At 66.6% G+C, this 57671-nt stretch carries 45 protein-coding genes and 1 pseudogene (2 of these 46 only partly in view); 26 read left to right on the forward strand and 20 right to left on the reverse strand.

Annotated features, from left to right (window positions below):
• On the forward strand, positions 1 to 790 hold the 3' portion of the coding sequence (gene secA / locus ABLI39_RS03705; RefSeq protein ID WP_349412069.1) for a preprotein translocase subunit SecA. The gene continues 1946 nt to the left of window position 1, outside the view; 790 of the gene's 2736 nt are visible here — the last part of the coding sequence; the start codon falls outside the window, past its left edge; its stop codon occupies positions 788 to 790.
• A 104-nt stretch (positions 791 to 894) separates the two neighbouring features.
• On the opposite strand, the gene ABLI39_RS03710 is transcribed toward secA, so the two are convergent.
• Together ABLI39_RS03710 and ABLI39_RS03715 are read right to left on the reverse strand one after the other, a co-directional pair.
• Positions 895 to 1368, reverse strand: a complete 474-nt coding sequence (locus ABLI39_RS03710; RefSeq protein ID WP_349412070.1) for an Rv3235 family protein — start codon at positions 1366 to 1368, stop codon at positions 895 to 897.
• 46 nt (positions 1369 to 1414) lie between these two features.
• Positions 1415 to 2233 (reverse strand): LysM peptidoglycan-binding domain-containing protein, encoded by an 819-nt coding sequence (locus ABLI39_RS03715; protein ID WP_349412071.1) that lies wholly within the window; start codon positions 2231 to 2233, stop codon positions 1415 to 1417.
• 183 nt (positions 2234 to 2416) lie between these two features.
• Between ABLI39_RS03715 and ABLI39_RS03720 the strand changes: the two genes are divergently transcribed.
• On the forward strand, positions 2417 to 2995 hold the full coding sequence (locus ABLI39_RS03720; protein WP_349412072.1) for a hypothetical protein: 579 nt from the start codon (positions 2417 to 2419) through the stop codon (positions 2993 to 2995).
• A gap of 60 nt (positions 2996 to 3055) precedes the next feature.
• On the opposite strand, the gene ABLI39_RS03725 is transcribed toward ABLI39_RS03720, so the two are convergent.
• Positions 3056 to 3271, reverse strand: a complete 216-nt coding sequence (locus tag ABLI39_RS03725; RefSeq protein WP_349412073.1) for a helix-turn-helix domain-containing protein — start codon at positions 3269 to 3271, stop codon at positions 3056 to 3058.
• A gap of 155 nt (positions 3272 to 3426) precedes the next feature.
• On the opposite strand from ABLI39_RS03725, the gene ABLI39_RS03730 reads away from it, so the two are divergent.
• The 4 genes from ABLI39_RS03730 to ABLI39_RS03745 are packed head-to-tail and all read left to right on the forward strand — an operon-like array spanning position 3427 to position 11865.
• On the forward strand, positions 3427 to 4068 hold the full coding sequence (locus ABLI39_RS03730; protein WP_349412074.1) for a CpaB family protein: 642 nt from the start codon (positions 3427 to 3429) through the stop codon (positions 4066 to 4068).
• On the forward strand, positions 4068 to 5423 hold the full coding sequence (locus ABLI39_RS03735) for a CpaE/TadZ family protein (protein ID WP_349412075.1): 1356 nt from the start codon (positions 4068 to 4070) through the stop codon (positions 5421 to 5423). Before ABLI39_RS03730 ends, ABLI39_RS03735 begins: the two co-directional genes overlap by 1 nt.
• A 59-nt stretch (positions 5424 to 5482) precedes the next feature.
• Complete coding sequence (locus ABLI39_RS03740; RefSeq protein WP_349412077.1) at positions 5483 to 10360, forward strand: NAD-glutamate dehydrogenase; 4878 nt, start codon at positions 5483 to 5485, stop codon at positions 10358 to 10360.
• A gap of 35 nt (positions 10361 to 10395) precedes the next feature.
• On the forward strand, positions 10396 to 11865 hold the full coding sequence (locus tag ABLI39_RS03745; protein ID WP_349412078.1) for a sensor histidine kinase: 1470 nt from the start codon (positions 10396 to 10398) through the stop codon (positions 11863 to 11865).
• 108 nt (positions 11866 to 11973) lie between these two features.
• Here the strand turns inward: ABLI39_RS03745 and ABLI39_RS03750 are convergent, their stop codons facing one another.
• Positions 11974 to 12222, reverse strand: coding sequence for a WhiB family transcriptional regulator (locus tag ABLI39_RS03750; protein ID WP_003804966.1), 249 nt, complete (start codon positions 12220 to 12222; stop codon positions 11974 to 11976).
• 239 nt (positions 12223 to 12461) lie between these two features.
• Here ABLI39_RS03750 and ABLI39_RS03755 point away from each other — a divergent pair, with 239 nt between their 5' ends.
• Positions 12462 to 12929, forward strand: a complete 468-nt coding sequence (locus ABLI39_RS03755) for a hypothetical protein (RefSeq protein WP_497899811.1) — start codon at positions 12462 to 12464, stop codon at positions 12927 to 12929.
• Between the two features lie 68 nt (positions 12930 to 12997).
• Here ABLI39_RS03755 and ABLI39_RS03760 read toward each other — a convergent pair whose 3' ends face one another.
• Entirely contained in the window at positions 12998 to 17116 is a 4119-nt protein-coding gene (locus ABLI39_RS03760; protein ID WP_349412079.1) for an FtsK/SpoIIIE domain-containing protein, read from the reverse strand.
• A gap of 214 nt (positions 17117 to 17330) precedes the next feature.
• Between ABLI39_RS03760 and glf the strand changes: the two genes are divergently transcribed.
• From glf to ABLI39_RS03790, 6 genes are all read left to right on the forward strand, one after another.
• Entirely contained in the window at positions 17331 to 18518 is a 1188-nt protein-coding gene (gene glf, locus ABLI39_RS03765) for a UDP-galactopyranose mutase (protein WP_349412080.1), read from the forward strand.
• On the forward strand, positions 18515 to 20506 hold the full coding sequence (locus tag ABLI39_RS03770; protein ID WP_349412081.1) for a glycosyltransferase: 1992 nt from the start codon (positions 18515 to 18517) through the stop codon (positions 20504 to 20506). The genes glf and ABLI39_RS03770 overlap by 4 nt, the downstream gene beginning before the upstream one ends.
• Positions 20507 to 21376, forward strand: a complete 870-nt coding sequence (locus tag ABLI39_RS03775; protein ID WP_349412082.1) for an ABC transporter permease — start codon at positions 20507 to 20509, stop codon at positions 21374 to 21376.
• 1 nt (position 21377) lies between these two features.
• Positions 21378 to 22130 carry an ABC transporter ATP-binding protein gene (locus ABLI39_RS03780; RefSeq protein WP_349412083.1) on the forward strand — a complete coding sequence of 251 codons (753 nt, stop codon included), beginning with the start codon at positions 21378 to 21380 and terminating at the stop codon, positions 22128 to 22130.
• A gap of 183 nt (positions 22131 to 22313) precedes the next feature.
• Entirely contained in the window at positions 22314 to 24236 is a 1923-nt protein-coding gene (locus tag ABLI39_RS03785; protein WP_349412084.1) for a L,D-transpeptidase family protein, read from the forward strand.
• A complete protein-coding gene (locus tag ABLI39_RS03790; protein WP_349412085.1) occupies positions 24220 to 24882 on the forward strand; it encodes a hypothetical protein in 663 nt (220 codons plus the stop codon). The genes ABLI39_RS03785 and ABLI39_RS03790 overlap by 17 nt, the downstream gene beginning before the upstream one ends.
• 41 nt (positions 24883 to 24923) lie before the next feature.
• Here ABLI39_RS03790 and ABLI39_RS03795 read toward each other — a convergent pair whose 3' ends face one another.
• Positions 24924 to 26921, reverse strand: coding sequence for a DUF6541 family protein (locus ABLI39_RS03795; RefSeq protein ID WP_349412086.1), 1998 nt, complete (start codon positions 26919 to 26921; stop codon positions 24924 to 24926).
• A gap of 51 nt (positions 26922 to 26972) precedes the next feature.
• Positions 26973 to 27842 (reverse strand): glucose-1-phosphate thymidylyltransferase RfbA, encoded by an 870-nt coding sequence (gene rfbA / locus ABLI39_RS03800; RefSeq protein WP_349412087.1) that lies wholly within the window; start codon positions 27840 to 27842, stop codon positions 26973 to 26975.
• Positions 27843 to 27981: 139 nt separating this feature from the next.
• On the opposite strand from rfbA, the gene ABLI39_RS03805 reads away from it, so the two are divergent.
• Complete coding sequence (locus ABLI39_RS03805; protein ID WP_349412088.1) at positions 27982 to 29052, forward strand: acyltransferase family protein; 1071 nt, start codon at positions 27982 to 27984, stop codon at positions 29050 to 29052.
• Positions 29053 to 29229: 177 nt separating this feature from the next.
• Here ABLI39_RS03805 and ABLI39_RS03810 read toward each other — a convergent pair whose 3' ends face one another.
• The 8 genes from ABLI39_RS03810 to ABLI39_RS03845 all read right to left on the reverse strand — a co-directional run bounded on the left by ABLI39_RS03810 (position 29230) and on the right by ABLI39_RS03845 (position 37729).
• Positions 29230 to 31176, reverse strand: a complete 1947-nt coding sequence (locus tag ABLI39_RS03810; RefSeq protein ID WP_349412089.1) for a hypothetical protein — start codon at positions 31174 to 31176, stop codon at positions 29230 to 29232.
• Positions 31177 to 31378: 202 nt separating this feature from the next.
• Positions 31379 to 32272 (reverse strand): glycosyltransferase, encoded by an 894-nt coding sequence (locus tag ABLI39_RS03815; protein WP_349412090.1) that lies wholly within the window; start codon positions 32270 to 32272, stop codon positions 31379 to 31381.
• Positions 32273 to 32302: 30 nt separating this feature from the next.
• On the reverse strand, positions 32303 to 33397 hold the full coding sequence (locus ABLI39_RS03820) for an NAD-dependent epimerase/dehydratase family protein (RefSeq protein WP_349412091.1): 1095 nt from the start codon (positions 33395 to 33397) through the stop codon (positions 32303 to 32305).
• A gap of 24 nt (positions 33398 to 33421) precedes the next feature.
• The gene (locus tag ABLI39_RS03825) at positions 33422 to 34309 is read right to left on the reverse strand and encodes a glycosyltransferase family 2 protein (RefSeq protein ID WP_349412092.1); all 888 of its coding nucleotides are present in this window, start codon (positions 34307 to 34309) and stop codon (positions 33422 to 33424) included.
• Positions 34310 to 34750, reverse strand: a complete 441-nt coding sequence (locus tag ABLI39_RS03830) for a DUF2304 domain-containing protein (protein ID WP_349412093.1) — start codon at positions 34748 to 34750, stop codon at positions 34310 to 34312.
• 2 nt (positions 34751 to 34752) lie between these two features.
• Entirely contained in the window at positions 34753 to 35502 is a 750-nt protein-coding gene (locus ABLI39_RS03835) for a glycosyltransferase family 2 protein (protein ID WP_349412095.1), read from the reverse strand.
• 78 nt (positions 35503 to 35580) lie between these two features.
• Positions 35581 to 36507 (reverse strand): glycosyltransferase, encoded by a 927-nt coding sequence (locus tag ABLI39_RS03840; RefSeq protein WP_349412096.1) that lies wholly within the window; start codon positions 36505 to 36507, stop codon positions 35581 to 35583.
• Positions 36494 to 37729: a polysaccharide biosynthesis protein gene (locus tag ABLI39_RS03845; RefSeq protein ID WP_349412097.1), complete on the reverse strand. Its 1236-nt coding sequence runs from the start codon at positions 37727 to 37729 to the stop codon at positions 36494 to 36496. Before ABLI39_RS03845 ends, ABLI39_RS03840 begins: the two co-directional genes overlap by 14 nt.
• Positions 37730 to 37884: 155 nt before the next feature.
• On the opposite strand from ABLI39_RS03845, the gene ABLI39_RS03850 reads away from it, so the two are divergent.
• The 4 genes from ABLI39_RS03850 to ABLI39_RS03865 all read left to right on the forward strand — a co-directional run bounded on the left by ABLI39_RS03850 (position 37885) and on the right by ABLI39_RS03865 (position 42325).
• Complete coding sequence (locus tag ABLI39_RS03850) at positions 37885 to 38664, forward strand: glycosyltransferase family 2 protein (protein ID WP_349412098.1); 780 nt, start codon at positions 37885 to 37887, stop codon at positions 38662 to 38664.
• Between the two features lie 36 nt (positions 38665 to 38700).
• Complete coding sequence (gene rfbB / locus ABLI39_RS03855) at positions 38701 to 39699, forward strand: dTDP-glucose 4,6-dehydratase (RefSeq protein ID WP_349412099.1); 999 nt, start codon at positions 38701 to 38703, stop codon at positions 39697 to 39699.
• Between the two features lie 3 nt (positions 39700 to 39702).
• Complete coding sequence (locus ABLI39_RS03860) at positions 39703 to 41115, forward strand: sugar nucleotide-binding protein (RefSeq protein ID WP_349412101.1); 1413 nt, start codon at positions 39703 to 39705, stop codon at positions 41113 to 41115.
• 157 nt (positions 41116 to 41272) lie between these two features.
• Positions 41273 to 42325 (forward strand): acyltransferase family protein, encoded by a 1053-nt coding sequence (locus ABLI39_RS03865; protein WP_349412102.1) that lies wholly within the window; start codon positions 41273 to 41275, stop codon positions 42323 to 42325.
• Between the two features lie 36 nt (positions 42326 to 42361).
• Here the strand turns inward: ABLI39_RS03865 and ABLI39_RS03870 are convergent, their stop codons facing one another.
• A complete protein-coding gene (locus tag ABLI39_RS03870) occupies positions 42362 to 43990 on the reverse strand; it encodes a DUF2142 domain-containing protein (RefSeq protein WP_349412103.1) in 1629 nt (542 codons plus the stop codon).
• A 236-nt stretch (positions 43991 to 44226) separates the two neighbouring features.
• Between ABLI39_RS03870 and ABLI39_RS03875 the strand changes: the two genes are divergently transcribed.
• The gene (locus ABLI39_RS03875; protein ID WP_349412105.1) at positions 44227 to 44700 is read left to right on the forward strand and encodes a GtrA family protein; all 474 of its coding nucleotides are present in this window, start codon (positions 44227 to 44229) and stop codon (positions 44698 to 44700) included.
• Between the two features lie 184 nt (positions 44701 to 44884).
• Here the strand turns inward: ABLI39_RS03875 and ABLI39_RS03880 are convergent, their stop codons facing one another.
• From ABLI39_RS03880 to ABLI39_RS03895, 4 genes are all read right to left on the reverse strand, one after another.
• On the reverse strand, positions 44885 to 46441 hold the full coding sequence (locus ABLI39_RS03880; RefSeq protein WP_349412106.1) for a DUF2142 domain-containing protein: 1557 nt from the start codon (positions 46439 to 46441) through the stop codon (positions 44885 to 44887).
• A gap of 97 nt (positions 46442 to 46538) precedes the next feature.
• On the reverse strand, positions 46539 to 47624 hold the full coding sequence (locus ABLI39_RS03885) for a substrate-binding domain-containing protein (RefSeq protein ID WP_349412107.1): 1086 nt from the start codon (positions 47622 to 47624) through the stop codon (positions 46539 to 46541).
• On the reverse strand, positions 47614 to 49293 hold the full coding sequence (locus tag ABLI39_RS03890; protein ID WP_349412108.1) for a DUF2142 domain-containing protein: 1680 nt from the start codon (positions 49291 to 49293) through the stop codon (positions 47614 to 47616). The genes ABLI39_RS03885 and ABLI39_RS03890 overlap by 11 nt, the downstream gene beginning before the upstream one ends.
• Before the next feature lie 72 nt (positions 49294 to 49365).
• Entirely contained in the window at positions 49366 to 52017 is a 2652-nt protein-coding gene (locus tag ABLI39_RS03895) for a GH25 family lysozyme (protein ID WP_349412109.1), read from the reverse strand.
• A gap of 297 nt (positions 52018 to 52314) precedes the next feature.
• Here ABLI39_RS03895 and ABLI39_RS03900 point away from each other — a divergent pair, with 297 nt between their 5' ends.
• The 7 genes and pseudogenes from ABLI39_RS03900 to ABLI39_RS03925 all read left to right on the forward strand — a co-directional run.
• On the forward strand, positions 52315 to 53538 hold the full coding sequence (locus tag ABLI39_RS03900; protein WP_349412110.1) for a TadA family conjugal transfer-associated ATPase: 1224 nt from the start codon (positions 52315 to 52317) through the stop codon (positions 53536 to 53538).
• A pseudogene (locus ABLI39_RS03905) lies at positions 53538 to 54384 on the forward strand (type II secretion system F family protein). The gene ABLI39_RS03900 and the pseudogene ABLI39_RS03905 overlap by 1 nt, the downstream one beginning before the upstream one ends.
• A complete protein-coding gene (locus tag ABLI39_RS03910) occupies positions 54381 to 55259 on the forward strand; it encodes a type II secretion system F family protein (protein WP_349412111.1) in 879 nt (292 codons plus the stop codon). The pseudogene ABLI39_RS03905 and the gene ABLI39_RS03910 overlap by 4 nt, the downstream one beginning before the upstream one ends.
• Before the next feature lie 15 nt (positions 55260 to 55274).
• The gene (locus tag ABLI39_RS03915) at positions 55275 to 56657 is read left to right on the forward strand and encodes a recombinase family protein (protein WP_349412112.1); all 1383 of its coding nucleotides are present in this window, start codon (positions 55275 to 55277) and stop codon (positions 56655 to 56657) included.
• Between the two features lie 225 nt (positions 56658 to 56882).
• Positions 56883 to 57092: a hypothetical protein gene (locus tag ABLI39_RS03920; protein ID WP_349412113.1), complete on the forward strand. Its 210-nt coding sequence runs from the start codon at positions 56883 to 56885 to the stop codon at positions 57090 to 57092.
• Between the two features lie 5 nt (positions 57093 to 57097).
• Positions 57098 to 57301, forward strand: coding sequence for a DUF6011 domain-containing protein (locus ABLI39_RS17385; protein ID WP_502935183.1), 204 nt, complete (start codon positions 57098 to 57100; stop codon positions 57299 to 57301).
• A protein-coding gene (locus ABLI39_RS03925; RefSeq protein ID WP_349412114.1) for a hypothetical protein crosses the window boundary here: on the forward strand, positions 57298 to 57671 show its start. It continues 379 nt past the right edge of the window; the window shows 374 of its 753 coding nt (coding positions 1-374); it begins with the start codon at positions 57298 to 57300; its stop codon lies off the right edge, out of view. Before ABLI39_RS17385 ends, ABLI39_RS03925 begins: the two co-directional genes overlap by 4 nt.

A 57671-nucleotide genomic window follows, 5' to 3' on the forward strand; every position in this document is an offset into this window, starting at 1 on the left:
CCGCCAGCGCGAGGCCATCTACGGCGACCGCCGCCGCATCCTCGAAGGCGACGACCTGCACGAAAAGGTCCAGTACTTCCTCGAGGACACGATCACCGCGTTCATCGACGAGGCCACGGCCGAAGGCACCGGCGACGACTGGGACTTCAACCTGCTGTGGTCCAACCTGAAGACCCTCTACCCGGTCAGCTTCACCCCCCGCGACGTGATCGACGAGGCCGGCGGCAAGTCGCGGATCACCGTCGAGTTCCTCAAGGAAGAGATCCTCTCCGATGCCCGCCTGGTGTACCAGGCCCGCGAGGAGCTGATCGGCTCCGAGAGCATGCGCGAACTCGAACGGCGCGTGGTCCTCTCCGTGATCGGCCGCAAGTGGCAGGAACACCTCTACGAGATGGACTACCTCAAGGAGGGCATCGGCCTGCGGGCGATGGCCCAGCGCGATCCCCTGGTGGAGTACCAGCGCGAAGGCTTCATCATGTTCCAGGCCATGATGGAGGCGATCCGCGAGGAGAGCGTCGGCTTCCTGTTCAACCTCGACGTCGAAGTGACCCCGGCTCAGGACGTTGTGGTGGCCGACGCCGAGGGCCAGCACACCGAACACCGCGAACTGGAGATCCACGCGGCCGGACTGGAGGCGCCGGAGAAGCCGGCCCAGCTGCAGTACACAGCCCCCGGCGAGGACGGCGCGGCCCAGACCCGGGTCGAGGCGAAGTCCTCCGGACGCTCCGGGAACCCTGCAAAGGCTGCCCAGGAATCCCCGCGCCGCGCCAACAAGAAGAAGCGCCGCTAGGACACAGCGGCAGGGGCCGCACCAGAAGGCAGGGCCGGAACGGGAGTTCCGGCCCTGCCTGTCTTTGCGCCCTCCTCCTTTCCCGAAATTTCCCGGCGGGATGCTCAGCCGATTTCGAGCACGGTGACCCGCCACACCAGCCTGCTGCGCTCCAGCCGCAGCGCGACGGCACGGACGCGCAGCTCATCCGAGACGACGGCGCTGGCCTCGTACACATCCTCGGACACCCGGCAGGCGCGGACCGAGCGCACAGCCGGGTTCCGGTGCAGCCGGCCCGCCGTCGGGGACGTGCCCGAAGCGACCCTGCGGGTCAGTGCCGCCCGGTGCTGCAGCGCGGCCAGGCAGCGCTCGTCAAGCCGGCGGGCAAGCTGCTGGGCGGGCCGGGTGCCGGCGAGGACTTCAATGGCCGCCTGCACGGTGGAACGGGAAATGGCGCACACCTCGCGGTGCTGGTCCACCGGCCGCAGCACCGGCGCCGGGCCGTGCGGCGCTGGACGGAGCGCAGCGGCGCGGTGATCGGGCGGCTCCGGCGGGCGGGGGACAGCGGTGACTGCGCGGATGCCGGTCAGGGGGCTCATGGGTGTTCCTTTGCTGTCGCTGGGTTGGTGTGCGGATGGTGCTGTTTTATAGATCGAGGGGCATCCTGAGGACCTGCCCCGGAAGCAAGAGGCCGGGGTCGCCGCCGATGACGCCGCGGTTGGCCTGATAGAGCCGCGGCCACGCCAGGGCAATGTCGACGTCGGAGGCCAGCGGTCCCAGCTCCGCCGCGCAGATGCTCCACAGCGAGTCCCCGGCCCGGACCGTCACCTCCGCCGTGCCCGCCCCGGTCGCCGTCGCCGTCGCCGTCTCCTGCGCCGGCCCCGGCGCGGGGTCCGCTGGCCGCAGGTGCCTGGCCGCGAGCGTGTGCGGATCCACCGGCGCGGGCGCCGGCGTCCAGTGCGGATCGGGTCCCGGAGTCCGGTGGCCGGGGGAGGGCGCACCGGAATCCGCGGCTGAAGCACCGGTGGGGACCCAGGCCGCGGCCGCGGCGGGAGGGGAGTCCGTGCCCGGGCCGGTGTCACCGGCGTGGGCGAGTGGCGCTGCCGCGAGCTGCAGCCCAAGGACGGCCAGCGCCAGCCGGCGCATAAAGGCGGGGCTGAACTTTCCCGCCGCTGCGGCTGCCCGGCGGCTGCCGCAGCGTTCCAGCAGCGCGGCGGCGAGGGCGATGAGGAAGGACAGCAGCCACCACGCGACCACGATCAGGCCGATGGTGTTGGCGGCGACGCCGATATGGTCCTCGAAGGAGGGGGACTGGCGCCGGGCCGCCGAGGCGCTCAGGCGCTGCGCGAGCCGGGCACCCGTACCGGCCAGGAAGGCTCCCAGCAGCAGGATGACGGCCGCCATGGCCGCGTCGACGCCCAGCCGGCGCCGGCGGCGGGGGCCGGAAAACTCCCTGATTGCCACAATCGCCTCCCTCGCGGGCCATGCCCGCCGGATCCGAAGAACACAACTCCAATACCATTTTGATGCCGTTTGATGTTGTTTGTATCTCTTAGACAGAGTTTGAACTCCCGCGATGCGTTTTGTCTAGGGCTTTCGGCTGGGTTGTGGATTGACCGTCGCCGAGGGCCCGCCTACGCTGACGCCATGCGTTGGGACGCCCTGTTTTCAGATCTGGAGGCCCAGCTTGCCGCGGGTGAGCGTTTGGACCTGGACGTCGAGATTAACGAGCGGGCGCGGGTGGATGCGGCCGCGGTCGAACTGGCGGACCGGTTGCGCGGCTCGGTGGGGCTCCGGATCGGCGTCCACCTGGGTTCCGGAACGGTGTATGAAGGGATTCTGAGTCATGCCGGCGGCGAATGGCTGGTCCTCGACGAGGAACGGCACCAGGTCCTGATTCCGCACTCCTCTGCCGTGCGATATGCGGGGCTAGCCAGGCTGGCGGTGGGCGCGGGGCCGGCGGTCCGGCAGCGGCTGGGGCTGGCCAGTGCCCTGCGCGGGCTGGCCCGCGACCGCGCCAGCCTCACGGTGCTGGTGTCGCGGGGCACGGCGGGGGAGTCCGGGCTGCACGGAGTGATCGATAGGGTGGGGCGCGATTTTCTTGACCTGGCCATCACAGAGCCCGGCGAGGATCGCCGCCCGGCCAACGTCAGCGGCGTGGCCACCATTCCTTTTGCCGCCCTGGCCGGACTCAGGTCGGTCCGGGTCGCAGGCCAGCCGGGCTAGTACAGCTGGCGCACACGGGCGAACTGGCGCAGACGGTCGGGTAAGCCGTCCGGTGCCTACTCAGCTGCCCTTGGCCCTGGCTTCCTCGATCATGCGGCTTGCCTCGGCGTAGCGTTCCTGGATGTACTGCTCGAGCATGGTCTCCTCAACGCGCCACTGGCCGCGGCCGCCCACTTGGATGGCTTTCAGCTGGCCGCTGCGGACCAGGGCGTAGGCCGCCGGCGAGTTGATCTGGAGCTGCTCGGCAACATCCGCGAGGGTCAGGAATCGGGGCATGGCACCATTTTGCCACCAGCGGGGCCGTTTGGGCCCGTTATCCACAGTTTGCTGCCGTTTAGCTCGGGATCTTCCCGCCGGGGCCCCAATTCGTGAGAATAAGGGTGTCCGGCGCCCGCAGCCCGGGCTGCGACTACGGGGGGAGCAGGACTCGCATGAGTGGGACCACGGTGGCCGGCGGCGCCCGGCTGAAGAAACCTTCCTGGAAGGATCCCCGCCTCCTGGTCGGTATCCTGCTGGTTCTGGCTTCCGTCGTTGGCGTCGTCTCGCTGGTCGCCGCGGTGGACCAGACGACGGAGGCCTATGCGGCCAGCGCTCCGATCGCGGTCGGAGAGAAGCTCACCACCGACAAGCTGCACCTGGTCAAGGTCCGCCTGGGCGACGTGGAGCAGCATTACCTCACCCCGGAGTCCGGCGTGCCCGACGGCCTGGTCGCCGTCCAGCGGATCGGCAAGGACCAGCTCCTCCCGCGCGAAAGCTTGGGCCGGCTGGACGGCCTGGACCGCAAGCCGGTCGCCGTCACGATCGAGGAGGCCCTGCCCCCGCAGGCGGTGGCAGGCTCGCGGGTGGATGTCTGGGTGGCGCTGCCGGACGCCCGCAACGGTTTCAGTGAGCCCACCCTCCTGCTGCCGGGCGCCGAGATCGCCCAGCTCACTCCCGGCAGCACGGCGCTGGGGGCACAGCGCTCCACCGTGGTGATGGTCCTCGTCCCGGACGCCTCGATGCCGAAACTGCTGGGGGCCCAGGCCAACAAGGCGAAGATCTCCGTGGTCTGGAATCCCGGCGGAGCACCCTAATGGGCATTCCGGTGGTCACCGTCGGCCGGACCCGCGAGGACCTGGTTGGCGGGCTGGAGAGACTGCACGGCCCGGTGTCGGTCGTCCGGCGCTGCGGTGAACTCGCCGAGCTGCTGGCAGCGTGCCAGACGGGGCTGGCGCGGGCCGCAGTCGTCGCGGACGGCAGCGCGGAGCTGACCGCCTCCCTCGTGGACCGCCTCTCTGCCGTGGGCGTCGCCGTCGTGGCCCTGACCGACAGCCCGGACGAAGCGGCCAGGCTGCGGGGGATCGGGGTGACCGTGGAGGCCCCCGCCGTGGAGGCGGATGCACTCGCTGTCCTGATCGCCGGTGCCGTCGACCGGCTTTCGACGCCGGGACCCGGCATGGCCGCAAGCGCCTACGCGGACCACACCGCGGCGCTCCATCGGCCAGACGGCAGGCAGAGCGGCAGGCGGAGCGGCCCGCAGGACGGAGTGCTGGACCACCCGCAGGGCCCGGCGGGCGACGGACAGCCGGCAACGGGCCGGATCATCGCCGTCTGGGGCCCCGCCGGCGCGCCCGGCCGGACCCTGGTGGCCGCCAATATCGCCGGGGAACTGGCTGCTGAGGGCAAGTCGGTGTTGCTGGTCGACGCCGACAGCTACGGCGCCAGCGTGGCCGCCGTGCTGGGGTTGCTGGACGAGGCGGCCGGCCTCGCGCAGGCGTGCCGGCTGGCGGACCAGGGCGTGCTGGACGGAGCAGCGCTGCTGCGGATCGCCGCCCCGGTGGCAACCCGTGCCGGTTCGTTCCGGGTCCTTACCGGTATCACCCGCGCCGACCGCTGGACCGAACTCCGCGCCGCGGCCCTCTCGCTCGTCTACCAGCGGGCCCGGGAGGTCGCCGAGGTGACGGTCATCGACACGGGCTTCTGCCTTGAGGCGGACGAGGAGCTCAGCTTCGACTCGATGGCGCCGCGCCGGAACGCCGCCACGCTGCGGAGCCTGGAAGTCGCCGACACCGTCTATGCCATCGGCGCCGCAGACCCCGTCGGCGTGCCGCGGCTGGTCCGGGCCCTGGCCGAGCTGGAGTCAGCGGTCCCGCAGGCATCGCCCCGCGTGGTGCTCAACAAGGTGCGGGCCTCCGCCATCGGACGACTGCCGGAGCGCCAGCTCCGCGATGCCTGGGCGCGCTACGGCCCATCGTCGCCGCTGGAAGCCTTCCTGCCGGCGGATCCGGCGGCCTGCGACGCCGCACTGCTGGCCGGTTCGCTGCTGCTCGAGTGCGCCCCCGACTCGGGCCTCCGACAGGCCCTCACCTCACTCGTTTGTGCACCCGTCCAGCGAAATCGCAAATCCTCTGTCCTTTCTCCCACAGCAAAGCGGCTGTCAAAAGACTAGGCTCGCCATGAGGGCCGCAACGGTGCGGCCATGAACTTTTTTGATGGAGGCGTTTGTCGATGTCGTCTGGGTCCAGCGTGGAGGATCAGCCCGTTTCGATCGGTGCAGGTGTTGGGTACTTCGCGGACTACTACGAACACCTCGCCGAGGAGGACGCCCGCGCCTACGGGGAGGACGTCCTTACCGCGCGGTCGCAGGCACACCTGGCGACGGCCGCCACCCGGCAGCCCGGCGTCGCGAACATCGCGATCGCCGATGAGGCCGAGTCCAGCGTCGTCTACATCGTCACCGACGACATGCCGTTCCTGGTGGACTCCGTCAACGCCGAACTCGTCCGGCAGAAGTCCCCGATCCGCCTCGTGATCCACCCGCTCTTTGTCGTCACCCGCAACCGCGCCAGCGGCGCCCTGGTCAAGGTCTCGCGGGTTCCCTCGCACCTGGGTATCTCCAGCGGCGACACTGCGGCGATGCCGAACCTCTCGCACCTGATCGCCGAGGGCGACAACGCCTCGCACATGGAGTCGTGGATCGCGGTCGAAATCGACAGGGTCGACGACACCAAGCGCCAGCAGTTGATCGAGGGCCTCACCAGGGTCCTCGGCGACGTCCGCGCCGCCGTCGAGGACTGGCCGAAGATGCGCCACAAGGCCCACGAGATTTCCGATGGCCTCGACCACGTGGCCAACGCCGCCCCGATCGCAGAAATCCGCCAGGCCCAGGACCTGCTCCGCTGGCTGGATGACGGGAACTTCACCTTCCTCGGGTACCGCGAATACGACCTGCGGAACGACTCCGGCGAGGACGTGCTGGAACTGCGGGAGGACAGCGGCCTCGGCCTGCTGCGCGACGCCGGCGACAGCCGCCACCAGATCCAGCACCTGACCGAGACGGGCCGCAAGAAGGCGCGCGAGAAGAGTGCCCTGGTGATCACCAAGGCCAACTCCCGTTCCACGGTGCACCGCTCGGCGTACCTGGACTACATCGGCGTCAAGAGCTTCGATGCCGCCGGCAACGTCAACGGCGAGCGGCGCTTCATCGGCCTGTTCGCCACCACGGCCTACGCCGCCTCGGTCCGGGACATCCCGGTGGTGCGTGAGAAGGTCGACGCCGTGCTGCGGGACGCCGGCTTCCCGCCGGACTCGCACTCCGGCAAGGACCTGCTGGGCATCCTTGAAACCTACCCGCGCGACGAGCTCTTCCAGATCGAAGTCCCCGACCTGGCCGCCATTGCCACCGGCATCCAGCGGCTGCAGGAACGCCGCCGGACCCGGCTGTTCCTCCGCCCGGACATTTACGGCCGCTTTATGTCCGCCCTCGTCTACCTGCCCCGTGACCGGTACACCACCAACGTGCGGCTGCGGATCGAGCAGGAACTGCGGGAGACCTTCGACGCCGTCTCGATCGACTACGAGGCGCGGATGACGGAATCCGCCCTCGCCCGGCTCTTCTTCCGGATCCGGCTGCCCAAGGACGCCGACGTCAGCCACGTCAACAGCGACGAGCTGGAGAAGCGCCTGGTGCGGGCCGCCCGCTCCTGGAGCGAAGGCATCGCCGAGGTGCTCCGCGCGCGGGCCGGCGCCGACGGCGAGAACGGCGCCAAGGAACTCGCCGCCGAGTGGGCCGAGGCCTTCCCCGCCAGCTACCGGGTGGACTACGAAGTCGAGGACGCCCTCGAGGACATCGCCCGCTTTGAGAAGTACGGCGCCGCCGCCGAGCGCGCCGGCGAGCCAGCCGGCGGGACCCGCGAGGAGCGGCCCGGCGTGCACGTCTACCTGCCCGACGGCGCCGGGGCCACCCTTGAGGAGGACGCCCGCGTCAAGCTGTACATGCTCGAGCCCAAGAGCCTGAGCCAGATCCTGCCGTACTTCCACAACCTCGGCCTCGAGGTCCTGGACGAACGGCCCTTCGAGATCGAGACGGCCGGCCACCGCGACTTTTTCCTCTACGACCTTGGCCTGAAGTACCCGGCCGGGGTGGACCCGCTGGGCACCGGCTCCCTGCTCGGCGAGTCGTTCGGCGCGGCCGTCTCCGGCGCCGTGGAATCGGACAGCTTCGACCGGCTGGTGCTGCGTGAAGGCATGGCCTGGCGCCAGGTGGTCGTGCTGCGCGCCTACGCCAAGTACATGCGCCAGATGGGCAACACCAACTCCTTCGAATTCATGGCGGACACGCTGCTGGCCAACCCGGACGTGACCCGCGGGCTGACCGCCCTCTTCGCCGCCCGCTTCGACCCCGCCCTGCCCGCCGCGGAACGCGCAGAGCGCCAGGACAGCGTCCGCACCAGCCTGGACGCCGCGATCGAGCAGGTCGCCACGCTCGACGCCGACCGGGTGCTGCGCACCTTCAAGAACCTGATCCAGGCCACGCTCCGGACCAACTTCTACCAGGACAAGACGCACCTCAGCTTCAAACTGGACCCCTCCGGCATTGACGGCCTGCCCTTCCCGCGGCCGATGTTCGAGATCTGGGTCTACTCGCCCCGGGTCGAGGGCGTGCACCTGCGCTTCGGCAAGGTGGCCCGCGGCGGGCTGCGCTGGTCGGACCGGCGCGAAGACTTCCGCACCGAAATCCTCGGCCTGGTCAAGGCGCAGACCGTGAAAAACGCCGTGATCGTGCCCACCGGCGCCAAGGGCGGCTTCTACGCCAAGCAGCTTCCGGATCCCGCGGCGGACCGCGGCGCCTGGATGGCCGAGGGCGTGGAGAGCTACAAGACCTTCATCCGCGGCCTGCTCGACATCACCGACAACCTCGTCACCACGCCGGAGGGCGAGACGCGGGTGCCGCCCGCCGACGTCGTCCGGCACGACGACGACGATTCCTACCTCGTGGTCGCTGCAGACAAGGGAACGGCCTCGTTCTCCGACATCGCCAACGGCCTCGCCGCCGAATACGGCTTCTGGCTCGGCGACGCGTTCGCCTCCGGCGGCTCCGTGGGCTATGACCACAAGGCCATGGGCATCACCGCCCGTGGCGCCTGGGAATCGGTCAAACGCCACTTCAGCGAGCTGGACCTGGACACCCAGGCCGAGCCGTTCACCGTCGTCGGCGTCGGCGACATGTCCGGGGACGTCTTCGGCAACGGCATGCTGCTCTCGAAGCACATCCGGCTGCTCGCGGCCTTCGACCACCGCCACATCTTCCTCGATCCGAACCCGGACGAGGCCGCGTCCTTCACGGAACGGCAGCGGCTCTTCGAGCTGCCCCGCTCCTCCTGGGACGACTACGACAAGTCGCTGATCAGCGAGGGCGGCGGCGTGTTCGCCCGCCAGGCCAAGTCCATCCCGGTGTCCACGCAGGTCCAGGCCGCGCTCGGGCTGCCGGAAGGCACCACCCAGCTCAGCCCGCCGGAACTGCTCCGCGCGATCCTGCTGGCCCCGGCCGACCTGCTCTACAACGGCGGCATCGGCACCTACGTCAAGGCCTCCACCGAGACCAACGCCGCGGTCGGCGACAAGGCCAACGACGCCATCCGCGTCGACGGCCGCGAACTGCGGGTGAAGGTGGTCGGCGAAGGCGGAAACCTGGGCATGACCCAGCGCGGGCGGATCGAGGCCGCGCTGCAGGGCGTCATCCTCAACACCGACGCCATCGACAACTCGGCCGGCGTGGACTGCTCCGACCACGAGGTCAACATCAAGATCTTCGTGGACCGCATGGTGGCCGCCGGCAAACTCGATCCGGCCGAACGGGCCGGGTTCCTCTCCTCGATGACCGAGGAAGTGGGCCGCCTGGTGCTCGAGGACAACATCGACCAGAACATCCTGCTGCTCAACGACCGGATGCGGGTTTCCGAATGGAGCCCCAGCTACGAGCGGCTGATGGACTGGCTGGAGAAGTCCGCCGACCTCAAGCGCGAGCTGGAAGCCCTGCCCACCACCGAGACGCTGCGTGAGCGGCTCGAACAGGGCCAGGGGCTGACCTCGCCGGAGCTCTCCGTGCTGGCCGCCTACGCCAAGATCGAACTGGCCTCGGCGCTGCGCGACAGCAATCTCGCGGAGGACCCGTGGTTCCGCGAGACGCTCCGCGCCTACTTCCCGAAGCAGTTGCGGGAACGGTTCGACGCCGAACTGGACAGCCACCCGCTGCGCCGGGAAATCATTGCTACGGTGGTCGCGAATGACATGATCAACATGGGCGGCATCACTTTCGCGTTCCGGGCCATGGAGGAGACCTCGGCCACCGAGGCCGCCGTCGCGAAGGCGTTTGTGGCCCTTCGCGAGGTCTACGAACTCGACATCATGGTCGCCGAGCTCAACGAGCTGCCGGCGTCGTTCCCGACCGAGCACTGGAGCACTGTCCACTTGGACATCCGCCGGCTCCTGGACCGTGCCGTGCGGTGGGTCCTCAGCCAGGGCAACGCCGCGCGCCCGATCGCCGAGATCGTGGCCGAGTTCAAGCCGCTGATGGACCCGATGCGGGCGCGGCTGCTGGAGTACCTGCGCGGCGATGACCGCGAGCGGGTGGCGCAGTGGCTGGAGAAGGCCCGGAGCTGGGAGCTGCCCGAGGACCTGGCGCACCGCTGGGCGGAGCTGTTCGAGAGCTTTGTGCTCCTGGACATCGCCAAGATCGTGCACGTCAGCCCCGAGCCGGTGGAGAACATCGCGCACGTCTACTACACGGTCTTCAACCGCTTCCACGCCGATTCCCTGCTTGAGCGCATCACCAAGCTGCCGAGGAAGGACCGCTGGCAGGCGCTGGCCCGCGCGGCCCTGCGCGATGACCTGTACTCGACCGTCTCGGATATGACGACGGCGGTGCTGGAGGCAACGCCGTCGGACCTGCCGGCGGAGGAACGCCTGGTGGCCTGGGAAAGCCAGAACGTCGAGCAGCTGGGGCGGGCCAAGAGCATGTTTGACGAGGTGAACGCGCTCGAGGCCGATGACATGGCCTCACTCTCGGTAGCATTGAGGCTCTTGAGGTCAATCGTCCGACGCTAGGGCCTGCCGGCCCCGGCGTCGCAAATGGAGGTGCAGTGGCAATCTTTACGGACCCTATCAGGGAGCATGCTGATTTCGGGCCGGGGGATGCCGAGTGGCTGCACCTGCTCGTGGGGGACTGGCAGATGGTCGCCGACCTCGCGTTTGCCGACCTCGCCTTGTGGTTCCCGCACCCCGAGCTCGGCTATGTGGCACTGGCGCACGTCCGCCCCTCCACCACGCACACGGTGTTCCACGCCGACTTTGTGGGGGAGGGGATCCGCTCGGATTTGAAGCGCCTCGTCGACAAGGCCTGGGAGAGCCGCACGATCGAACGCTCCAACGAGACCAACTGGAGCAGCGACACGGCCATGCGGGTCGAGGCCGTGCCGATGGTGCGCAACGGGCGGACGCTGGCGATCGTGACCTCGCACATGGACCTCTCCAGCTCCCGGATGCCGTCCCGGCTGGAACTGACGTACCGGCAGTGCGCCTACGATCTGCTGCGGATGGGGACGCTGGGCCTCTGGCCGGACTTTGCCTCACCCACCGGATCGCGCCGCGGCGCGCCGCGCGTCGGGGACGGCCTGATCCGGCTCGACGCCGAGGGCATCGTGCAATACGCGAGCCCCAACGGCGTGTCCGCGTTCCGCCGGCTCGGCGACGGCGAGTCCCTCGAGGGCCGGTCGCTGGCCGAGGTCACCGCGGGCCTGCTGCGGGACCGGCGGATGGTGGACGAGACCCTGCCGCTCGTGGTCACCGGGCGCATGCCGTGGCGCAGCGAGATCGAGTCCCGCGGGGTGAGCCTGTCCCTGCGGGCGATCCCGCTGCGGGACGAACAGCAACGTTTCGGGGCGCTCGTGCTGTGCCGCGACGTCTCGGAACTGCGCCGCCGCGAGATGGAACTCGTCACGAAGGATGCGACCATCCGGGAGATCCACCACCGGGTCAAAAACAACCTGCAGACCGTCGCCGCGCTGTTGCGCATGCAGTCCCGCCGGATGGTCAGCGACGAGGCCAAGCAGGGGCTCGAACAAGCCATGCGCCGGGTCGCCACGATTGCCCTGGTCCACGAGACCCTCTCGCAGGGCCTGACCCAGAGCGTCGATTTCGACGAGCTGATCGGGCGCCAGTTCCGCCTGTCAGCGGAGGTCGCCTCGCCCTCGCAGCAGGTGCGGACCCAGCGGTCCGGCCTGTTCGGGGAACTGCCAAGCGACTTCGCCACCCCGCTGGCCCTGGTGATCAACGAACTCGTGACCAACGCCGTCGAACACGGGCTCGAAGGCAGGGCCGGAACCGTCTGGCTGCTCGCCGACCGCTCCGAAAGCGAGGACGGGGACGAATTGCTGACCGTCACCGTCGCGGACGACGGCGTCGGACTTCCAGCCGGGTCCTATACGGAAGGCCTGGGGCTGCAGATCGTGCGGACCCTTGTCACCAGCGAACTCGGCGGAAGCATCCAGTGGAAACCGCGGGACGGCGGCGGCACCGCGGTGCAGGTCGTCCTGAGCCTCGCCCCGCGTTAGGACGCGGCCGTTCTGCCGTGCGGGCGGAGCCCAACGCACGGCTTAACGCGCGATGGCCCCGGACCGGTGGGTCCGAGGCCATCGTGTGCCGGTCGCCCGGCGTAAAAATCAGGAGGCGCGGCGGGCGCGGGCTGCGCGGCGCTTCAGGGCACGGCGTTCGTCCTCGCTCATGCCGCCCCAGACGCCGGCGTCCTGGCCGGACTCGAGGGCCCACTGGAGGCAGGTGTCCACTACGGGGCAGCGCCGGCAGACGCTCTTGGCTTCCTCGATCTGCAGGAGGGCAGGGCCGGTGTTTCCGACGGGGAAGAACAGCTCCGGGTCCTTGTCAAGGCACGCTGCGCGGTTACGCCAATCCATGCTGATCAGTAACTCCATTCCTGGGAATTCGTTAAATGCCTCTTGTGAAATTATTCACTTGAGGCCTCATAAGAAAAGGGCCCTGTGGGCCCCCTCGGTCATCTGGATTAAGCGTGTCATGTTAACGCTGTGTAAACAAGGGGTATTTGCGGTACAAATGCCGCCAAATTGTGAGCGATGCATCACATTGACTGGCGGAGCCCCCACTTCTGTTCGACTATGTCCGGTAGTGTGCCAGTGTGTCAAGACCCCCTGAGAACCCCGCTGATCCCGCTGAGAACCAGGCCGGCGGACCCGGGCCCGGCCCGGCGGCCAGACCCGCCGGAATCACTGTCATCGCCGTCGTCGCCGCCCTGGAGGCCACAGCGCTGCTGGTGGCCGCCGGCTGGTACGGATTCCAGCTGCTCACCGGGGCGCCCGTGCTGTCCTTTTGGGGTGCGGTCTTTACCCTGGGCCTGCTCCTGGCTTTCTCGGCCTGGCTCTTCGCCGTGGGCCATTTCTTGTTCCGCGGGTACCGCTGGCCGCGCGCCGGGGCCCTGGTGGCTCAGCTCTTTATGCTCACCATCGGCTTTCCCACCCTGACCGGAGGCTACCCCCTGGCAGGCCTGGCGATGCTGCTGCCGGCCGCCGTCGCCATTGTGCTGCTGTTCGACAAGCGCGTCATCGCCTTTGCGTCCAGGGCCGGCGGAGCGCCACCGGCCTTGTAGGGAAGGCATTGCCTGGATGGGTGCAGGGCGGCCGCCAGGCCGCTGCCAGGCCGCTGCATGGCCGCTGGTCACGGCGGCCGCCCCGGATCCACCGCCAACTGCACGGCAGCGGCCCGTCCTCCCGTGATCACCACAGCGCGCCCGGCCGGCGGATGGAGCTCCGGTTCGAAGCGGACGCCGAAGAGGTCCCCGTCCATCAGGCTCCGGGGGCAGAGCAGGATCCCGGTGCCGTGGGTTCGGGCCTGGAACGCCAGCGGCACACGCTGCTGCAGCGCGGGGCCGAATCCGGCGGTGAAGACCACCGTCCAACCCCGGCCGCAGAGCTCGAACAGCACGGCATTCGTCTCCGGGCCACCGAGGTCCGCGTCATCGGCGAGGATGATCGCGGCGCGGTCGAGCCCGCCGGCGTCGGCCCGGGCCTGGATGCCGGGCCAGTAGCCTTCCCGCCCGGATCCGGCCGCGGGCCGCAGCCAGGTCCGGGACGGGTTCAGCCGGGGCAGGGCGCTCAGCAGGGTGCTTTTGCCCGACCCGGGGCCGCCGAGGACGGCGACGACACTGCCGGGCGGGACCGGCACCCCGACGGGTTGTAACTCATCACCACCCACTCCGATCCAGAGCAGTGCATCCGCGTCCCGCGCTGGACCGAGCCGGGACATGACCTCTTCCGCTGTCACCACGGCCGGAAGCGCCTCCACTCGGAAGGGCTGGGTCCGCACGCTGCGGCCCGGGTTGCGGCGTGGCTGCGCAGCGCCGGGGTCCTCCGCGGGCCGCGCATAGAGCTGTGCCGCCCGGGGCACCTGCACGGCGGCTCCGCCCGGCCGCCCGCCGTCGTCGACGATTTCCCCCGAGACGACCACCCGGCCCGGGACGGCCGGCAGCCGCGGAAGCCGCGGCCAGGCCAGCCTGCCCTCCTCCGTAGAACCGGCCGGAAAGTAGATCCGGTTGGGGACCGCCGCGAAGAACCGTGCGGTCACGAGCTCGCGCTCGCCGGAAAGGAGCACGGTGATGCCCGCCTTGGAACCGTCCCGGACGAGGTCCGCGGCGAGGTCCTCGGCCCACGCCACCGGACCGGAACGGAACGCTGAAACCCACGACCCCCAGTTGTGCAGCACCAGCACCAGCGGGGGAGGCTTCAGCGAGCGCGGCGCAGCAAGCCGCGCGGTCATGTCCTCCGCGACCCGGGCCAGCACCCGGGCCGCCCGGCGCGGCTCCTGCGGGCCGGCCCAGGCGCCCACCCGGGGAAAGCCGGCCGCGCCGGCCAGGGCGCCGTCCCCGTCGAGCAGGTAGAGATGCGACTCGGCATCGGAGTCCGCCAGCTGGTCCAGGGCCAGCAGCAACACCTCGGCGCCCCCGTTGTGCGCCCCGCCCTGCGTTCCACCGACCAGGGCAAGATGGCCGTGGAGGTCGGGACTCCAGCCGAACCGGCGGACCTCCTGCTGTTCAGGCAGGTCCACCAGGCCCAGCAGGACCGCGCGGCCTGCACGGTTGCCGGCGTCGGTGTCCGGGCCTGCCTCGGCGCGTGCAGCAGGGCAGGGGAGCGCCGGGGCCGGCGGAAGCGGATCCGCGACCGGCCTCCGTGCCGGGGTGCCGCCCTGACGGTGCCACAACGTCGCCAGGCGTGCCGCGAAACTCTCGGCGGCCTCTGACGGCCCCGCCCCCGGGCCGGGGCCGGCCGGCAGCTCCCCGGTCAGTGGCAGCTCATCCGGCATCCGGTCGAGCAACGCCTCGGCCGGATGCGCGGTCACGGTGACGTCCGGCGGCACCGACGGCACCGCGGCGAGGGTCGCCGTCTGGAACTCTTCCGCCACCCCGCCGCCGCGCACCAGATAGGCGCGCCCGGGGTTCCCGATCGGGATGGCGGCGGCGAGCCCGGAGTTGATGATGTCGGCGGATTCGAGCTCGGACTGGACCCGCAGCACGACGCTACTGGTGACATTGGCCCGGATATCCGCGGTAAGTGCCCCCTGCGGCCGCTGGGTCGCCATGACCAGGTGGATGCCGAGGGATCGGCCGATCACCGCGATGCGCATCAATTCCCTCAGCGCCTCCGGGGCATCCTCCACCAGCATCCGGAATTCATCTATCACCAGGACCAGGCGGGGGAGCGCCGGGAACTCCGGGGCGGGCGCCGGGTAAGACGAAAGGTCGGGGACGCCGGCGGCCGCCAGCAATTCCTCGCGGCGGCGGACTTCGGCCCGAAGGGAGGCCAGCGTCCGGTCCACCTCGTAGCCGTCCAGGTCGGTGAGGAGCCCGACGCATTGCGGCAGTCCGGTCAGGGGTCCCAGGCTTGAGCCGCCCTTGAAGTCCACAAACAGCAGGTTGACCCGGTCCGGCGGGTAGCACGCGGCGAGCGCGGTCACGAGGCTGCGCAGGAACTCCGATTTGCCGGCCCCGGTTGTACCGGCCACCAGCAGATGCGGGCCGTCGGCAAGCAGATCGATCCGCGCAGTCCCGGCCGCACCACGGCCGACCGGGACGGACAGTCCCGGCTGCCGCCCTTGGGGTTCGCGGTCCGCTGCCCAGCGGCGCGCCACCTGCGCGTCTGACAGCCCCAGGAGCTGCTCCAGCGAACAGGACAACGGCACGGAGGACGGCCCCGGCGCCGCTCCGCCGATGCCCCCGAGCTGGCGGCAGAAACGGTCAAAAACCCGCTCCGGCACCAGATCGGGCACGAAGTCGGTACCGTCGGTGCCGTGCGTGAGCCGGCCGGTGCCTCCGCCGAGGGCGACAGCCTGGCCCGGACCGGGGTCGGCGGCCTCGGAACCAACAATCACCTGCCAGCCGAGCCGCTGCGCTTCGGCCGCGGCCGCCTCCGCGGCCTTGGTTCCGGCGCCGGGCAGCACGATCAGCACGCCCCTGTCGCAGCCCGCGCCGGGACCGGCCGTGACCAGCGCGGCGGTGACCGCCGCGTTGGACGAGAGTGAAACCCGCGGCAGGAAGCGCGCGGCGAGCGGGAGCGACCGGGCCGGCCCATGAAGGTGAACCCGGGTGCGGCAGGCGCGGGGGTAGCCGGCGAGCTGCATAACGAAGTATCGGACCAGTCCGGCCACGGCCGGCGCGGGCCCGGAGAGCCGGGTGGGCGCTGAGGGGTCCAGGACCAGCGGCAGGGGACCGGCGGGCGGGGCACGGAAACCGGGCTGGGCCGGTTCGAGACGGATGTTCGCGGCCTGTGCGGCCAGCCCGAGCCGCAGCCACACCGGACCGTCCTCGGTGCCAGCGGATCCCGACCGGGCTCCGGCCTCCGCCGGGCCCGGGTGTGCCGCGCGGAGCACCAGATCGGCCGCGGACGGGGCGGCCCGCCGCCGTCGTTCACCGTCCTGGACGACCGCTGCCGCCACAGCGGCGTCCAACTCGCGGCGTTGCCGGCGGCCGGCCAGAACTGGCAGCAGGACCGGGACGGCCGAGACCGCGGTGAACGCCAGGAACATCCACATCCCGGTAGCGACGGCCAGGGCGACTCCCGCGGCGAGGGGCAGGAGGGCGGCCAGCAGCAGGAGCGTCCGGGGGCCGGCGAAGCCCGGGGCCGGAACGCTCAGCGGCTCCGTCGTGTCCTCGCCCGCGCGAGCCAGCCCCGGCGCGCCCGGACCGGACAACCCCGGACCGGACAACCCCGGACCGGACCCGCGGAAGAGGACGGCCAGCGTCGAGTTCCCGCAGCCGATGACGCTGTCGGTGGACACCGGCGCGGAGCGCACCTCCAGGCCGCCGATCCAGGTCCCGTTGGCGCTGCCCAGGTCGGTCACGGTGATCCCCGCGTCCGAAACGTCCAACCGCGCGTGTTCCCGGGATAGGTCTGCGTCCGGAATGGCCACTTCCGTTGCGCTCCGGCCGATCCGGTAGCGGCCGCGGCGCAGCGGCAGCACGGTCCCGGCGCCCGGCCCGCTTAGGACGGCCAGCAGCAGCGGCGCACGGGGCTGCTCGAGGGACCTTCCCCGGGGCGGCACCGCCGGCCGCGGACCCCCGGGCCAGCCGTCAACGAGCACCGCCCCGTTCACCAGCGGGGCCGTGCCTGCCGTGAGGGCGGCCAGCGGGCGTCCCGCGACGCTCAGCCGGTCCGTGCCGAACCTTTGGGAGATCACGTCCTGGAGGACGGCGCCGGGGCAGCCAAGGGGAGCCGCGACGGAGAGCTCCACCGGCTCCGCCACGACCGAGCCCGGCTGCCCGACAAGAGTGCAGTGCAGGAGCATCGCCTGGGGTCCTTTCTCGCGGGCGATGCAGTCAACGCTAGGCCGCGCAATCCGGACCTGGCCTGCGGGAATCCCGCCATGTGGACAACTTTGGCGGGCCTGGGCGGCGTGCTGCGGCGGCCCCCGATTCGCCGGTTCACACTGTGTCTCGGGTAGGCTAGAGCAGCAGACAATGCACAACGTTGCGCTGCCCACATTCGAACCAGGAGAGTTTGTGACCGCTGACCTCGTTATCGTAGGGTCGGGCTTTTTCGGCCTGACAATCGCAGAACAGGCCGCCACCGAGCTGGGCTTGAAGGTCGTCGTCATCGACCGCCGCCACCACATCGGCGGCAATGCCTACAGCGAAAAGGAGGCGCAGACCGGGATCGAAGTCCACCGGTACGGCGCGCACCTTTTCCACACCTCGAACGACCGCGTGTGGGAGTACGTCAACCGCTTCACGACGTTCACCAACTACGTGCACAAGGTCTACGGCGTCCACAAGGGCGAGGTCTACTCCCTGCCTATTAACCTGGCCACCATCAACCAGTTCTTCCGCGCGAACCTGACCCCCGGCCAGGCCCAGGAGCTGATCAAGGAACAGGCCGGCGAACTGGCGGGCACCGATCCGCAGAACCTCAACGACAAGGGCATCCAGCTCATCGGCCGGCCGCTCTACGAGGCGTTCATCAAGCACTACACCGGCAAGCAGTGGCAGACGGATCCCAAGGACCTGCCCGCCGGCATCATCTCCCGGCTCCCGGTGCGCTACAACTACGACAACCGCTACTTCAACGACAAGTACGAGGGCCTGCCGACCAACGGCTACACCGCGTGGATCGAGAAGATGGCCGAGCACCCGAACATCGAGGTCCGGCTCAACACCGACTTCTTCGACGAGTCGCACGAGTACAGCAAGAACAAGGTCGTCGGCACCATCCCCGTCGTCTACACCGGACCGGTGGACCGCTACTTCGACTACGCCGAGGGTGACCTCTCCTGGCGCACCATCGACTTCGAGGAAGAAGTGCTCGACGTCGGGGACTTCCAGGGCACCTCGGTGGTGAACTACAACGACGACGACGTCGCCTACACCCGGATCATCGAGCCGCGCCACTTCCACCCCGAGCGCGACTACCAGACGGAAAAGACCGTCATCATGCGCGAGTTCTCGCGCGCGGCCGAGAAGGGCGACGAGCCCTACTACCCGATCAACACCCCCGCGGACCGCGAACGCCTGCTCAAGTACCGCGACCTCGCGGCCGCCGAGCGCGACGTCCTCTTCGGCGGACGCCTCGGCACCTACAAGTACCTGGACATGCATATGGCCATCGGATCCGCCCTGACCATGTTTGAGAACAAGATCCGCCCGCACTTCGAAAGCGGCGCCACGATTGAAAGCGGGGGAGTGGACGCATGAACGGCGCCGACGTAACGACCGAGTGGGCCCGGATTCAGCGGGTCATCCTGCCCCCGGACGATCAGACTGACACGATCCCGTTGTACGTGGATGCGGGGCCGGCCAGCGGCATCCGCCTGCGGGAGAACGACGAGCTTGCCCGTTCGCCCAAACTGCCCGAGGACAAGCTGCAGATGTTCAGCTCCGGCGGCGGCGAGGCGCACTTCGAGGACATACTCAGCCGGCATTCCATGCGGGTGCGTTCCGGCGAGCAGCTCTCCTTTGGCACGTATTTCAATGCCTTCCCGGCCAGCTACTGGCGGCGGTGGACCTCCGTCCGCGATATCCGCCTCGTAATCCGGACCACCGGCACAGGTGCCGTGACGGTCTACAAGTCCAACGCCCGGGGTTCCGTGCAGCGCGTCGACGGCCGGCACGTCGACGGCGAAACGACATCGGTTTTTGAGCTGACCCTCAAGCCGTTCGGCGACGGCGGGTGGTACTGGTTCGACCTGTCCGCCAGCTCAACCGACCTGGTACTGGAATCCGCCCAGTGGGAAACACAGGAGCGCGTCGGGGGCCGCGGCGAGGTGACACTGGAAATCACCACGATGAACAAGCCGGATTTCTGCCTCAACAACGCACGGATCCTCTCCGAAAACCTTGACGTCCTCACCGACGTCAAGGAGATCCTGATTGTGGACCAGGGGACACAGAAGGTCGAGGACCAGGACGGGTTTGCGGAGGTCAGGGACGCGCTGGGCGGCAAGCTGCGCGTCATCAACCAGGCCAACCTCGGCGGATCCGGCGGCTTCGCCCGCGGCATGTATGAGGCCGTCGAGAACGGCAGCGACTACGTACTCCTGCTCGACGACGACATCGTCGTCGAGCCCGAAAGCATCGTCCGTCTGCTGACCTTCGCCGATTACTGCCGCAAGCCCACCATCATTGGCGGGCACATGTTCGACCTATACAGCCGCAGTGTCCTGCACACTTTCGGCGAGGTCGTGGACCCGTACCGGTTCGTGCCGGCGCAGCCTCACGCGGACATGGAGCTCCGCCACGACTTCAGCGTCGCCAACCTCCGGCAGACTGCGTGGCTGCACCGCCGCGTGGACGTCGACTACAACGGCTGGTGGATGTGCCTCGTCCCCACAAAGGTGATCAAGGAAATTGGGCTGTCCCTGCCGCTGTTCATCAAGTGGGACGACGCCGAATACGGCCTCCGCGCCCGGGAAGCGGGCTTCGCCACCGTGTCGCTGCCCGGCGCCGCCGTGTGGCACGTCTCGTGGGCGGACAAGGACGACATGGTCGGCTGGCAGTCCTACTTCCACGAACGGAACAGGCTCATCACGACCCTCATTCACAGCCCGTATCCCAAGGGCGGCCGTGTCTTGCGGGAATCTGTCCAGGCCGACGTCAAGCACCTGGTCTCCATGCAGTACTTCACCGAGCACGGACGCATCGAGGCCATGAAAGACCTCCTCAAGGGACCCGGTGATCTGCACGAGGTGCTGGCAACGCGGCTTCCGGAGATCAACGCGCTCAAGTCCCAGTACACGGACGCGCAACTCAAGGACGACGTCGATGACTTCCCGGCGCCCAAGCTTGGCCGGGGCCCCATGGGAGGCGCCCCGATCGGCATGCCGCGCAAGAAGGACCTCGTGCCCTGGGGCATCAAGACCGTGGCGCGCCAGCTCGTCAAGGCGCCCGCACCGGAGAGCGCGGAACGCCCCCAAGGCTTCTTGGCCCACCGTGACAACCGCTGGTTCAGGCTTGCCCACTACGACAGTGTCGTAGTTTCCAACGCCGAGGGCACGGGGGCGTCCTGGTACCGCCGCGACCCCCAGAAGCTCAAATCGATGCTATCGGAAGCCTCCCGGCTGCACCTGCGCCTCTTCCGTGAATGGGACAAACTGGCCGAGCAGTACCGTGCCGCCGTCCCGGACATCACGTCGATGGCCGCGTGGAAGAAAACGTTCGATGCCGACGCCAGGGACGGCCGCTAGATGGCCGGTCAGAACGACCAGCTGGTAAAGCCCGGCAGCGGGCGTGGACTGCTTGATGTCTATGGCGACCGCTTCCTCCTGAAGCTGCTGGTGCGCAAGGAAATCAAGATCCGCTATCGCGGTTCGGTGCTGGGGCTGCTGTGGTCGTACGTGAAGCCGCTGATGCAGTTCCTGATTTACTTCATCGCACTGGGCATCTTCCTGAACCTTGAGCACGGCACGCCCAATTACGCGATCTACCTCTTCGCGGGCATTGTGCTGGTGAACTTCTTCACGGAGTCGTTGTCCAACTCCACCCGGTCCATCGTCGACAACCGCGATCTGATCCGGAAGATCTATCTGCCCCGTGAGCTTTTTCCCGTGGCAACGGTGTGGGTCTCGGCGGCGCACTTCCTGCCGCAGTTGGTGGTGCTGATCGCGGCCTGCCTGCTGGTCGGATGGACTCCCTCGGTCCTGCAGTTGGCCGCGGTGGTGCTGATCTTCCTCATGGTTTCCGTGCTCGCCACGGGCCTGGGGCTCATGTTCGGTGCCGTCAACGTGTACTTCCGCGATTCGGAGAACATCGTCGACATGATCGTTATGGTGGTCACCTGGGCGTCGCCGGTGCTGTACGTCTGGTCGATGGTCGAGCGCGTTATGGGCCCCTGGTACTGGCTGTACCAGCTGAACCCGATGACGACCGCGGTCGAGGTTTTCCACTGGGCTTTCTGGGAACCGACCCTGAAGGCGGACCAGATGGTTTCCGGCACCCTGCCTCCCGACCTGTTCACGCTCTGGCTTCCGGTTTCACTGCTCACCACCCTCGCGGTGCTTTTCCTCGGACAGCTGACGTTCCGCCGACTTTCAATCCACTTTGCCCAGGAGCTTTGAGATGACCCCGCACGGGCACGTCGCCATCAGCTGCATCGACGTCCGGAAACAGTTTGTGCTGCGCCACACCCGCTCGCTGAAAGAAGCCCTGGTCTGGCTGGTGAAAGGCCGCAAAGGCGACCTGTCCAAGAAATTCCTGGCCTTGAACGAAGTGTCGCTTGAGGTCAAGCAGGGTGAAACCGTCGCACTCCTGGGCCTGAACGGTTCCGGCAAGTCGACGCTGTTGAAATTGATTTCCGGGGTGCTGCAGCCCGACGGCGGCACGGTACGGACCCGCGGGCGCGTTGCCGGCCTCATCGAGGTCGGCGCAGGGTTCCACCACGATCTCAGCGGCCGGGACAATGTCTACCTCAATGGCGCCATCCTCGGCATGTCCGAGAAGCAGATTGATGAGATGTTCGATTCCATCGTGGAGTTTTCGGAGATCGGGGAATTCATCGACACCGAGGTGAAGTTCTACTCCTCGGGAATGTACCTGCGGCTGGCGTTCTCCATTGCCGTCCACACCGACCCCGAAGTCTTCCTGATCGACGAGATCCTGGCTGTGGGCGACGAGCCCTTCCAGCGAAAGTGCATCGCCAAGATCAAGGAGTTGGCGGACAAGGGCAAGACCCTTTTTGTGGTCAGCCACGACCTCGATCTGGTGGCGACAGTGTGCGAGCGGGGAGTGCTGCTCGAACACGGCAAAATCGTGATGGACGCGGAAGTGCACGACGTCGTCGACGAGCTCCGTCGCAGATCGGCAGTCGCATAGCGGCGTGTGAAATGCAGCAGCGGGCGGCCATCGCATAGGATGGGCCCGAAACGGGGGCTGTGCCCCGTACCGGGGGATGCGGGAGCAGAATCTATGACTACGTTGGTGCCAAAAAAGCCGATGGGCCGAAGGGCAGGGGGTCGGCGCCACACCGCAGGAACCGGCATCGGCAGAAGCATTGCCGTGGCGCTGAGCGCCGGACTCTGCCTCGTCACCCTGGTCCAGGGGCCGGCCGCGGCCGACACCGCGATGGAAGCGCTGCCCGTTGCGCCCACGTCCAGCCCGTCGCCAACGGCAACAGTAACTGCACCCGTGGCTACGGCTACGGCTACGGCTACGGCTACGGCCACGGCCACTGCGCCCGCGCCGACCCCGTCGCCTGACGCCTCGCAGGCGGGGCCGTCGGTCTCGGCGGCTCCCACTGCACCGGCGCCGGCAGCACCGAGCCCGGAAGCGTCCCAGCCGGTCGGGGCGGCGGCTGCCGCGTTCGCCGTTCCGGGCGCCATCGGCGTCGAGCATGTGCGCCTGGGCGGCGACCTCGGGGCCGTTGGTCCCGCCACCGCGGATCAACTGTGCGGCTTGGCAGCCGGCGGATGCCTTCAGACGTTCGCGCATGGCACCATCGCCTGGAGTCCGGGCACCGGCGCGCATCTGATGGCCGGGCCCATCGAGGCGGCCTGGAATAAGTACGGCGGCGTCCAGGGGAACCTGTCCTACCCCAGCGAGGACCAGAAATGTGGCCTGTCGGCCAACAGTTGCCGGCAGCAGTTCCGCGGCGGTTCCCTCCACGATGTTCCCGGCGTGGGAACCTACCCCGTCTGGGGCGGCGTCAGCATGCGCTACGAGGGGCTTGGCGGAGTCGGCGGATACCTCGGTTACCCGCTCGAGGCAGAGGTATGCGGCGTTCCGGCGGGTCACTGCGTCCAGCACTTCCAGCGTGGACTGATCTACTTCGGACCCGGCGGCACGTGGCCAATCTGGGGCGGCATCAGCATGCTGTACGAGAACCTGGGCGGCTCATCCGGCTATCTCGGCTACCCGGCAGCGCCCGAGCAATGCGGCCTGCCTGGCGGCGCATGCCTGCAGAGGTTCCAGCGGGGAACCATCTACTTCGTCCCCGGAGCCGGAACGTTCCCGGTGTGGGGCGGCATCCAGGGGCGCTACGACGCTATGGGAGGCAGCGCAGGTTACATCGGCTACCCGGTGGGCAGCGAGCGGTGCGGCCTGCGCGACGGCGGTTGTTCCCAGGCCTTCCAGCGGGGCACCATCTACTTTGCGATCGGCGCAGGGACCGAGGCAGTGTGGGGTGGTCTGGGCATGTTCTACACCTCGCGGTACGCCCAGGACGGCGTCCTGGGTTATCCCACCACCGGTGAGATGTGTGATGCTGCAGGCAACTGCAGGCAACTGTTCCAGTACGGCGAACTCCAGTGGATCGCAGGCTACGGCGTGAAGTTCAAACCGGCCACGTCCGGATACTGCCCGGCCCTCAATGCCGGGACCGTGAAGTACGCCACCGGGGGCGCGTCCCGGGTCTCCTTCGCGATCGCCGAGGACTACCGGGCGACCCGCGCCAATTTCATCACCTGCGTCCGGCAGTCCAACGGCCAATATGCCACCGAGTGGGGAGCCTTGGGCTCGGTCGGTGAATCGGGCTTTGCCGGGCCCGGATATGCCACGGGTCCGACCTGGCAGAAGTACTCGCCCACAGGAAGCTTCACGGTGACCGAAGCTTTCGGCCTCGGCAACCCCGGTACCAGCCTTGCCTACCGGACCCTGAACCCCTACTCCCGCTGGGGCGGCCAGCTCAACGGCAACTACAACAAGTACTTTGAGTCCAGCGGCGACGTCTTCCCTGATGAAAACATGTGGTACTACGCGACCAGGCCGTCGCGGGACTACCGCCAGGGCGTCGTGATCAACTACAACCGGCCGCCGGACTCGCCTATCGTGATGAATGCCGGGTTCGCCATCTTCCTGCACGGGAACAACGTTCCCACCTGGGGATGCATTTCACTGAACGACGGCGATCTGCTGCAGTTCATGCGGACGGCAAACCCGGGCGACCGGATTGTCATGGGGGTTGGATATGACATTTTCAATTAGCAGCAACCACAACGGAACGAGCTGGCGGTTCCTGCTGCTCGTGGCGGGCAGCCTGGTGCTGTCCGCCTGCACCGGCGCCCCGGGCGCGGGGCAGTCGGCCGCCTCCGGTGGAGCCGGCAGCCCCCCGCCGTCGCCGACCGGCACTTCCGCCGTCGGTCCCGGCACCGAACCCACCACCCATGACGGGCGCACGGTGCTGCCGGTACGACCCGAGGATTGCAGTTCGCCCGGAGCTGCGGGGATCAAGGGGGTTCTGGGTCCGGTTGCCGATCAGCTGCAGGCGCCCTCGGGCCAGTCCGCAACGAAGGACGGCCTCGTCGACGTCAGCTGCACGTTCGGGCTGGCGCCAATACCAGCCGGCCAGGCAGCGGATCCGGGCAATGCCTTGCTGATTACGACCACTGCCGGTGACGAATCGGCCCTCAAGAGGCTGCAGCTCCCCAGGCTCATGATGGCGCCGGAACAGGTGTCAGGGGTGGGAAGCCGTGCATGGTATTCGCTGAACCGGCTCAGCGGTTCGACAGAATACGTGCTCGAGGTGGTGGACGGGGCAAAGGTCACGCGCATCTCGCTCGCCGTTCCGTCCGCCGCGGCGCCGATTGACGGTATCCGGCAGAAGCTGATCGCTATCGCCACGCTGCCCTAACGAAAGCCGGCGGCGTTCCCGCCCGGTTGCGGGGACGCCGCTTAGCTGCCGGGGCAGGCGGTCAATTCGTAGAGGCGGGCGTCGCCCTGCTCGAGGACGAGCCTCACAGCGCTGGAGTGCTCGAGATCTTCGAGGCCAGGAAAGCGGTGGTTGCCGCCGTGGACTTCCTTGACGCCGAAGTCCAGCACATAGTGCACGTGCGTGGCCCGGGCGGCGTCGCAGACGGCCGGGACGGTGTCAGCGTTGCGGAGCTGGGCGTTGAGGATTTCCACGGCGGGGGAGTTGGCCGTGAGGACATGCTTGGCTGTCGTGTCCCGATCCGCCAGGGCGTAGGCCAGGGCGGCCCCGGTCCAAGGGTTCACGGCGATCGCCGAGCCTTCCGGCACCACGCCGGGGAGGCGTTCGATGACCGCCAGCTCATCTGTGGACACCAGGGGCGAGTCAGGCGACTCTGCGTAGTTGGCTCGGGCGGAGCGGATGGCTGCAGCTGTCGAGGGCAGCTGGGACGCCACAGCTGCGGCGGCCAGCACAGCGCACCCGGCCAGCACGAACACCCTCCTGCGCTGTCGGGCAGCGCCGCGGGCGGAAGCCGGCGCTGCGGCTACCGCGTCGCCGGACCAGAACCCGCGCAGCCAGGAGATCGCCGCGTCAGCACCCAGGGCCGCAAAGGGAACGGCGGTCAGCGGCAGGAGCGCGGCCAGCCGATAGCTGTCGTTGTACCAGACCCCCGTGACCCGCATTCGGAAGTCGCTGATCGGCGTCGCCGAGACGATCAGAAACAGCACGGCGGTAATTCCGAAGCCGGCCAGAAGCCAGAAATGACGCCGGTAACGCACTGAGAGCAGCAGGCCGAGGATCATCAGGACACTGATGGCCGGGGCGACGGGCCGGTTCATGGGGGAATTGGCAACGACCTCCAGGACGGCGCCCAGGGGTGACTGTATGGGTCCCCAGAAAGCGGCGTCCCGCGGAGGACGAATGTATTTCCAGAGGACGATGAACAGGGCTGCAAAAGCAGCCAGTCCGACGGTGGCCAGGGTCCGGGCGCGGGACCGGGCCAGTGGGCGGTGTGGCCCGAAGTAGCTCTGCCAGTAGGACTGGGCGAGGATCGGCAGCGATAGGACCAGCAGGGACATGAAGCCATTGGGATGGGCCAGGGCTACGCCCGGAATTAGCAGCAGGGGCAGACCGAACCGTGCCCATGGTGTAACTCCGAGGTCCTTCCCAAGTCCGAAGAACAGGGCCACGGAGCCGAGGGCGGCGGGCAGCATGCAGACGGAGAGGAAATTCGGGTACAGCACTCCGAAGTCAAGCAACAGGATCGGGAAGGCTGAGAAGACCCCGGATAGGATTGCCGCAGACGCGACCGCCACCGGCTTGTTGCCGGCGATAACGCGGGTCAGCAGCATGCTGCCCAGCGGCCACATCACGGCGGCGACGGCCATATTAAGGATGTTGACTCCGACCGGCAGCGGGGCGCCCGTCAGTTGGATCAGAGCGGCGGCGAGGCCGTGCCAGGCCGCAGGATAGAAATAGGGGGCCGCGCCTCCACTGGCCATCGAAGACATCGTCAGGGACGAGGCACTGCCCGTGTCCAGGATGTAGCGCACGCCATTGAGATGAAAGACGTTGTCAAAGGTCTGGGAAAAACTTGCCGGAGTGCCGAACGCGACGGCCAGTTGCACCAGGATGAGGCCGGCTCCGACCACAAAAGAGGCCGCCAGCCAGCCGGACTGCCGGCCGAACCGGGGCACTAAGGCCAACTGCTGGGCCAGGGTGGGGTCCCGGAAAAGCCGGCGCACGCCGGCAAGAACCAAACCGAGCGCAACGCCGCCCAGCAGGATCGCGGCCGAGGACCAGGCAATGCCGGCAAAGGGCAGCGCCACCGCGAGCACCGCTGAGATTGCGACCGTAAGCGGCGCCGCTGCGCCGACGGCCGGCAGACCCCGGAGGCCAAGTCCCACGGCCGCCAGGCCGCCCGGCAGGAGGAGGAAGACGACGCCGACCAGGATGAGCGGGGCTGTTTCAACCCAGCTCACAAGGACGACCGCAACTCAACGTATTCGCTATAGAGGACCCCCGGGCTCATCTCAGATGGACTCGTCCAGCAATCCGAGCAGGTAGCTTCCGTACCCGCTCTTGATGAGCGGCTCCGCCCGCTCTCGCAGTTCGTCGTCGGTCAGGAATCCATTGCGCCAGGCGATCTCTTCCGGTGCGCCGATCTTCAGGCCCTGGCGGTTCTCGACCGTCCGGATGAAGTTCGACGCGTCGCTCAGATCATTGAAGGTTCCGGTGTCCAGCCAGGCCGTTCCGCGCGGAAGGATTTCCACCTGCAGCTTGCCTCGCTCGAGGTAAGTCCGGTTGACGTCGGTGATTTCAAGCTCGCCCCGGGGGGACGGCCGAAGGTTCTTGGCAATGTCGATGACGTCATTGTCGTAGAAGTAGAGGCCGGGCACAGCGTAGTGGCTGCGCGGCTTGGCAGGCTTCTCCTCGAGCGACAAAGCCTTGCCCGCGTCGTCGAACTCCACAACGCCATAGGCCTTGGGGTCCTTGACCCAGTAACCGAAGACGGCGCCGCCGTCGATGTTTGCGTGCCGGCGGAGCTGTGAGCCCATACCCTGTCCGTAAAAAATGTTGTCACCCAGAACAAGGGCAACCGTGTCGTTGCCGATGTGATCGGCCCCAAGGATGAACGCCTGGGCCAGACCGTCCGGCGACGGCTGCTGCACGTAGCTCAGGTTGACGCCGAATTGCGAGCCATCGCCCAGCAGACGCTGGAACTGCTCCGCGTCGTGGGGGGTGGTGATGATCAGGATGTCCCGGATTCCAGCGAGAATGAGGGTAGACAAGGGGTAGTAGATCATTGGCTTGTCATAGACCGGCACGAGCTGTTTGCTGATGCCGTGGGTGATCGGGTGCAGCCGGGAGCCGGTCCCGCCGGCCAGGATTATTCCACGCATGGTTTCAATCCTCCCGTAATGGCGGCGCCACGGCAAACCAGGGCCCTGGGCTTTGCCGCGCCGGCGCGCCCGCTGCGAAGCGATAAGAGGCCGCCATGTAGAATTAAGGGCCCGCACATATGACGAAGGAAGCCCGGACTTGAGCATCGTTGCACTGAAACCCCACGCGATTCCGGCTCCAGCCATCGGGAAGCGGCTTGACCCCCGCGGCAACAGCCTCAACCTTATTCGACTGGTTTTGGCGTTGTTGGTCCTGTTCGCGCACAGCTGGCACATCGTGGGTGCTGGTGGGGGGCCTGGCTTCAGGGGCGAGAACCTGGGCGGGTGGGCGGTCGCAGGGTTCTTCGGAATCAGTGGCTACCTCATCACGGCCAGCCGCTTCAGCAATCGCATCGGGACGTACCTCGTCCACCGGGCGGCCCGAATTTTCCCCGGCTTCATCGTGTGCCTGGCCGTGATGGCTTTCGTTTTCGCCCCGATCGCCTACTCCATTCAGCACGGCAGCCTCCGGGGTTTTCTTTCGACGCCTACAACGCCGCTAAATTCCATCCTGGGCAATCTCCCGCTGAGAATTGCCAGCTACGACATTGCAGGTACGCCGGCGGGTGTGCCGTACCCGGGTGCGTGGAATGGTTCGCTGTGGACCCTGTACTTCGAGTTCCTGTGCTACTTGCTGATTGCCATGCTGGGCTTCATCCCGCTCGTGAAGAAGACGCCCTGGCCGATTATCGCCGCGTTCCTCGTCAGCGTGGCGCTCTGGGCTAACGTCGCCGCGATCAGGCCGTTCGCGGACATCGAGATGCTGGTGCGGCTCTTCCCGTACTTCCTAGGCGGGGCGGTAGTGCAAGTGCTGAGCTCGCGAATCGGAATCCACCGCGTAGGCGGGCCGGTCGCGCTGGTCGTCGCGGCACTTCTGATCTATTTCGTTCCCGGCTATGGCGCCCAGCTCGCTGCGCCGTTCTTCACCTATGGCCTGCTGTGGATCTCCACGTGGCTGCCCCAGCCGTCCATCATCGGCCGCCATGACATCTCCTATGGCGCTTACATCTATGCGTTTCCGGTGCAGCAATTGCTGGCAGTCTTCGGCGCCTACCACTGGGGCGTATGGTGGTTCACCCTGGCGGCGACCCTCTGTACGATCCCCTTTGCCGCCGCCAGCTGGGTGTTTGTCGAGCGGCCGGTCATGCGGCGGGCGAGAAATTCGCACTAGTTCCCAGGCAGTGCCACCTGAAGCGGTTGTCTAGGCAATTCCGCTGTGCAACCGGAGGTCCTCCGCTTGAGCGACGGCGCCGTCAGACTGCCATGCGCGGGTTGACTGCCGCAGCCGGGCCATCCAGACCGGCCGGGAACGGCACACGTCAGGACCGGCCCACCGCGCTCATACCGTCTAGGCCAGCCGGATAAGCCGGCCCTCGAGGCCCAAAGTGCTCAGGTGGGCGTGCACGGGGGTGTAAAGCTCCGCGTCGACAATGACTGACATGTCCGGATTTTCGTTGAGGATCCGGGCGATGACCTCGGGCGCCCGCGCATAGTCCTTGGTGATCTCGTAGACCAACCAGCCGAGGTTGGTTGTTGTCGAGGAGGACTTCGCACGCATCCCCCACTGCCAGCGGGCGGCCAGGACCGGGTCCATGGTTCCGGGGGCGGGAACGTAGAGAGTGGACTCAGGTTGTTGCTGGGTGGCGCTCCTCAACAGCCGGGGAACGTAGCCCGGGACAGAAGCCAGCAGGGCCTTCTGGACGGTCATTTCGCCGACAGGCCGGACGGTGGCAGGCAGGCCGGCCTTGTCCAGGTCCGGCAGGGAAAAACCAAAAGCCTGGGTCGCCGCAACGGCCACGATGCTCAGCCCGGCAGCCAAGCCGATGTTCCGGCGGCGGGCAGGGCCCACCGCGGGCGGCGGAATGAGGGCTGCGGCGGCGGCAACGGCGAGGGGCCACGCCAGGAGCAGAACGGCGATGAGGTACTTGTAGAAGTAGTAGGTAAGGGAAGCGTGCTGCATGCTTTGGGTGACAGCGAGGTAGACGCCGACGGCCACGGGGACCAAGAGGCCGAGGGAGGCCTTGGCCACGTCCAGCCGCTCGGCGCGCAGGAACCGGGACCCGGTGCGGGCACTGGCGCTGAGGTTCGCAAACCCCAGGACCACCACGAGGGTGAGTACCAGTAACGCCTGGCCCAGGTCGGGCACGACGATCCCGCCGAGTGCTTCCAGAATCCCCTGGCTGCTGCGAATCAGTGGAATCAGCTGGACGAGGGGGAGTGCGATACCAATCAGCGTGACGATGCCGCAGCCGGCCGCGAGAAGCCACCAGGACAGCCCGTAAGCGCCGGGATTGCGCGCGACGCCCCACAATTTCGTGATGATAATGACCATGACCAGCGACACGAGCAGAAGCCAGTTGTTGCAGATGCCAACCAGTCCCGCACCCACGACGGCGACGGCGATGACCGGCAGCCTCCGTTGGACGGTCAGTAGTGCCAGGACCGTGGCTGTGGCCATGCCGCAGGCCATGTAGAAGTTGCCGAAGCCGCCGTAGACCGGGATCGCCCCGGGTCCATAGATCCAGGCCGCGGCGGCAACAGCGATCCCGGGGGCCGCGATGGCGGCCCGGCGCCTGACCGCAGGCAGGGCGCACAGACCCGCCACCACCAGGAGGACCGTCAGGGAGCAGACTGCGGCCTGCAAGACGATATAGGAGATCACTTCACTGTCCACTCCCGCCTCCCCCGGACGGTAGAGATTCGACAAAGTGGCGATCAGTGCATGGAAACCCTGCGGATACTCCGCGAAGCCCCACAGCTCCCCGACTGCGCCCGGCGGAATTGTTGGGATCACTTCACCGTGGCTGCGAATCATGTGGTAAATGCTGAAGTGGGACTGGTAGTCCCAGCGGGAGGTCATGATGGCGAGGGCCTCGAGCGGCGACCGAACGGACAGCATCACGCCCAGCGACGAGGCGGAGAGAATCCCGGCCAGGAACGGGAGGGAGTCAATGGCTCGGACGCGGGGAAGCAGGCGGAGGGCCCGCCGGCGGGGGGATTTGCCGGCGGCGATCCACCCTGCGGTAAGGCCGGCGACGGCGGCGAGCAGCAAGGTCCCGTGGTCGACGCCGAGGAACCGCTCCGGTACCCACCACGTCAGCGGCACCGCCCCGAGGGTGATGAGTCCGTTGTAGAGGAGCCGCTGGGACAGGTTTCTGGCCGACGGGACCGTAAGAACGAGGAGGACCGCGAGTGCCAGGGCGGGTAGTCCCTGCAGCAGCCCGTGGGTGCGCAGCACGACGAGCACCGACGCCACCACCGCAAGCGCCACCAGCCCGCGGATGTGGCGGTTCACAGTCGGCCCGGGTACCTTCGCCGGTGCTCGCAAGGATGCCCGGGTGGCCGGCGGGCGCGGAGCCGTGGATGTTGTGCTCACTGAATGTTCCCCCAAATAGTTTTCTACGATGACACTTCCCGCGAGTGCCGGCGGGCTGCGCATGCCAAACGCCCGCGGGCCCGCCCCGCGGGCCTGGTGCTGCCCTTGCAGATTGGAACGCTTAGGAGTGCGGGCGCCTGCCAGACACTCCCCGCAGCCCGTCCGCTACGCCAGCGGCCGCGTTCTTCAGACGCGTGAGCCGGCCGGGTGCCAGCAAGGACACAATGGCCAGGTGGCGGTAGTCGGAGAGTAGACCCTTCAACGCCCACAGCGGGTACTTTCGACCATACTGCCTCGCCACGAGGACGCGGTTCCGAAAGATGTAATAGTACCGCCAGGCCGCCGCCGTCCGAACCTGCAGCGGACGGCCGCCGATGGCCACCGTTCTACCCAGAACGCGGGCGGCCGTCTGGGTTCCGAGTGCGTGGTCCAGGGAGGCGCCGGCCGCGAGCACCGTACTCAGGCCGTGGCTGCGGCATCGCAGGAAGTATTCGCTGTCAACGCCGTCAATGAAGAGGCTGTCTTTGAACAGACCAATTTGTTCGATCACGGGAACAGGGACGAGCAGCCCGGACTGAATCGGCTCGCCGCCGAGTTGGACACCATGCAGCACTGGCCCGCGACGGACCGGCAGTCCGCGAATCGAACCAGGCGCAACCATGCCGACCCGGACTCCGGAGACCCGGGCGGCCGCCGCCGCGTCCACCAGAGCCTGGACATACCCATCCTGCAGCAGCGAATCCTGGTCCATGGTGAGGATGAAATCCGGCTTGGGAGTCGCTGCCAGCGCTTCGCAGATACCGGCATTGAGCGCGGCCGCGATGCCGGAATTCTCATTCAGCCGCACAGCGGTGCAGCCCATGGCCTCAAGTTCCGCCAGAATCCGTGTCGGGGCCTGGGTACTGCCGTCGTCGACGACAACAACCCTGTCCACCTGGGCAAGCAGGGTTGCGGCGTTGTCCAGAACCCCCTCGGTGGGGTTGAACAGCGAGACGACGGCGGTGGTCGCAGGCACGAGAATTCCGTTCAGTGAAGAGGCTGGGCGTCAGGCAGGCTGGACGCCGGGCTGGGTGTCGATCCAGGTAGCGAGGCGTTCGATTCCCTGCGCGAGATTGTAGCGCGGTTCCCAGCCGAGAACCTCCTTCGCGGCGGCAACGTCAGCCCAGGCGTGGCGCACATCGCCCTGGCGGTACTGGCCGGTGACGTGGGGCTCCGGGGCCCCGTAGTGCGCTGCGATCAGCTGCGCTGCGGTGCCGATCGTCTGGAACTCGCCGGACCCGATATCCATCGGTTCGCCCTGAACGGTGGGGGAGACGGCACCGGCCACGATCGCCGAGGCGACATCGTCGATGAGGATGAAATCACGCCGGACCTCACCGTCTTCGTACAGGGGAATCGACTTCCCGCCCATGGCCATCCGGCAGAAGAGGCTCATGATGCCGGTGTAGGGGTTGATCAGCGACTGCCCGGGGCCGTAAACGTTCTGGAGCCGGAGAATGACAGTCTCGACACCGTACGACTTGGACCAGGCCTGGAGAATGTTTTCCTGGGCCAGTTTCGTAGCCCCGTACACGCTGACGGGGGCCGGGAAGGTTTCGGAGGCCTTCATGGCGACCGGGGTGGCGCCGGGAAAGTCCCACTGGCCCTGGTCCAATGTCGCGCTCGTTCGCTGGCCCGGGTAGAAAGTCTTGCCGGCGGCGTCTTTCCACGCGCCTTCGCCATAAACAGCACGGCTCGATGAAAGGACGATGCGGCGCGGGAGCTTCTTGTGCCTGTTCAGGCCGTCAAGCATCTGCGAGGTACCCACCACGTTGACGTGGGTGTGCCGGGTGGATTCCTCGAGGGACTGGCCGGTGCCGGTTTCCGCGGCCAGGTGGATGATGACATCGGGGGTCACGTCCCGGAGCACCAGGTCCCAGGTGCCGCTCTCAGCGACGTCGGCGACAACCAGTTCAGCCCGCTGGTCAAGCTCGGCCGGCCGCTCCCCGGACTCGTGGATCTGCGGGTGGAGATTATCCACGACGACGACGCGGTCGAAGGCCTCCGCCAGTGCGGGGGAGATGGCGCAGCCGATGAATCCGGCTCCGCCGGTCACGAGAACGGTGCCGCCGGGGCGTGCGGACGTTGCGGGAGAAGTCACTGGAGACCTTTCGTTGCGGGCAGGTTATTTGCCGAAAGCATGTCGGGCGAGGGCCCGCATGGCTGAAGAATTTCGGGTGGCCACGGCTTTGGGGAGGAGCCAGACAGCGTGGGCGCGGGAGGTGGTCCGGAGCCGTGCCGAGCGTGCCGCCCGATACCAGCCGAGTTCTTCGGCCTGGGCGGCGGCGACCTCGAAGTACTCACGCTCGCCCGCGAACCGGGATCCGTCCACCAGCTTCGTTGAAGACGCACTGTTGGAGTGCCTGCGGTAACGGAAGCACAGCGTCGGTTCGATCAGGAGTTGATCACCCTGGAAAATCATGTCCATGACCAAGGCGAGATCCTGAATGATGGGGAACCCCTCGCGGAACTCAACTTCCCGGATCTTTTCGGTCCGGAACGCCAGCGACGGCCAATACAGCCAGTCGCCGTGCATCAGGTTCCTGGCGATTGCTTCGCCGGAGACAAGTTTGCAGCCCTTGGCCCGTGGTTTGACGAGTTTCTGCTTGACGGTGTCGGCCAGGGTGGTGACGACCCGGCTGTCCTCATCGATGACTTCGACTCCGGGCTGGATGACGGCGGCGATGGGGAAGCGCTTGTGGGCCTTCAGGATGACGTCGACGTAGTTGGGAAGGAGGACGTCGTCGCAGCCCAGAATGACCATGACTTCTTCAGTTGCGAGGCCAACGCACGTCCGGTAATTCTCCGTGATTCCCTCGTTCTGTTCCTTGCGGACGTACTTGACCCGGGGATCGTCAATGGTTGCCATGTAGTCCCTGATTTCCAGGGTGGGGTAGGCATCATCGACAACGGTGAGCAGCCAGTCCGGATTTTCCTGGGCCAGAACGCTTTCCACGGTCTCGATCATGTACGCGGGCTCGCCCCAGTAGGGGATGAAGATATCCAGTGGCATTTAGGAATCGGCGCTTTCGATCGACGGTTCACCGGTCAAAACCGGCGAAATGCTGGCCTGGCCATGCACGCCGTTTGCCCGGGCCGCGGCGTGGGGTGTCTGTGTTGCGGACAGGGACTCAACCTGGGCACGGAGAATTGCGACTTCCTCCGCCAGTGTGCGGGTTTCATCCTCCACCACGGAGATTTCCCAGGACAGGTGGAGGCACACGCCCAGCAGCATGAGGATGCTCATGGTGAAGAGGAGGTTGGAGGGAAGCTGCACTCCAACAAATTCCGCGACGATGTTCAGGAGCCTCGGGAAGGCGGCCAGCACGAGGGTGGCGACACCTACCACAAGCCACAGGACGGCGTACTTCTCCCGGAGTTTCTTGCGCCGAAGCATCTCGACGACCAGTGCGACGATGGCGAGTGCCAAGAGGAAGGCGGCTACGTTGCCCAAAGCTATTTTCCTTTCACAGCGTGCGTCGGCACGGTTACGTGGGAGCGCTTACGTGTCAATGCGAAGAGCAGGGCAAAAATAGACCGGCCGAGGTAGACCGCAGCTTTGGTGGGGTTATGGCTGGGCTTACCCCCTTGGCGGGCACGCATTTCGACAGGGACCTGTGTGACGCGGCACCCGGAACGGACGGCGACGACCAGGGAGTCGATCGTGTCGCCCAAATATTCGGCCGGATAGTGATCGAGGTATTGACTGATTGCGCGTTCGTTGCCGGCGCGGAACCCGCTGGTGACGTCCGTCAGCCGGGTCTTGGCGAGGGCGGAGATGACGCGCGCCAGAAAGACCATAGCCCACTTGCGGGGACCGCTGACCGTGTAATTTCCCCGGTCCGCGAAACGGGCCCCGATCGAAATGTCGGCGTGCTCCAAACCAGCCAGCACTTCTTCGATGTTCCTGGGATCATGCTGCCCATCCGAATCAACCTGGATGACCTGCTGATAACCAAAGCGCCGCGCGTATTTGAATCCTGCCCGCATGGCACCACCCACACCCAGGTTGAAGGGGAGATGGAGAACAGCCGCGCCAGCAGCTGCGGCCTCTTCTGCGGTGTTGTCCGTGGAACCGTCGTTGACGACGACGACGTCGTAGCGATCGCTGGTGGCCAAGACCTCTCGAACGGTTTGGCCGATGGCCTCGGCTTCATTCCAAGCGGGCATGATGACCAGAACGCGTGGGGGGACAGTGGGTTGCATGGTCTCCAAACTATATCAATGTCGGGCGAACTCTTTAGTCGGGATGTGCCTGCGGCGGGGCGGACGGCGCCGGGCGATTCAGCGGATCCGGCGTTCTAAATCCGCCGGAATGCGGCCGGAAACGCCTCTCGCGCCGTCGAGGAATCCGTGGCCCGCGGCTCGCAGGAGTGTGATTCGGCCCGGGCTGAAGGCGAACCTGAGCAGGTGCGCTTTGAGCTCTTCAAGGAGCCTGCGGGCCACCCACCGTGGCGCCTTGAGAGCGTAGCGCCGCGTGAGGATCGTGCCGTTGCGGCAGATGTAGTACACCCGGCTGGGAGAGTGATAGTTGTAAGAGAGCGCCACGCCACCGACGCGCACCGGGCGTCCCAGCAGGGTGCCTTCGCGGCGTTGGCCAAGATCGTGTTCAATGTCACAGCCGCGTCCAACGATCACGGCCAGTTTCGCGGAACGGGCACGGATGGTGAACTCGGAATCCACGCCGTCGATGAAGAGGCCCTCGTCAAAGGGGCCGATCCGGGCCAGCGTCGTGGCCGGGACCATAAAGCCTGACTGCATGGGGTCGAAGGCGTGCAGGAAGCCGTCCTGGCTGGCAATGGTGGGGACGGGGTGGCCGCTGTACGAGGCGGCACAGACGAACGCGACATCAAGTCCGGCCGCCAGGGCGTCGGCGTAGGTGCGATGGGCCAGTTCCACGTAATGCTCGTTGACCAGAGAGTCCTGGTCGAGTGTGAGGAAGAAGTCCGGAGACCACTTCTCCGTGGCCGTCCGGATGCCTGCGTTCAGGGCTGCGGCGATCCCCTGGTTGGTCCCCTGGTGGACCACGGTGGCCCCCGCCTCGGCGAGCCGGGCGAACACCGGCGCGGAGTCCGCCGGTGAGCCGTCGTCCACGACGACAATATTGCCGAGCTGGTGGCCGAGCTGCCGCACGGCCTCAACCAGCGCGTCCGGGGGTGAGTACGCGGCGATCACTGCCGCCGTGCGGCCGGGCTGGTTATTTAGCGACATGCTCCGATGCCCTTTCTTCACGTAGGAGTTTGAGGCCTGGAATCAATAGGGCCACGAACAGAACGGCTTCACTCAGGGCCATGCCGAGGGCGATTCCGGGTGCGTTTCCCGTGGCGCCCGCCCAGACCATGGATGCGACACCAACAAGTGCGGAGACCAGTGTCCAGCGCAGGACTTGGGACTGTCGCCCCGCCGGAATCAGCAGGTTGCGGATGAACGGTGTACTCGCGCTGAGGAACACGAAGGCGAGTCCGTAGTAGGCGCACAGCTCGGTACTGGCCTGCATCTTGCCGGCGAAGAGCAGGCTGCTGGCCAGCGGTCCGGCCACGGTCAGGACCAGCGCACCCCCAACACCGAGCCCGGCGTGTGCCCAGATGGCCGTGAGGTGCCGGCGGACAGGATTGGCGGCGTCCCTCTCGATGGTCCAGCTCTGGAAGGCATTGCCCAGGGCCACCACGGTGAAGAGCCCAAACCGATAGAGCGTATCCGCGGTCGCAAGGCTGCCCGAGGCCTGCGGCGCCGTGGTGGCGGTGGCGATCGGCGCCGGGGTGGACGCGTAGGCGTTTCCTGCCAGGCTGATGCCCGCGGTTTTGGCCTGCCCTTTGAGTCCGCGCAGGGATTCGCGTACGTCCACCGGCAGCCACTGGCCGCCGGGGGAGTAGCGCCGGTGGAAGTCGATCAGGGCCAGAACAGTCGCAACGGCGAGGAGCGCGGTGTAGTGCCAGAGCTGGTGGCCCAGCAAAAGCACGGGAGCCGCCGCCGCGGTCGCAAGGAAACGCGGCACGGTGTCGTAAACGGCCAGTAGCCGGGGCTGCCCTACGCCAATGCAGAACCAGGCCGGCGAAAGCCCGGTCAGCCCCACGGCCCAGGTCATTGCGATTGCCTCGGCCCTGAAGCCCGGAACGGCGACCAGGGCCGCGACCAGCCCCGAAAGCGGCAGGACGGCGACCATCAGCAGCAGTCGCGTGCGGACACTGCGCAGATAGATGGCGCCGCGTTCGTGGGAATCGGCGGCGCGGGCAATCGCGACCGGGCCGTCAACATTCCAGCCCCAAAGCAGAACGGTGGCAGCGAAAGTCCCGATGGCCTGTCCGGAGATGACGCTCGAAATTCCCTCGGCGCCGACGATACTGGCGATGACCGGAAGCAGGAGCAGGGGCGTAATCAGGGACAGCAGGGGGAGGACCGCGAACCCGGTAAGGCGCAGCAGTACGGTCTTCATGCGAGGCGGGTCCTTGTCGGTCTGGAAGTCAGGGTCAATCCTACGCGAACGGCATGCACGAACCGGCAGCGGCGGTGCCGGGTCGCTTAGGATGAAGGGACGCCGTGGCCGCTGTTGCCCGTCGCCGTCAAGCCGTTCCCGAGCAAAGCGAGTCCATGAGTTCTGTCCAGCCCGTCGGTCCTGCCACGACCCGTGCCAGCGTGTGCATGGCCAGCTACAACGGCTCCGCGTACATCGGCGAGCAGCTTGCTTCCATCCTGGCCCAGCTCGGGCCGGCGGACGAGTTGGTCATTGTCGACGACGCGTCGACGGACGGAACAGTCGACGCTGTGCGGGGCATCAGCGACGACCGGATCCGCCTTTACGAGGCACCGTCCAACCAGGGATACGTGAAATCGTTCGAGCAGGCTGTCCGGGCCAGCCGGGGTTCCATAATCTTCCTGTCCGACCAGGACGATGTATGGATCGAGGGCCGGCTGGAGCGGATGATTCAGGCACTGGAAGACCACGCGGTGGTCGCCAGCAATTTCGACGTGCTCGGCGGAGGCCCGCGGCCCTCGATTCCGCGGCTGCGAAGCGGTGACTCCAACAGGCGGGCATCCAATCTGGCCGGCATCCTGGTCGGCTACCGGGCCTACTACGGTTGCGGTATGGCGTTCCGCAGGGAAGTGCTGGACCTCTTTGTGCCGGTGCCGCCGTACCTTCGCGAGTCCCATGACCTGTGGCTGGCGATTTGTGGCAACATCCTCGGCTCGATTGCCCACCTGGATGAGTCGACGCTGCTGCGACGGATCCACGGTGAGAATGCGACGCCGTCGGGCTGGCGGTCCCTTCGGGTGATCCTGTCCGCCCGGGTCGTTCTGCTGAGGCTCCTTGGGGAAGCCTGGCGGCGCAAGGCGGCGCAGCGGCGCCTCCGGACCGCGCGCACCCCCTGATCGCCGGATATTTTCGGTTGCCGGTAAGCTGGCTGAATGCAAAAACTCCTTGTCACCGGCGGTGCCGGCTTCATTGGTTCGAATTTTGTCCACTACGTACTTGAGAACACCGGGGACCACGTCACGGTCTTGGACAAGCTCACCTACGCCGGCAACAGGGAATCCCTGAAGGGCCTCCCCGAGGAGCGTTTCGAGTTCGTCCAGGGCGACATTTGCGATGCCGCCCTGGTGGAGCGGCTGGTCGCCGACTGCGACGTCGTCGTGCACTATGCCGCTGAGTCGCACAATGACAACTCGCTGCACGATCCGCGCCCGTTCCTGGACACGAACATCATTGGGACCTACACCCTGATCGAGGCCGCACGGAAGCACAACAAGCGCTTCCACCACATCTCCACGGACGAGGTCTACGGCGACCTCGAGCTCGACGATCCGGAGCGGTTCACCGAGAGCACCCCGTACAACCCCTCCAGCCCGTATTCCTCCACCAAGGCGGGCTCGGACCTGTTGGTGCGCGCCTGGGTGCGGTCCTTCGGCCTGCAGGCCACTATCAGCAACTGCTCCAACAATTACGGCCCGTACCAGCACGTGGAAAAGTTCATCCCGCGCCAGATCACCAACGTCATCGATGGCATCCGCCCCAAGCTGTACGGCAAGGGCGAGAACGTCCGTGACTGGATCCACGCCAACGACCACTCCTCCGCCGTCCTGGCCATCATCGCCAAGGGAAGGGTCGGGGAGACCTACCTGATCGGCGCCGACGGCGAGAAGAACAACAAGGACGTCGTCGAGCTGATCCTCAAGCACATGGGCCAGGCGCCGGACGCCTACGACCACGTGGTGGACCGCCCGGGCCACGACCTCCGCTACGCCATCGACTCGTCCAAACTGCGCGACGAACTCGGCTGGGAGCCGAAGTTCTCCAACTTCGAGGCCGGCATCGAAGACACCATTGCCTGGTACCGGAACAACGAGGACTGGTGGCGTCCGCAGAAGGCCGCCACCGAAGCCAAGTACAAGGAACAGGGCCAGTAGACCATGTCGATCGAGTTCTCGAAGAAGCTCACCGCACACGAAACCCCGATTCCCGGCGTCGTCGTCTACGACCTTCCGGTCCACGGCGACAACCGCGGCTGGTTCAAGGAGAACTGGCAGCGCGAAAAAATGGTGGCTCTCGGCCTGCCGGACTTCCGGCCGGTGCAGAACAACATCTCGTTCAACGAGACGGCCGGCACCACCCGAGGCATCCATGCCGAGCCGTGGGACAAATTCATCTCCATTGCGACGGGCAGGATTTTCGGCGCGTGGGTCGACCTGCGGGAAGGCCCCACCTTCGGCGCAGTGTTCACCGCCGAATTGGACCCCAGCCAGGCCATCTTCATTCCGCGCGGGGTGGGTAACGCCTTCCAGACGCTGGAGGACAACACCGCCTACACCTACCTCGTCAATGACCACTGGTCCGCCGATGCGCAGGGCCAGTACACATTCCTGAACCTCGCCGATGAAACCGCCGCGATCGCCTGGCCCATTCCCCTGGACCAGGCGGAGCTCTCCGACAAGGACAAAGCCCACCCGCGACTGGCGGATGTTGCACCTATGCCGGCCAAAAAGACGCTCGTTGTGGGCGCCGACGGCCAGCTCGGAAAGGCGCTTCGCAAACTCTACGACGGCGACGCTTCCGTCGAGTTCGCCGGGCGGGCCGAGTTTGACCTGGGCAGTGCGGACTCGTTCGCGGCCCGGCACTGGAAGAACTACTCAACCATCATCAACGCGGCCGCATACACCGCCGTCGACGACGCTGAAACGCCGGAGGGCAGGGCTGCCGCCTGGGCCATCAACGTCGCCGCCGTCGCGCGGCTGGCCCGGACCGCCGTCGAACACGATCTGCTGCTTGTCCATGTTTCCTCGGACTACGTTTTTGACGGCAGCCGGGACGTCCACGTTGAGGATGAGCCGTTGTCCCCGCTGGGGGTCTACGGGCAGTCCAAGGCGGCGGGCGACGCCGTGGTCAGCGTCGTCCCGCGTCACTACATCGTGCGCACCAGCTGGGTGATCGGCGAGGGCAATAACTTCGTGCGAACCATGGCCTCCCTCGCAGGGCGGGGAATCGAGCCCTCGGTCGTGAACGACCAGGTCGGCCGCCTGAGCTTCACCGAGGACATCGCTGCCGGAATCCGGCACCTGATCGAGACGGGCGCCCCGTTCGGAACCTATAACCTCAGCAACGAGGGTGCCCCGCAGTCCTGGGCAGACATCGCCGCTGACGTCTACGAACTGACGGGCGCTTCCCGCGGCGCTGTCAGCGGAGTCAGCACCGAAGACTACTTCCGTGGCAAATCGGTCTCGCCGCGGCCCGCGAACAGCGTTCTGGACCTGGCCAAGATTGAGGCCACGGGCTTCGTCCCGGCCACCGCCGGGGAACGCCTGCAGGACTACCTGGCGAGGCGCTAGCCGTCCGTGCCGGAAGCGGCCGGGACCAGCCCTGATGCAACGGGCCGGACCCGGCCGCTTTCGTGTCGGAATTGGGCGGGAAGTAGCTGTGCCGTAAAGTTTCCTTCGGACCGGCGGCCCACTGTGGCTGCGTTATTCGAACCAGCCGCAGGTAGTCATGTCATTTAGATCCGCTTTTGACCCCAGATCCAATTCACTGAACGCGGTCAGGCTTGTCCTGGCCCTTTCGGTTGTCGTGTCCCATTCCTGGGCCCTGGCCGGTGCCGGCCCGGAGCCGGAGCTGGGGGAAGCCAACCTCGGCGTGTGGGCGGTGTTCGGGTTCTTCGGAATCTCTGGTTACTTGATCAGCCGAAGCAGGCTCTCCCGCCATTCCGTGCGGCAGTTCTACCGCGCGCGCTTCCTTCGCCTGTTTCCAGGATTCGTCGTCTGTCTGCTCGCAGTGGCATTTGTCTTCGCGCCGCTGTCATTGTTGTGGGCGCCGGCGGCCAGTTTCTCCATCCTTGACCAAATTGGCTACGTCCTGAGGAACCTGCTGCTCTACCCGCCGGTCCTGGGCCAGTACGACATCGGATCCACGCTCTCGGCGGTGCCCTTCGTCGATGTGTGGAACGGGCCGCTGTGGACACTCTTCTGGGAAGCAAGCTGCTATGTGCTGGTCGGTGTCGCAGCCAGTCTTATGCCGCGCCGCCTGCTCGGGCCGTTCATGATTGCCACCCTGATCGCTGCGTCCGCGGCCACCCTGGTTGCCGAGCACAGCCCTGCGGTTCCCCTCCTGATCACCAGGACGCTGCCGATGCTGGCTGCCTTTGCCGGCGGCGCCGTGCTGTTCCTCTACGACGAGAAGTTCATCCGCAGGTGGGCGGTCCCTGCCGCCGTGACGCTGATCCTGGTCTCCGTGGCAACTGGCACCGCCACCGTCCTCGCGCCCCTGCCGTTTACGTATCTCCTGTTTGTCCTGAGCGCGATCATCCCGCTGAGGCAGGTCGGCTCCCGCTTCGACATCTCGTACGGTGTCTACATTTATGGCTGGCCCGTGCAGCAGATGGTGGCTCTGATTGCCGGGGACAGCCTTCCCGTATGGCTGTTTATTGCCATAAGTGTGGCCGGAACCCTGCCGCTTGCGTACCTGAGCTGCCGCTACGTCGAGCAGCCCGCGCTGGCTTTCAAGACCCCCCGGGTCCCGGCCGCTGTCGGGGCAGACGCCAGCTAAACCCCGCCCCCGCCTGGTGGGGGCGGGGTGCCCCGATCAGGCGTCCTTGGAGGGCGCCCGATGGGGCACCGCCGCGGCGGGCACCGCATCCTTGGTCCGCGGTGTCGTGGTTCCGCCGGGTGCCGTGGTTCCGCCGGAGACGGGAACTGCCGGCTTCTCGTGCTGCGGTGCAGTGACCCAGCGGTGCAGGAGTACCGCGCCCGCAACCAGGACGGCCAGGTAGAGGACGGCCAGGGTGATCCAGCCGAACGGAGGCTGCCACTGCGGTGCGATCAGCATGTCGCGCCAGTTGGAGCTGTCCTGGAGCCCAATGACGTAGCGGCGGAGGCCGTAGATAAAGCTGTAGAAGTGACCAAACACGGCGAGGGAGAGCACGATGACGCTGGCGCGGCGGCCGACGTCGGGCCGTTCGATTGAGAACGACCTCATGGCGACGCCGCAGGCCGTGACCAGGACCACCACGAGGGCCAGAATGTAGCGGCCCTGCCAGATGAGTCCCACGTCCTTTGCCAGCGGGATCTGCAGGAGCGGTGGCAGGAAGATGACCGCAGCCGTGAGGAAGGCCACGGTCAGGCGTCCCGCCCGGTCGGCCACGGATAGGGAGACGGCAATCGCCCCGATGATGAGGGCTGCCCAAACGGCCAGGGTCCCCGGCGGGCCGGGTGTGTCCAGCCAGCCCAGGAAGGACACATAGCCGACCGCGAATTCGAAGGTCCTGTCCAGCATGATGGTCACGATCTGCGTCGGCGTCGCATCGATGCCTTGGCCCATGAGGTTCTGGAGGCTGTTGGCCATCCGGAGCCACAGCAGTGACAGTGCGCAGCCGACGGCGACGACTCCGACCATGATCCAGCCGAACCTCTGTTTCAGCACCGACAGCAGCGGCCGGTAGCCGAAGAGCAGCAGTGAGGCGATGACGGCAAGCCCGAGCCACAGCAGCGACGCGGCCCGCGTATTGGCCAGCACGACGGCGGATACGGCCGCAGCTGCCAGCGGACCCTTCCAGGCGTTGCCCGCGTCGATTCTGTCCCACGTCAGGCAGAGGGCTGCGAAGAGGGACATGGAGGTCGCGATCTCCAGCGAATTCGGATTCACCGCGCCGGAGAGGAAAAAGACCATGGGAGTCAGGGCTAGGGAGCCAACGAACACCGGCAGCCGCCAACGGCGCAGCCCGGCAAGACAGACCAGGGCGAGGGCCACAAAGGCAGCGCTGAGCAGTCCGCTGACGATGCGCATGGCGTAGATAGCCTTGGCTCCCGTCAGAAAGAGGCTCGGAAGGCCCGTGACTTCGTAGTACATGGGGTTGTAGTTGCCCGCGCTGGTGGGCGCCTTCACCATTGTGGTGCCGGATGACAGCGGCGGGCTGCAGCTGGCCGGGATGAGCTGCTTCCAAGCGAAGCACGATGGAAGACCGTCGGTTGACGCAATGAACAGCGGAACCTCAACTTGTGAGCGTTCGCCCTGGGCGGTGCCCGACTCGCCTTGCAGCTGACCCCTGACCACTGAGGCGGCCTTGATGACGTGTGCTTGTTCGTCCGGAACGGAGATGAGCGGGCTGGCCAGGGACCACAGGGTCGTCAGCAGGCCGAGGATTGCAAAGGCTGCGAAGAAACGCAGCAGGCCTGTCGGGATTTTACCGGTTGGCAGCGAAGGCAGTGAAGGCATGGTTCTCTCTGGGGCGGCGTCAGGGGTTCTAGCTCACTCTACAAGCTACGAGACGTCCGGCGGATGCGATCGGCAACTCGATCCACCGCCGGATTTTGCCGTCATGCTGACCGTGCGCGCCGTCGAGATGGACTTTGCAGGGTACTGGTCTAGACTGTCTTGGTGTCACTGAGCCAGGACGGTGCGGACAAATCAACGAGTACGGGCGGTATTTTCACATCATGAGGGATAGTTCCATGAGTCTGGTCCGCCGCATCCAACACTTCGTCCGTAATGGTCACCTCGTAAAATTTCTTGCGGTGGGCGCCGCGTCCTTTGCTATCGACCTGGGTCTGCTCGCTTTGCTCCACGAGGGCGCCGGCGTCGACTTGTGGATCGCTACGCCGATCGCGTTCCTGAGCAGCCTGGTCTTCAACTTCCTGGTCCAGCGAAAATTCACCTTCCAGTCGGATGAGCGGGCCCACGTCAGCTTCCTTAAATACGGCGCGCTGGTGGTGTTCAATGTGGTCGCAACCGACGTGATCGTCAATATGATTGCAGGCACCGGACAGTCCTACGCCATCGGCAAGGTGATTGCGACCGTTGCCACCACCGGCTGGAACTTCCTGTTGTACAAGCACTGGATCTTCAAGTCCGCCCCCGTGGCCGACGAGCATGTTGATGTAACGGCCGTGGGCACCCCCAGCGCCGGTCACCGCGGTGATGAATAAGCGGCGGTGATCCGGGCTTCTCGGCAAGCCCCTCAAGGCGTCTCCCGGAGCGCGCACAAGGCGTCTCCCGGGGCGCGCACACCCCAGCGGCCAAGGTCGGGGCGGACCCTGCTCTGCCTGTGAATCGCCAACAACTCATGAACGGTTGAGCCCCCCAGCGCCAGGCGCTGGGGGGCTCAGTGGTTCAGGCGTGCCGGGAGGGTTTCTCGGGCACGTCCCCAGGCTCGTCCCGGGGTGGGCTGTCCACCGTCGGGCGGCGGATCCGTCCCGCGAAGTTGGGTAACCGGGCGAGGGAGTAACCCGGGAAGAAGTAGGCGTAGGCCGCTGAGGCCCCGAGATAGATCAGAATGGCGTACACCACGGCCAGCAAGATCCAGCCGAACGGCGGCTGCCAATCGGGGCGCGTGAGCATGACCTGCCAGTTCCCGGAATCCTTCAGGCCGACCACAAAACGGCGGAGTACGTACACAAAGGTGTAGATATGCGCGACGGCGGCGGCGGCCACCAGCACCCGTGCGACGCCCCTGAAACTCGGCGCCGGGTCGAAGCGGCGGAATCGCACGGCCATGCCCGCGGAGATCATCGCGATCATGAACAGCGGCAGGTTGTAGCGCCCCTGCCAGATATACCCCACGGAGCCAATCAGGCCGGCCTGCACCACGGCCGGGACTATTGCAAGGGCGCCGGCGGCGATCCAGAACCCCACCGCATTCCGCCGGGGCCGCGCCGTGAACGGAACCAGCAGCGCCAGCATCAGGAGCATGCTCCAGAACTGGATGACGGCCTGCGGGGCCGGGACCTCGAGCCAGCCCATGACGCCGATGTACTGGGGCACGAAATCAAAGGCGCGGTCGATCATGGTGAGGAACGCCTGGTGGGGCCGCACACCGGCAACGAGGTTTGTGATGCCCTCCGGAGCTGCGGCTGTTGAACCCGGCGCAAAGAGCATCAGGACAATCCAGAGAAGCCCGAGTCCCACCCCCACCAGCATGACGCCGGCGGTGATCAGCACCGTGCGGTTGTGGAACAACTTGCCGAGGCTGCGGAATCCGTAGAAAGCGACCGCAACGACAAACGCGATCAAAAGCCACACGAGTGAAACGTTCCGGGTGTTCGCCAGCACCACAACGGAGATACCCACGGTGGCAATCGCCGGCTTCACCTGTCCTAGCCGGCTCGAACTCTCCAAACACACCAGGAGCCCGCAAAACGCCGCCATGGTGGCTGCCACTTCCAGCGAATTCGGATTGATGCCCGAGGACAGAAACAGCACCATTGGGGTGATGGCGACGGCGGCGGCGGCAAGCGGCCATTTGGGGTTCCTGAGCTTCGTCAGGGCGGTCATTCCGGCGGCCAGGAACGCGGTGCACAGGAGCGCGCTGGCGATTCGCATGCCGATAATGGCGGGGGCACCGGTCAGGAAGAGGCTGGGGAGACCGACAAGCCAGTAGTACATGGGATTGTAAAGGCCGGCCGACGTGACGCCGATGGTGAGGTAGTTGTCGTCCATGGGCACGGCCGGGGCGCAGGCTGCCGTGACGTCGCGCTTGAAGGCCGTGCAGGTCTGGGCCGAGAGGTTCGCAATGTAGGAGGGAACCTGAACGTGCACGCCGTGCCCGAAGGACTGGCCCTCCTGTACCGTGAACTGCCCGCGGGCCACGGCGGCCGCCTTGATGGTGTGCGAGGGCTCGTCGGGGTAAGCCATCAGCGGGGTGGCCAGCGACCAGAGGGAGGCGAGCAACCACAGCAGCGCAAAGGTGCGGAAGAACGGCCTGAGGGGATGCCTTTCACGCCCCGGGGCGGGACGCCTGAGCCAACGGTGCGGTCTGGACTCGGTCCTATCGGTGGTCATCATGCTCCGCTTTGATTGTTCCAACTGCTGCTCGGGACCGCTCCAGGGCCGCAACGCTCGGCGAGCCGACCTGGGCGAAATACGTCGAATTGGCCTGGCCGCCCTCGCCGGTGACGTATTCGGCCCATGACCTGACCAAACGTGCGAGGGCAGGATTTTTGTAATCATGGCAAAACGCCTGGTAGCCGACGAATCCCAGGGAATAGCCCGGGGCCCGGCCGGCCTGCAGGGCCAGTTGGACGCCGCCGCCGGGAGCTTCGCTGACGATGCCGTGGTCCACCGCGACTGCCAGTGCGTCGTCGGTGACCTTGATGAACTCGTCCCCGAACTTCAGCGTCGCGGTCGAGAACCGCGTGCCAATCGATGCACGGTCCATAAACGCGATTGCGCCGGCGGTGTTGTCCACCTTGGTGGCCACGTCGGAGTACCTCTCGACCGACTGGCCTGCAGTGGTGTCGGGCCACCGCCGCGTCACCGGGGGATACGCCGCCGCTTCCGGGTCCGATTTGAAGTACTCGCCGACCGCTTGGGTCAGCCCGGACTCCGCTTTGGCCCAGATCGGCACTATGTCCTTGGCCGGCAGATCGGTGCCCGGGTTCAGCTCCTTGATTCGGCGGTCATCCCAGCGGGTGATCCTGCCCTGGAAAATCGCGGCCAACAGGGACTGGTCCAGGCGGACGTTACGCAGCCCGGAAACGTTGTAGGCGACACCTACGGCTGTCACCGATGTGGGTACTGCAAACGCACCCTCGGGCCCGCAGCTTGCCTTGGACAGTTCCCAGTCACCGGCCGTCAGTTGTGAGTCCAGGCTGGCAAAGTGAGCCATGCCTCGAAACAAGGCGTCCCGGCCGCTCGCGTCGCCGTCCGGAGAGAACCGCAGGGAGGTCTGGGGATTATCTTTCGACCAGCCTTGCTGCCACGCGGAAATCGGGGAGAGCTGACTGACGCTGCCGATCGCGGTGAGGGACCCTGTGACTCCGGAGCCGTATTGGGCAGCACTGCATGAGGTGAGTCCCACGGTGCTCAGCAAGGCCAGCAGGACAAGGGCGTGCCTGCGAGGCTTACAGCGCATCCCGTCGTTCTCCTTCGTCTAGAACCGCGACGCCGACAGTTCGGCCCGTCTCAACCTTAGCCGCAGTCGTCGTCGCCCCCTCAGCCCGGGCGACGGCAGGCGCGCGGACCGGCTGCTGAGGTGAGAGCGCCGTCGTGGGCATTCCTGGCCCAGACCCCACCGTCCGGAAGAGCGCTCGATAGATGAGAACGGCGCCGGCGGTAAGCGTGATGAGATAGGCGGCTGACAGTGTCGGCCAGCCGAGGGGCGGCTGCCACGCCGCGTCCCACATCTCGCTCCAGTTGGTGTGCTCGGCGAAGATCCCCACCGTATACCTTCGGAGGGTGTGGATAAACGCGTAGAACTGGGCAGCGACCACGGCGCCCAAGGCCCAGCGGGCAGCGGTCCTGCTGATGACTGAAACAGGGAAAGCACGGTCGCGCAGCGCGACGGCAGAGGCGATGACCAGCAAGGCAAGGAGCGCCAGCAGGTAGCGTCCCTGCCAGATGTAGCCAATTTCCTGGATGACCTGCGCTTGGAGGATCGCGGGGAGGAAGACAATCGAGACCACGATCAGCCCCAGCGCCCAGCGGCTGCGCCGCGACCGGGCCGTGAGTCCGGCGAGGAACACGGCTGCAATGGCGAAATGCCACAACATCTGCACACCCTTTGGAGCCGGCGTGTCCAGCCAGCCCATCAGCCCGATGTATCCCTCGGTATAACTGAAAGTGCGGTCCAGCATGGTGACGAAGGCTTGGTCGGGCGTGACTGCTGACGGGATGCCGCCGAGGCTTTTGAAGCTGTCTGCCACCAGGAGCCATCCGAGTCCGAGCGCACAACCCAGCCCGGCCAGCGCCGTCATGGCCAGGCCCAGCCTGGTCTTCACGGCGGACCAGAGCGGCCGCCATCCAAACATCATGACGGCGACGAGGACAGCGAGCGCGAGCCAGAGCAGGGACAGTGCACGCGTATTGGCCAGTGCGGCGGCGGATAGGCCAACAGCCCAAAGCGGACCCCGGACTTTGGAGAGATTGTGGGTGTTTTCCAGAACGACGGAAAGGCTTAGGAAGAGTGAAGCCGTCGTGGCGATTTCGAGCGAATTCGGATTGATCGAACCGGAGAGGAAGAGCACCATCGGTGTGAGGGCAACCACGCATCCGATGAGGGGCCACTGGGGATTCTTCATCCTCCGCGCTGCTGCGAAAGCCATGGTGAGGAAGACTGCCGAGATGAGCCCGCTGACTATCCGCATGGCATATAGCGCGGGTGCGCCGGACAGAATCCGTGACGGGGCCCCGACGGCGAGATAGTAGACCGGGTTGTAGTTGCCCGCCGAGGTCAGCGCCGGTGTCGGTGTCCGGTGGTCGGCGTTGACCTCCGGCGCACAATCGGCTGTCTTTCCCGGGTTGAAGCCGTAGCAGACCTGCAGCCCTAATTCGGCGAAGTACTGTGGCACCTGCACGAGGGCTGGATCCCCTTGCTTGCCGCTGGGTTGTCCCTGCAACTGTCCGCGAACCACCGCTGCGGCCTTGATGGCATGGGCGGGTTCATCGGGAACAGCCATGATTGGGGACGCCAGTGACCACAGGGTGGTGAGCGCGGCCAGGACAAGGAAGATTGAGACCACTGGCATCAGCGATGCCCGGGCCGGAATCAGACGGGGCAACCGGCCCGGAATCGTTGAGTGCATGATGATCCAAGCTATCACTTTCGGCGTCCGCGCCCGGACATGTCCGGCCGCGGGTTGACCGCAGTCGGGGCGTTACAAGCTGCCAGCAAAAGCCCTTCCCAGGTACCCCTGGCTGGGTTTCATTCCTGTGCCGGAGTAGCTCCAGAGTGAACCGTCGGGACGGCGCGCCACCAGGTCCGGAGCCGGATCGCCGTCGAGGTTCCAGCCGGCCACAACACGGTCGAAAATGTTCCAGCCGGTCCCGATCCGGCGGGACGGCGATAGCTTGCCTGTTCCGTCTCCGGCGTAGAACCACAGGGTCCCGTCGGGACGCCGGGCCAGGATGTCGTTATTGCCGTCGCTGTTGAAGTCGCCGACGCCGAAGAGTGCGTCGAAAACGTCCCAGCCGAACGCGCCTATCTTTACGCCGGGCAGGTAGCCGCCGCTACTGGCATTGACGACGCCCGTGCCGCGGTAGAGCCACAGTGAGCCGTCCTTGCCGCGGGCCAGAAGGTCGTTCTTACCGTCGCGGTCAAGGTCACCGGTCCCCATGATGATATTGAAGGCGTCCCAGCCGAACATGCCAATCTGGACTGCCGGAAGGTAACCGTTGCTGCCGGCATCCACACGGCCTGTCCCTGCGTAGAGCCACAGGCTGCCGTCGGGCTTGCGGGCCACAAGGTCGTTCTTGCCGTCGCCGTTGAAGTCGCCAACGGCCACGAGGGCATCGAAACCGTCCCAGCCGAAGTTGCCGATCTTACGGGCAGCGCCGTAGGCTCCCGTGCCCGTTCCGGGGTAGAACCAGAGGCTGCCGTCCCGCATGCGGGCGAGCAGGTCGGCCTTGCCGTCGCCGTTGAAGTCTTTGGTCCCCACGAGCATATCGAAGGCGTCCCAGCCGAAGTTTCCGATCTTCTGGGGGCTTTGATACCCCTGGTCCCGCATGGCGGTTCCGGCGTAGAAGTAGATGGAACCGTCGGGCTGGGTGCCAACGAAGTCGGCGAGGCCGTCGCCGTTGCCGTCGCCGGTGCCCACAATTTGATCGTAAATTCCCCAGCCGGTGCCGATCTGCTGAGGATTGATGAGGGTGGTATTCCCGGAGTTCGCGTAGAACCAGAGGGTACCGTCCGGTTTGCGCCCCACGAGGTCGCTGGTGCCGTTTCCGTCGAAGTCCTGAATGGCAGTCAGCTGGTCGAAGACCTCCCAGCCGAAGTCGATTTTCCGGCCGCTGCCGGTCTGTCCGTTGCCTTGGCCGGAGTAGAGGTACAGGCTCCCGTCGGCCGTCCGGGTGAGGAGGTCAGCCTTGCCGTCGCCATCGAAATCGCGGACGCCGAGGATGCTGGTGAAGGCATCCCAGCCAAAGTTCCCGATCTTGACGGCGCCACGGTAGCCCTCGCTCGATGCGGAAACGACTCCGGTGCCGGCGTAGAACCACAGGGAGCCGTCCAGCTTGCGGGCCACGATGTCGTTCCGGCCGTCGCCGTTGTAGTCGCCGACTCCCACCAGGCTGTCGTAAATCTCCCACCCGGTGCCGATTCTCCGGCTAACCGGGTAGCCCCCGGAACCGTCTCCGGAATGAAGCCAGAGCTCGCCGTTCGCCCTGCGCTGGATAAGGTCCGAGATTCCGTCGCCGTCGAAATCTCCGGGCGAAAAGACTTTCCGGGTGGGGTCGGTGCGCGGCGTTCCGGTGGCGAAACGCTGCAGGCCCGCGTAATCCCCGGCCCAGACGTTCTGGTCCCCGGCGAACTTTCCGGAGTCGGCGTACTGCCAGATGCTGTAGGTGGACCAGCTTGCCGGGATGGGTCCGGCATTGTCCGAGGGTGCGCTGGGGTAGGAAGCCAGCCACAGCGGGTTGTCGCCGAAGCCCAGGGGGTTTCCGACGCAGTCCTTCCACCAGTAGTTACCGGTGTAGATAACGGGCAGCCGGCCGGTCAGCGAGAGCATCGTGTTGCTGAAGTCCCTGGCCCAGGCGGTGAGCGCATCCGGAGACATGTCATAACAGATGTTGCCCTGATAGAAGCCGTTGATGGTCCGGCCTGCGTACGGGTTGCCCTCGAAATCCAGCACCGGCGGCATCGTGTAACCGTCCCCGGACCATCCACCGCCGCTCTGCACAAAGATTCGCGCCTGGTCGGCACCGGAAGACGCCGCAGGGTTGGCGTAGTGGTACGCGCCGCGGATGAGGCCTGCGGCCTGCGCCCCGGAGTATTGAGAGGCGAAGACGGGATTGGTGTAGTAGTTGCCTTCGGTCGCTTTGATGTAGGCGAACCGTGCTCCCAGGTTCCATTGCTGCCCCCAGTCGACGGAGGGCTGGTGTTCGCTGACGTCCAAGCCCGGGACGCCGAACGTTGGCTGCCATGTTCCCTGTGTTGTCAAGGTCCTGGCTGCGGTTCCCGTTGTGGCAGCGAGGCCCTGACCCATTTCCGCTCCGCCTCCGGCGGTTGCCTGGGCCATGGCCGTGCGGTAGTCCGGTGCGGCAGGGGTCGAGGTTGGCGCGGCGGTAGCCGGCGCCGCAGTGCCCTGGGGCGCAGCGGTGGTGGGCGCCGGTGCCGGTGTCGCGGTCTGCGTGGGCGTCGGTGCGGGCGGGGCGGCTGGCGTAGCTGTCACGGCGGCCGTTGGGGCCGGGGAAGGCTCGAGCGCCACAACCGGCGCCGGCACGGCAAATCCCGTCAGTACGGCGGCTGCCAGCAGCACGGCGCCGGCTTGCCGCACGTGATGGGGCTTGTAGTTGGCTTGGGTCCGCTTCATTTCCACTCCGGAACAGCGACGCACTCTGCAGCAGCGTCATAGGGGTCTCAGGTCACGGTCGGACTGCTGGTTGCCTGCCCGGCTGAGAGAACGTCTGACTTATCGCGCCCACCGTAGCACCGGCGCAAGAGTGAAACTAGAGTTTCGGATGTTACGGATGTGAACATTGTTATAACGGATTTTCCGGCTTTTCCACATGTGGCGCCACATACCCTTGTCGGGCGCGCCGGACGCGCTTAGTTTTAACCCCAGTTGCACTGCCCCAGGGGGAGGGGTAGCGGTCATGTTGGGGGCACCGTGGAAGCTGTGCGCATCGTCGAGGACGAGGTCCGCGAACTGATCCGCCGCCGCGGCCTGGATCCCCTTCGGCAGGCCGGCGAAGTCCGGCGCCTGGTGGAGGAGGCGATCAGCGACTACGACGAACGGGCCCTGCTGGCGCCGCTGCCTCCCATCGGATCCCTCGAAACGGCCCGCCGGTTTGTCTTCGACGCCGTCGCTGGCTTCGGACCGCTGCAGCCGCTGCTGGACGACCCCGCGATCGAGGAGGTCTGGCTAAACGCGCCCGACGAGATTTTTGTCGCCCGCAACGGTGAGTCGGAACTGACGTCCATCGCCCTGACCGAGCAGCAAGTCCGCGACCTCGTGGAGCGGATGCTCAAGAGCTCGGGCCGCCGGCTGGACATGTCCTCCCCGTTCGTCGACGCGGCGCTGCCCGACGGATCCCGCCTGCACGTTGTGATCCCCGACGTCACCCGGCGGCACTGGGCCATCAACATCCGTAAGTTCGTGGTCAAGGCCAGCCGGCTCGAGCACCTCGTGGAACTGGGGACGCTCACCCCGCAGTCGGCCCGGTTCCTCGGCGCTGCGGTGGCCAGCGGGCTGAACATCCTCGTTTCCGGGGCGACCCAGGCAGGCAAGACCACCATGCTGAACTGCCTCGCCGCCAGCATCGGCACCCGCGAGCGGGTGGTCACGGTGGAGGAGATCTTCGAACTGCAGTTCCCGCTCCGCGACGTCGTCGGGTTGCAGTGCCGGCAGCCGAACCTCGAGGGGGAGGGTGAAATCCCGTTGCGCCGCCTCGTGAAGGAGGCCCTGCGGATGCGGCCGGACCGGCTGGTCGTCGGCGAAGTGCGGGAGGCCGAGAGCCTGGACATGCTGATCGCCCTGAATTCCGGAATGCCGGGGATGTGCACGGTGCATGCGAACTCGGCCCACGACGCCGTCACGAAGATCTGCACCCTACCGTTGCTCGCGGGCGAGAACATTTCCAGTGCCTTCGTGGTTCCCACGGTGGCCTCCTGCATCGACCTGGTGGTCCACTGCAGCCGCCTGCCGAACGGGCGGCGGCAGGTCACGGAGATTCTCTCGCTGGGCCGCCGGGTGGAAAACGGCATCATCGAATCGTCCATGGTCTTCGACCTCTCCGACGGCCGGCTGCGGCCCCGTGCCAGCTCGATGCCGGCGGCGGAGAAATTTGCCCGCTCCGGGTACGACGTCGCGGCGCTGCTGGAGCCGCGCTGATGGCGCCGCTGCTGGGGGTGCTCGGGGGTGCCGGGCTGCTGCTGATCTGGTGGTCCGCCTGGGAACAGCCGCGGCCGGTCCGACGCAGGGAAAGAACCAGTCGGCTGGAGGACCTGCTGCAGGCGGCCGGCATTGAAAAAGTCAGCCGGCTAGGCCTGCTGGCGACATGCCTCGGCGTGGGTGCCTTCGTCACCTGCGTGTTCTTCGCGGCCACCCGGTCCTGGCCGATCTCCTGCTGCTTCGGCCTGTTCGGCGGCTGGCTGCCGCTGGGCCTCGTCAAGTGGCGGGCCCGAAAACGCTCGGCCGTGCTTGTGGCCCGACGTCGTCGACCACCTCCGCTCGGCGATCCGGGCGGGCCTGTCGCTGCCGGAGGCGCTGATCCAGCTGGGGGAGAAGGGGCCATCCGAGCTGCGCCCGCTGTTCCGCGACTTTGGCGCCGACTACCGCTCCTCCGGCCAGTTCGACCCGGCCCTGAGCCGGCTGAGGGAACGGCTGGCGGATCCGGTGGCCGACCGCATCGTCGAGGCGCTCCGGCTGACCCGGGAGGTGGGCGGATCAGACCTCGGCCGATTGCTGGGCACCCTCGCGGAGTTCCTGCGCGAGAACGCGCGCACCCGGAGCGAACTGGAGGCCCGGCAGTCGTGGACTGTCAACGCCGCACGGCTCGCCGTCGCCGCGCCGTGGATCGTCCTGGTGCTCCTGGCCAGCCGGCCCGAAGCGGTGGCAGCCTACAACTCGCCCGTTGGGGCCGCGGTGTTGCTCGGCGGACTCCTGGTGTCCGTGGTTTCCTATGCCGTTATGCTCCGGATCGGCGCCCTGCCGCAGGACGAACGGGTCCTTCGGTGAGCGGCCTGATGGCGGGCGCGGTGGCCTGCGGCGTCGTCCTGGGCGGCGGACTCTGGCTGTTTCTGGTGCGGCTGCCGTTCCTGCGGCCCGTCAGCTTCGCTGAGCGCATCGGACCGCAGCTCAGGTCCCACAACGTGGAATCGCGGCTGCTGCGTCCGGCACCGGGCAATGTGACGCCTTTCGGCCCGCTGGAAAGGATCCTCCGCCCGGTCATCCGTGACGGGATCCGTGCCCTAAGCAGGCTGAACCCTGGCTCGTCGGCGCTGAACCGCAGGCTTGCCCGGGCCGGAAGCAGCAAGTCCTCAGTTGATTTCCGCGCGGAGCAGCTGCTCTGGGCGGCCGGCGGATTTGTGGCGGCCGCGGCGATGGTGCTGCTGGTCGGAGCGGCCGGCCGCTTCAACCCCCTGTTCGCGGTGCTGATTGTCGTCGGTACCGGCCTCGCCGGGTTCCTGCTCCGCGACTACGTCCTGGGCGGCCAGGTCAGGAAGCGCGAAGCCCGCATGATGGCGGAGTTCCCCAGCGTGGCCGAGCTGATGGCCCTGGCCGTCAGCGCGGGGGAGAGCGCCACAGGCGCCCTGGACCGGGTCTGCCGCAGAACGCAGGGGGAGCTGTCGAAGGAGTTTTCCCGCGTACTCGCCGATACCAGGGCCGGCAAGCCGCTGGCGGAGGCCCTGCAGGAGTTCTCGTCCCGCACCGAGCTGGGGCCGCTGGTCCGCTTTGTTGACGGGCTGATCGTGGCAGTCGAACGCGGGACACCGCTGGCGGACGTCCTCCGCGCCCAGGCCCAGGACGTGCGGGACACGGCCAAGCGCGAGCTGATGGAGTCCGCCGGCCGTAAGGAAATCGGCATGATGGTGCCACTCGTTAGCTGCTAGTAGTACTCTCTGAGCATGGGCAACTCAGCTGTTTACGTTCGCCAGTCCGAGGACAAGTCCGGCCATGAGGCAGCGGTGCAACGGCAGGAATCGGATTGCCGCTTGCTGGCCCAAGCCAAGGGCTGGGATGCCCCGACGCTCTATGCCGACAATTCCATTTCCGCCACCAGCGGCAAGCCGCGCCCGGCGTTCGAGAAGTTACTACGCGACATTGAGAGCGGTGCAATCGATTCCCTGGTCGTCTGGCATCTCGACCGGCTTACGCGGTCGATGAAAGACCTATCCCGGATCATCGAGGCCGGGCAAAAACACCGCGTGAACATTTCTTGTGTCCACGGCGTCTCACTCGACCTCGGCGACCCTACGGGTGTGGCTGTGGCTCAAATCCTGACCGCCATTGCCGGGATGGAAACCAGCCACAAAGGCAACCGCCAGAAGGCGGCGAACCGTCAACGTGCCGACGCTGGAGAAGCGTTCTGGTCGCGCCGTCCATTTGGGTACGACCGCAAGGACGGCCATGTGTTCACCGTTCCGGAGGAAGCCGCTGCGATCCGGGAAGCCGCCGAGATGGTCTTGTCCGGCTCAACACTTTCGAGCGTTGTGCGCCAATGGAACGCGGCCGGGCTAACCACCACCACGAAGGAGAAAGGCCGTTGGGGGGTCACGCAACTACGGCGGCTCCTCATCAATCCCCGATATGCTGGGCGACGAATTTACAACGGCGACGACAAAGGCGCCGGTAAATGGGATGCAATCTTGGATGAGGAAACGTCCCGGCGGCTAGAGGAAATGCTCACGGACCCGCGACGCCGCACCGCGCCCGACGACTTGAACTCGAAGTATCTGCTTTCGGGCATTGTTGTTTGCGGCAAATGCGGCTCCAAGATGTTTGCGGCACCAGTGGCCGCACCTGGCGGTGGCAAACGCATGGTCTATCGGTGCTTCGGCGGGTACTGCATGCAACGGAGCCTGGGCGACATAGACGAGCTGGTTACGGGCGTCATCATCGGCGTTTTGTCACGCCCGGACGCTGCGCGGTTGTTCGCAACCGGCGACACCACCGCCGAGCTGCGGCGCAAGGCCACGGACCTACGCGACCGGCGCGACGCGCTCGCGTCCCTGCTGGCCGATGGGCTGCTGTCTGCCGCCGCCGTCCGGGAACAATCGGGCAAACTGGGGAGGGCCCTCGCCGACGTTGAGGCCGCGATCGCGTCATCCACGGGCCTGAATCCAGCGGCCGCCGTTGTGGGCGCTGACGACGTTGGCAAGGCGTGGGACGGGCTGCCACTGGGGACCCAGCGGCAGATCATTCGGGCGCTGATGACGGTTACGGTTATGCCAGCAGGGAAAGGCGTCCGGTTCGATCCAGAGCAAATTCAGATCGAATGGAAACAGTGACACCTACGTGCCATTTACCCGATCTAATTGGCGCGTAGGTGTCAAATGCTCTGGGCAAAGAGATTTTATTGCTAGTGTCTTTTCGCGCATATGCTTGTAGCACAAGGTGAGATAGCCAGCCGAGTTCCGATTGATAGACGAGTTCCGTGCCGCCACATTCCGCGTTGAAGTGGACAAGCTTGCTCCCTATGTAGACAAATTCACTTGTTTGCCAAGGGGTTTTACATGTCTGTTGACGATAAAAAAGTCCGTGTGGCCCGTTCCCGTCTGGGAACGGTAACGAGGTTCGGCACACCCGACGAAGCGGTGGACGCACGCCGTGTCCTTGCGGAGGCCAAGATCGCACGGTACGTCCGCGAGGTTCTAGCCACCGCACCTGAGCTCTCGGAAGATCAGCTCGACCGTCTCTCCGCGCTCCTGCATCCGGCGGACTAGCCATCATGGAAGCGAAACCGGTCAACCCAGGGCCGCCGAACATTCCGGCCGCCGCCGTAATCGCGGAGTTACAGCGATACGCGGCCTTCGTCGGACTCGTCCTCACCGCCCGCTGTGTCAACTGCGGCCGTCCTCTCTTCGCCGCTGCATCCGTCCATGACCGCATCGGCCCGACCTGCCGTGCTGCACGAAAGCAGGTGCGGACATGACGTGGCCCCGCATTTCCGACGACTACTCCGACGATTGCTGGAAGCTTTCCGACGCTGCGTTCCGCCTCCACACGGAGGCGCTGGTTTGGAACGCCCGGAAGCTACTCGATTGCAGCATTCCCAAATCGGACCTTCCCAGGTTCGCCAAACACCCGGAGGCGGTGGGCGAACTGGTCAAGATTGGATTCTGGTCTGACTTCGGCGATCACTACGTCATCCTCCATCACGCCAGGTATCAACGAACGAGCGCGGAGGCAATGGCGATCCAACAACGGAATCGGGAAAATGGCGCGAAGCCGAAGCGCGGACGGAATCCGAACACGCGGGAACGCTGGAATCCAACCGGCGGCACGGAAACACAGCTGGAAAC

The sequence above is a fragment of the Pseudarthrobacter sp. B907 genome (assembly GCF_040137805.1).
In the GTDB taxonomy this organism is placed as follows: Bacteria; Actinomycetota; Actinomycetes; order Actinomycetales; family Micrococcaceae; genus Arthrobacter.

Bases quoted from the DNA above. Each gene is read 5' to 3' on its own strand.
- ABLI39_RS03875 (WP_349412105.1), top strand. From the start codon at position 44,227: ATGAGTCTGGTCCGCCGCATCCAACACTTCGTCCGTAATGGTCACCTC.
- ABLI39_RS03850 (WP_349412098.1), top strand. From the start codon at position 37,885: ATGAGTTCTGTCCAGCCCGTCGGTCCTGCCACGACCCGTGCCAGCGTG.
- ABLI39_RS03750 (WP_003804966.1), bottom strand. From the start codon at position 12,222: ATGGATTGGCGTAACCGCGCAGCGTGCCTTGACAAGGACCCGGAGCTG.
- ABLI39_RS03885 (WP_349412107.1), bottom strand. From the start codon at position 47,624: ATGCGCTGTAAGCCTCGCAGGCACGCCCTTGTCCTGCTGGCCTTGCTG.
- ABLI39_RS03840 (WP_349412096.1), bottom strand. From the start codon at position 36,507: ATGTCGCTAAATAACCAGCCCGGCCGCACGGCGGCAGTGATCGCCGCG.
- ABLI39_RS03835 (WP_349412095.1), bottom strand. From the start codon at position 35,502: ATGCAACCCACTGTCCCCCCACGCGTTCTGGTCATCATGCCCGCTTGG.
- ABLI39_RS03710 (WP_349412070.1), bottom strand. From the start codon at position 1,368: ATGAGCCCCCTGACCGGCATCCGCGCAGTCACCGCTGTCCCCCGCCCG.
- ABLI39_RS17385 (WP_502935183.1), top strand. From the start codon at position 57,098: ATGGAAGCGAAACCGGTCAACCCAGGGCCGCCGAACATTCCGGCCGCC.
- ABLI39_RS03895 (WP_349412109.1), bottom strand. From the start codon at position 52,017: ATGAAGCGGACCCAAGCCAACTACAAGCCCCATCACGTGCGGCAAGCC.
- ABLI39_RS03780 (WP_349412083.1), top strand. From the start codon at position 21,378: ATGACCCCGCACGGGCACGTCGCCATCAGCTGCATCGACGTCCGGAAA.
- ABLI39_RS03730 (WP_349412074.1), top strand. From the start codon at position 3,427: ATGAGTGGGACCACGGTGGCCGGCGGCGCCCGGCTGAAGAAACCTTCC.
- ABLI39_RS03720 (WP_349412072.1), top strand. From the start codon at position 2,417: ATGCGTTGGGACGCCCTGTTTTCAGATCTGGAGGCCCAGCTTGCCGCG.
- ABLI39_RS03740 (WP_349412077.1), top strand. From the start codon at position 5,483: ATGTCGTCTGGGTCCAGCGTGGAGGATCAGCCCGTTTCGATCGGTGCA.
- ABLI39_RS03770 (WP_349412081.1), top strand. From the start codon at position 18,515: ATGAACGGCGCCGACGTAACGACCGAGTGGGCCCGGATTCAGCGGGTC.
- ABLI39_RS03825 (WP_349412092.1), bottom strand. From the start codon at position 34,309: ATGCCACTGGATATCTTCATCCCCTACTGGGGCGAGCCCGCGTACATG.
- rfbB (WP_349412099.1), top strand. From the start codon at position 38,701: ATGCAAAAACTCCTTGTCACCGGCGGTGCCGGCTTCATTGGTTCGAAT.
- rfbA (WP_349412087.1), bottom strand. From the start codon at position 27,842: ATGCGTGGAATAATCCTGGCCGGCGGGACCGGCTCCCGGCTGCACCCG.
- ABLI39_RS03865 (WP_349412102.1), top strand. From the start codon at position 41,273: ATGTCATTTAGATCCGCTTTTGACCCCAGATCCAATTCACTGAACGCG.
- ABLI39_RS03790 (WP_349412085.1), top strand. From the start codon at position 24,220: ATGACATTTTCAATTAGCAGCAACCACAACGGAACGAGCTGGCGGTTC.
- ABLI39_RS03845 (WP_349412097.1), bottom strand. From the start codon at position 37,729: ATGAAGACCGTACTGCTGCGCCTTACCGGGTTCGCGGTCCTCCCCCTG.
- ABLI39_RS03725 (WP_349412073.1), bottom strand. From the start codon at position 3,271: ATGCCCCGATTCCTGACCCTCGCGGATGTTGCCGAGCAGCTCCAGATC.
- ABLI39_RS03735 (WP_349412075.1), top strand. From the start codon at position 4,068: ATGGGCATTCCGGTGGTCACCGTCGGCCGGACCCGCGAGGACCTGGTT.
- ABLI39_RS03920 (WP_349412113.1), top strand. From the start codon at position 56,883: ATGTCTGTTGACGATAAAAAAGTCCGTGTGGCCCGTTCCCGTCTGGGA.
- ABLI39_RS03915 (WP_349412112.1), top strand. From the start codon at position 55,275: ATGGGCAACTCAGCTGTTTACGTTCGCCAGTCCGAGGACAAGTCCGGC.
- ABLI39_RS03870 (WP_349412103.1), bottom strand. From the start codon at position 43,990: ATGCCTTCACTGCCTTCGCTGCCAACCGGTAAAATCCCGACAGGCCTG.
- ABLI39_RS03760 (WP_349412079.1), bottom strand. From the start codon at position 17,116: ATGCTCCTGCACTGCACTCTTGTCGGGCAGCCGGGCTCGGTCGTGGCG.
- ABLI39_RS03860 (WP_349412101.1), top strand. From the start codon at position 39,703: ATGTCGATCGAGTTCTCGAAGAAGCTCACCGCACACGAAACCCCGATT.
- ABLI39_RS03890 (WP_349412108.1), bottom strand. From the start codon at position 49,293: ATGCACTCAACGATTCCGGGCCGGTTGCCCCGTCTGATTCCGGCCCGG.
- ABLI39_RS03775 (WP_349412082.1), top strand. From the start codon at position 20,507: ATGGCCGGTCAGAACGACCAGCTGGTAAAGCCCGGCAGCGGGCGTGGA.